The sequence below is a fragment of the Rhodococcus sp. 15-649-2-2 genome (assembly GCF_002258645.1).
In the GTDB taxonomy this organism is placed as follows: Bacteria; Actinomycetota; Actinomycetes; order Mycobacteriales; family Mycobacteriaceae; genus Rhodococcoides.
Map to the genome: position 1 here is coordinate 114337 of NZ_NPFM01000034.1, position 57671 is coordinate 172007.

48 protein-coding genes (2 of these 48 only partly in view) are annotated in these 57671 nt (G+C 64.6%); 15 read left to right on the forward strand and 33 right to left on the reverse strand.

Annotated elements, in window-relative coordinates; translation table 11 throughout:
- The 5 genes from rpsD to infA form a co-directional block, all read right to left on the reverse strand.
- On the reverse strand, positions 1-452 hold the 5' portion of the coding sequence (gene rpsD / locus CH305_RS26155) for a 30S ribosomal protein S4 (RefSeq protein ID WP_008718223.1). Its footprint begins 154 nt before the window's first position; only the first 452 of its 606 coding nucleotides appear in the window; the start codon lies at positions 450-452; its stop codon lies off the left edge, out of view.
- Positions 453-473: 21 nt separating this feature from the next.
- Complete coding sequence (gene rpsK / locus CH305_RS26160; protein ID WP_027496331.1) at positions 474-887, reverse strand: 30S ribosomal protein S11; 414 nt, start codon at positions 885-887, stop codon at positions 474-476.
- Positions 887-1261 (reverse strand): 30S ribosomal protein S13, encoded by a 375-nt coding sequence (gene rpsM, locus CH305_RS26165; protein ID WP_008718227.1) that lies wholly within the window; start codon positions 1259-1261, stop codon positions 887-889. Before rpsM ends, rpsK begins: the two co-directional genes overlap by 1 nt.
- 204 nt (positions 1262-1465) lie before the next feature.
- Complete coding sequence (gene rpmJ, locus CH305_RS26170) at positions 1466-1579, reverse strand: 50S ribosomal protein L36 (RefSeq protein WP_025347279.1); 114 nt, start codon at positions 1577-1579, stop codon at positions 1466-1468.
- Positions 1580-1668: 89 nt separating this feature from the next.
- Positions 1669-1890, reverse strand: coding sequence for a translation initiation factor IF-1 (gene infA / locus CH305_RS26175; RefSeq protein ID WP_005140011.1), 222 nt, complete (start codon positions 1888-1890; stop codon positions 1669-1671).
- 298 nt (positions 1891-2188) lie between these two features.
- On the opposite strand from infA, the gene CH305_RS26180 reads away from it, so the two are divergent.
- Positions 2189-3082 carry a glycosyltransferase family 2 protein gene (locus CH305_RS26180; protein WP_179278411.1) on the forward strand — a complete coding sequence of 298 codons (894 nt, stop codon included), beginning with the start codon at positions 2189-2191 and terminating at the stop codon, positions 3080-3082.
- Between the two features lie 2 nt (positions 3083-3084).
- Here the strand turns inward: CH305_RS26180 and map are convergent, their stop codons facing one another.
- The 9 genes from map to rpsH form a co-directional block, all read right to left on the reverse strand.
- Positions 3085-3882, reverse strand: a complete 798-nt coding sequence (map, locus tag CH305_RS26185) for a type I methionyl aminopeptidase (RefSeq protein ID WP_032404668.1) — start codon at positions 3880-3882, stop codon at positions 3085-3087.
- Complete coding sequence (locus tag CH305_RS26190) at positions 3882-4436, reverse strand: adenylate kinase (protein ID WP_094705486.1); 555 nt, start codon at positions 4434-4436, stop codon at positions 3882-3884. Before CH305_RS26190 ends, map begins: the two co-directional genes overlap by 1 nt.
- Positions 4433-5755: a preprotein translocase subunit SecY gene (secY, locus tag CH305_RS26195; RefSeq protein ID WP_032376651.1), complete on the reverse strand. Its 1323-nt coding sequence runs from the start codon at positions 5753-5755 to the stop codon at positions 4433-4435. The genes CH305_RS26190 and secY overlap by 4 nt, the downstream gene beginning before the upstream one ends.
- Before the next feature lie 314 nt (positions 5756-6069).
- A complete protein-coding gene (gene rplO / locus CH305_RS26200) occupies positions 6070-6513 on the reverse strand; it encodes a 50S ribosomal protein L15 (protein WP_027496326.1) in 444 nt (147 codons plus the stop codon).
- A gap of 2 nt (positions 6514-6515) precedes the next feature.
- Positions 6516-6695 (reverse strand): 50S ribosomal protein L30, encoded by a 180-nt coding sequence (rpmD, locus tag CH305_RS26205; protein ID WP_008718256.1) that lies wholly within the window; start codon positions 6693-6695, stop codon positions 6516-6518.
- Entirely contained in the window at positions 6695-7369 is a 675-nt protein-coding gene (gene rpsE / locus CH305_RS26210) for a 30S ribosomal protein S5 (protein ID WP_032365630.1), read from the reverse strand. Before rpsE ends, rpmD begins: the two co-directional genes overlap by 1 nt.
- 34 nt (positions 7370-7403) lie before the next feature.
- The gene (gene rplR / locus CH305_RS26215) at positions 7404-7820 is read right to left on the reverse strand and encodes a 50S ribosomal protein L18 (RefSeq protein WP_032365631.1); all 417 of its coding nucleotides are present in this window, start codon (positions 7818-7820) and stop codon (positions 7404-7406) included.
- Position 7821: 1 nt separating this feature from the next.
- Positions 7822-8361 (reverse strand): 50S ribosomal protein L6, encoded by a 540-nt coding sequence (gene rplF, locus CH305_RS26220; RefSeq protein ID WP_032376650.1) that lies wholly within the window; start codon positions 8359-8361, stop codon positions 7822-7824.
- Positions 8362-8375: 14 nt separating this feature from the next.
- Positions 8376-8774, reverse strand: coding sequence for a 30S ribosomal protein S8 (gene rpsH, locus CH305_RS26225; protein ID WP_008718266.1), 399 nt, complete (start codon positions 8772-8774; stop codon positions 8376-8378).
- 394 nt (positions 8775-9168) lie between these two features.
- On the opposite strand from rpsH, the gene CH305_RS26230 reads away from it, so the two are divergent.
- Together CH305_RS26230 and CH305_RS26235 are read left to right on the forward strand one after the other, a co-directional pair.
- Positions 9169-10536, forward strand: a complete 1368-nt coding sequence (locus CH305_RS26230; RefSeq protein WP_094705488.1) for a glutamine synthetase family protein — start codon at positions 9169-9171, stop codon at positions 10534-10536.
- Position 10537: 1 nt separating this feature from the next.
- Positions 10538-11236 (forward strand): hypothetical protein, encoded by a 699-nt coding sequence (locus CH305_RS26235; RefSeq protein WP_094705490.1) that lies wholly within the window; start codon positions 10538-10540, stop codon positions 11234-11236.
- A gap of 91 nt (positions 11237-11327) precedes the next feature.
- On the opposite strand, the gene CH305_RS26240 is transcribed toward CH305_RS26235, so the two are convergent.
- From CH305_RS26240 to rplN, 4 genes are read right to left on the reverse strand one after another with little or no spacing between them, the layout of a single operon-like run.
- On the reverse strand, positions 11328-11513 hold the full coding sequence (locus CH305_RS26240) for a type Z 30S ribosomal protein S14 (protein WP_008718273.1): 186 nt from the start codon (positions 11511-11513) through the stop codon (positions 11328-11330).
- A gap of 4 nt (positions 11514-11517) precedes the next feature.
- A complete protein-coding gene (gene rplE, locus CH305_RS26245; protein WP_008718275.1) occupies positions 11518-12090 on the reverse strand; it encodes a 50S ribosomal protein L5 in 573 nt (190 codons plus the stop codon).
- Position 12091: 1 nt separating this feature from the next.
- Positions 12092-12409 carry a 50S ribosomal protein L24 gene (gene rplX / locus CH305_RS26250; protein WP_008718278.1) on the reverse strand — a complete coding sequence of 106 codons (318 nt, stop codon included), beginning with the start codon at positions 12407-12409 and terminating at the stop codon, positions 12092-12094.
- Positions 12410-12778, reverse strand: coding sequence for a 50S ribosomal protein L14 (gene rplN, locus CH305_RS26255; protein WP_008718280.1), 369 nt, complete (start codon positions 12776-12778; stop codon positions 12410-12412). It lies immediately after the preceding gene.
- A gap of 238 nt (positions 12779-13016) precedes the next feature.
- Here rplN and CH305_RS26260 point away from each other — a divergent pair, with 238 nt between their 5' ends.
- The 4 genes from CH305_RS26260 to CH305_RS26275 are packed head-to-tail and all read left to right on the forward strand — an operon-like array spanning position 13017 to position 19203.
- A complete protein-coding gene (locus CH305_RS26260; protein ID WP_094705492.1) occupies positions 13017-14054 on the forward strand; it encodes an endonuclease domain-containing protein in 1038 nt (345 codons plus the stop codon).
- A complete protein-coding gene (locus tag CH305_RS26265; protein WP_094705494.1) occupies positions 14051-14704 on the forward strand; it encodes a hypothetical protein in 654 nt (217 codons plus the stop codon). Before CH305_RS26260 ends, CH305_RS26265 begins: the two co-directional genes overlap by 4 nt.
- A gap of 17 nt (positions 14705-14721) precedes the next feature.
- Positions 14722-17844 (forward strand): ATP-binding protein, encoded by a 3123-nt coding sequence (locus CH305_RS26270; RefSeq protein ID WP_094705568.1) that lies wholly within the window; start codon positions 14722-14724, stop codon positions 17842-17844.
- Positions 17845-17877: 33 nt separating this feature from the next.
- Positions 17878-19203 (forward strand): AIM24 family protein, encoded by a 1326-nt coding sequence (locus tag CH305_RS26275; protein ID WP_373454595.1) that lies wholly within the window; start codon positions 17878-17880, stop codon positions 19201-19203.
- 7 nt (positions 19204-19210) lie between these two features.
- Here CH305_RS26275 and CH305_RS26280 read toward each other — a convergent pair whose 3' ends face one another.
- The 12 genes from CH305_RS26280 to rpsJ form a co-directional block, all read right to left on the reverse strand.
- On the reverse strand, positions 19211-20098 hold the full coding sequence (locus tag CH305_RS26280; protein ID WP_094705498.1) for a glycosyltransferase family 2 protein: 888 nt from the start codon (positions 20096-20098) through the stop codon (positions 19211-19213).
- Positions 20099-20182: 84 nt separating this feature from the next.
- Positions 20183-20461, reverse strand: coding sequence for a 30S ribosomal protein S17 (gene rpsQ, locus CH305_RS26285; protein ID WP_032376635.1), 279 nt, complete (start codon positions 20459-20461; stop codon positions 20183-20185).
- On the reverse strand, positions 20458-20703 hold the full coding sequence (gene rpmC, locus CH305_RS26290) for a 50S ribosomal protein L29 (RefSeq protein ID WP_032376634.1): 246 nt from the start codon (positions 20701-20703) through the stop codon (positions 20458-20460). The genes rpsQ and rpmC overlap by 4 nt, the downstream gene beginning before the upstream one ends.
- Positions 20703-21119: a 50S ribosomal protein L16 gene (gene rplP, locus CH305_RS26295; RefSeq protein ID WP_027496313.1), complete on the reverse strand. Its 417-nt coding sequence runs from the start codon at positions 21117-21119 to the stop codon at positions 20703-20705. Before rplP ends, rpmC begins: the two co-directional genes overlap by 1 nt.
- 3 nt (positions 21120-21122) lie before the next feature.
- Positions 21123-21932 (reverse strand): 30S ribosomal protein S3, encoded by an 810-nt coding sequence (gene rpsC, locus CH305_RS26300; protein ID WP_027496312.1) that lies wholly within the window; start codon positions 21930-21932, stop codon positions 21123-21125.
- The gene (gene rplV / locus CH305_RS26305) at positions 21932-22354 is read right to left on the reverse strand and encodes a 50S ribosomal protein L22 (protein WP_027496311.1); all 423 of its coding nucleotides are present in this window, start codon (positions 22352-22354) and stop codon (positions 21932-21934) included. Before rplV ends, rpsC begins: the two co-directional genes overlap by 1 nt.
- Positions 22351-22632: a 30S ribosomal protein S19 gene (gene rpsS / locus CH305_RS26310; RefSeq protein WP_008718309.1), complete on the reverse strand. Its 282-nt coding sequence runs from the start codon at positions 22630-22632 to the stop codon at positions 22351-22353. The genes rplV and rpsS overlap by 4 nt, the downstream gene beginning before the upstream one ends.
- A gap of 13 nt (positions 22633-22645) precedes the next feature.
- Entirely contained in the window at positions 22646-23482 is an 837-nt protein-coding gene (gene rplB, locus CH305_RS26315) for a 50S ribosomal protein L2 (RefSeq protein ID WP_008718311.1), read from the reverse strand.
- 39 nt (positions 23483-23521) lie between these two features.
- Positions 23522-23827 (reverse strand): 50S ribosomal protein L23, encoded by a 306-nt coding sequence (gene rplW, locus CH305_RS26320; RefSeq protein WP_008718314.1) that lies wholly within the window; start codon positions 23825-23827, stop codon positions 23522-23524.
- Entirely contained in the window at positions 23824-24501 is a 678-nt protein-coding gene (rplD, locus tag CH305_RS26325; RefSeq protein ID WP_032404662.1) for a 50S ribosomal protein L4, read from the reverse strand. The genes rplW and rplD overlap by 4 nt, the downstream gene beginning before the upstream one ends.
- Positions 24498-25163 (reverse strand): 50S ribosomal protein L3, encoded by a 666-nt coding sequence (rplC, locus tag CH305_RS26330; protein WP_027496309.1) that lies wholly within the window; start codon positions 25161-25163, stop codon positions 24498-24500. Before rplC ends, rplD begins: the two co-directional genes overlap by 4 nt.
- A 14-nt stretch (positions 25164-25177) precedes the next feature.
- Positions 25178-25483: a 30S ribosomal protein S10 gene (gene rpsJ, locus CH305_RS26335; protein WP_003938093.1), complete on the reverse strand. Its 306-nt coding sequence runs from the start codon at positions 25481-25483 to the stop codon at positions 25178-25180.
- A gap of 490 nt (positions 25484-25973) precedes the next feature.
- On the opposite strand from rpsJ, the gene CH305_RS26340 reads away from it, so the two are divergent.
- The 8 genes from CH305_RS26340 to CH305_RS26375 all read left to right on the forward strand — a co-directional run bounded on the left by CH305_RS26340 (position 25974) and on the right by CH305_RS26375 (position 33228).
- The gene (locus CH305_RS26340; RefSeq protein WP_094705500.1) at positions 25974-26468 is read left to right on the forward strand and encodes a hotdog fold domain-containing protein; all 495 of its coding nucleotides are present in this window, start codon (positions 25974-25976) and stop codon (positions 26466-26468) included.
- Positions 26469-26480: 12 nt separating this feature from the next.
- Positions 26481-27395: a prephenate dehydrogenase dimerization domain-containing protein gene (locus CH305_RS26345; RefSeq protein WP_094705502.1), complete on the forward strand. Its 915-nt coding sequence runs from the start codon at positions 26481-26483 to the stop codon at positions 27393-27395.
- A gap of 22 nt (positions 27396-27417) precedes the next feature.
- Positions 27418-28371, forward strand: coding sequence for a diiron oxygenase (locus CH305_RS26350; protein WP_032404659.1), 954 nt, complete (start codon positions 27418-27420; stop codon positions 28369-28371).
- A gap of 121 nt (positions 28372-28492) precedes the next feature.
- A complete protein-coding gene (locus CH305_RS26355) occupies positions 28493-29464 on the forward strand; it encodes a daunorubicin resistance protein DrrA family ABC transporter ATP-binding protein (RefSeq protein WP_032376628.1) in 972 nt (323 codons plus the stop codon).
- On the forward strand, positions 29461-30318 hold the full coding sequence (locus CH305_RS26360) for an ABC transporter permease (protein ID WP_032376627.1): 858 nt from the start codon (positions 29461-29463) through the stop codon (positions 30316-30318). Before CH305_RS26355 ends, CH305_RS26360 begins: the two co-directional genes overlap by 4 nt.
- A 10-nt stretch (positions 30319-30328) precedes the next feature.
- Positions 30329-31183 (forward strand): ABC transporter permease, encoded by an 855-nt coding sequence (locus CH305_RS26365; RefSeq protein ID WP_052057948.1) that lies wholly within the window; start codon positions 30329-30331, stop codon positions 31181-31183.
- Between the two features lie 72 nt (positions 31184-31255).
- Entirely contained in the window at positions 31256-32140 is an 885-nt protein-coding gene (locus CH305_RS26370; RefSeq protein ID WP_094705504.1) for a glycosyltransferase family 2 protein, read from the forward strand.
- Between the two features lie 170 nt (positions 32141-32310).
- The gene (locus CH305_RS26375) at positions 32311-33228 is read left to right on the forward strand and encodes a triacylglycerol lipase (protein WP_032376625.1); all 918 of its coding nucleotides are present in this window, start codon (positions 32311-32313) and stop codon (positions 33226-33228) included.
- 88 nt (positions 33229-33316) lie between these two features.
- Here the strand turns inward: CH305_RS26375 and CH305_RS26380 are convergent, their stop codons facing one another.
- The 3 genes from CH305_RS26380 to CH305_RS26390 all read right to left on the reverse strand — a co-directional run.
- Positions 33317-47035 carry a non-ribosomal peptide synthetase gene (locus CH305_RS26380; protein ID WP_094705506.1) on the reverse strand — a complete coding sequence of 4573 codons (13719 nt, stop codon included), beginning with the start codon at positions 47033-47035 and terminating at the stop codon, positions 33317-33319.
- Positions 47036-47232: 197 nt separating this feature from the next.
- A complete protein-coding gene (locus CH305_RS26385) occupies positions 47233-53088 on the reverse strand; it encodes a non-ribosomal peptide synthetase (protein WP_256983994.1) in 5856 nt (1951 codons plus the stop codon).
- Between the two features lie 117 nt (positions 53089-53205).
- A protein-coding gene (locus CH305_RS26390) for a non-ribosomal peptide synthetase (protein WP_094705508.1) crosses the window boundary here: on the reverse strand, positions 53206-57671 show its 3' portion. It continues 17302 nt past the right edge of the window; only the last 4466 of its 21768 coding nucleotides appear in the window; its start codon lies beyond the right edge, outside the window — the gene reads right to left on this strand; the stop codon is at positions 53206-53208.

The following is a 57671-nucleotide window of genomic DNA, read 5'->3' on the forward strand; positions in this document are numbered from 1 at the left end:
TGGATCGGCAGTGTCTGTGCGGACTTCTCGCGGACATCGATGATGTCGTACTGCGAGACGCGGTAGCTGGGGATGTCCACTCGCTTGTTGTTCACGAGGAAGTGGCCGTGGGTGACCAGCTGGCGTGCCTGACGACGCGTGCGTGCGAGACCTGCACGGTAGACGACGTTGTCGAGACGAGTCTCGAGGATGGTCAGCAGGTTCTCACCGGTCTTGCCGGCGGCCCTGTTGGCTTCCTTGTAGTACAGACGGAACTGCTTCTCCATGACGCCGTAGGTGAAGCGAGCCTTCTGCTTCTCCTGCAGCTGGAGCAGGTACTCGCTCTCCTTGATCCGCGCGCGGCCGTGCTGGCCCGGCGGGTAGGGACGACGCTCGAATGCCTGGTCGCCTCCGACGAGGTCGACGCGCAGACGACGCGACTTGCGGGTGATAGGACCGGTATAACGTGCCATTTTCTAAACCTTTCCTTCCCGCTAGACCCGACGCCGCTTGGGCGGACGGCAGCCGTTGTGCGGCTGAGGGGTGACATCGGAGATGGTGCCGACTTCGAGGCCAGCGGCCTGAAGCGAGCGGATAGCGGTCTCACGGCCGGAGCCGGGACCCTTGACGAACACGTCGACCTTCTTGACGCCGTGCTCCTGTGCCTTGCGCGCAGCGTTCTCGGCTGCGAGCTGTGCGGCGAACGGAGTCGACTTGCGCGAGCCCTTGAAGCCCACGTGTCCCGAGGACGCCCATGAGATGACGTTTCCGGCGGGGTCGGTGATCGACACGATCGTGTTGTTGAACGTGCTCTTGATGTGCGCAGATCCGTGCGGGACGTTCTTCTTGTCCCTGCGACGCGTCTTCTGCGCCTTCTTCGGACCGGTACCGCGTGCTTTGGGGGGCATTACTTCGCCTTCTTCTTGCCGGCAATGGTGCGCTTGGGTCCCTTACGGGTACGCGCATTGGTCTTGGTGCGCTGTCCACGGACGGGCAGACCACGACGGTGGCGAAGACCCTGGTAGCAGCCGATTTCGATCTTGCGACGGATGTCGGCCTGAACCTCGCGGCGCAGGTCGCCCTCGACCTTGAGGGACTCGTTGATGTAATCGCTGAGCTTGCGCAGATCGTCGTCGCCGAGATCCTTGCTTCGCAGGTCGGGGCTGACGCCCGTCGCTGTGAGGATCTCCTTGGAGCGGGTACGGCCGACGCCGTAGATGTAAGTCAGTGCGATCTCCATGCGCTTTTCGCGCGGCAGATCCACACCTGCGAGACGTGCCATGTGGCATTTCCTTTTCTTGTCCGGAGGTCTGCTCCCAGTCCGTCCCCTGTGTCCTTCTCACCGCTGGGGTGTGAAGCGTCTTTCAACCAACTCAGTGGGGCCCCGGCCTCCGTGCCGGGGGTATGCCGCAACGCGTGTGTCACGGTTGGTGCTGGGAGGTCATCTTCTAGCTGTTGCCAAGCCGACGTGCGAAAAGCTCGGTGGTTATCCCTGACGCTGCTTGTGACGCAGGTTGTCGCAGATCACCATGACTCGCCCGTTACGACGAATCACCTTGCACTTTTCGCAGATCTTCTTGACGCTCGGCTGAACCTTCACGTCGTTGATCTCCTGTGTGTAGCTCGGCCCCACTGCGTGCAGCGGCTCCGAGCATGGTTCCCCCCGACCGGACGTGGCCGGGGAAGCTCTTACTTGTAGCGGTAAACGATGCGTCCACGCGTGAGGTCGTAGGGCGAGAGCTCTACGACGACGCGATCCTCGGGAAGGATGCGAATGTAGTGCTGACGCATCTTTCCGCTGATGTGAGCGAGTACCTTGTGGCCGTTTTCGAGCTCAATGCGAAACATCGCATTGGGCAGTGGTTCGACTACTCGGCCCTCTACCTCGATAGCACCGTCTTTCTTGGCCATATCCTCCGCGATCCTGGCTCTCACACCTGGTTGATTGCATCTGTTTCCGTTACCGTGATGCGCACTGACCGACCCGATCGCTCGAGCCTGCGTGTCGCCGGAAACGCTCGCAGCCCGTGCGGGCACGCGAACATCCGGTACGCAGGGCGCACCGTCGATCTATGTTACCGGCAAACACACATCTGGCCAAATGCGCGCGAAGCGGGCACGAAACACCTCGGCTGGCCACGCTCGTTCAAAGAAGCTAACGTTTCGTCCGCCCATAATCGTGCAGAGTCCGAGCCCGCAAGGTGCACTCTTGAGTTCCAACCCGTCCGGAGACAGCCCAGCCGTCTCCGTGATCATTCCCGTACACAACGCCATGGATTTACTCGGCCAACAATTGAGCGCGCTCGCGCATCAGGATTACGACGGCTCGTTCGAGGTCATCGTCAGCGACAACGGCTCGACCGACGGCGTGTGTGAGTTCGTGAAGAGCCACGAGCTACGGACCCGACTGAATCTGAAGTACGTCGATTCGTCCGGCACCGCAGGCGCGTCCTTCGCGCGCAATCGCGGGGCGGAGGCAGCAGACGGCCCACTCCTGGCTTTCTGCGATGCCGACGACGTCGTGCACCCGACGTGGCTGCGGCGCATCACTGCCGAGCTCGAGCGCTACGACCTCGTGGGAACCGGCCTGAGCACCGAGGCACTGAACTCGAAATCCACGCGAGCCGCCGTTCCGTTCGCCCCACCTTCGAATCAGGGCAAGTCAGCATTTCGACCGTTCGTCATCGGAGCGAGTATGGCGTGCCACGCGTCGACCTACCGAGATCTCGGAGGGATGCTCGAATTCGTTCATGCCAGCGAGGACATGGAATTCTCTTGGCGCGCACAGCAATCGGGCGCTCGCCTGCACTTCATAGCCGAGCCGCTGGTCGAATATCGTCTGCGTACGGGCTACCGAGACAATTGGGCACAAGCGGGGGCACTCGGATACGGCTCGGCCCACGTCCGCGGGATGTACCGGGCGAGCGGATGCCCGCCGTTCCGAGTCCGTACAACGATCGTCGCGCTGCTCGCGCTTGCACTGCGAAACCCACTGCTGCCGACCGCACTGACCCGGATGCCGACGCGCCTCTGGCTACGTTTGACGGCTGCCCACCTCGGACTCATCCGAGGGGGCCGTCGTTACGGATCGTTGGCCTGGTAGTTCTAGCTGGGCCGAACCGTCAGGATGCGTGGCCCGTCCTCGGTCACGGCGACCGTGTGTTCCCAGTGCGCCGAGCGCGATCCGTCGGTCGTGACGACGGTCCACCCGTCCTCGAGGATATCGGTGTCGTAGGTCCCGAGAGTCAGCATCGGTTCGATCGCGAGCGTCGATCCGACCACCAACTCCGGGCCCTTGCCCGGTGCACCCTCGTTCGCCAGGAATGGATCCATGTGCATCTCGCGGCCGATTCCGTGGCCGCCGTAGCCGTCGACGATTCCGTACTTTCGGCCGTGCGCTTTTTCCGCCGCATGCGTTCCGGACTCGATGGCATGCGAAACGTCGGTGAGTCGGTTACCAGGAAGCATTGCCGCGATACCGGCTTCCATCGACAGTCTCGTCGCCTCGCTCAGCATTGCATCGGCCTCGATGATGTCCCCGACGCCGAACGTCCACGCGGAGTCTCCGTGCCACCCGTCGAGGACCGCACCACAATCGATCGAGACCAGGTCGCCTGCAGCCAAAATCTCGTCTGCGGACGGAATGCCGTGCACCACACGATCGTTCACCGAGGAGCAGATGCTGCCGGTGAAGCCGTGATACCCGAGGAACGACGGAACGGCCCCGGCGTCCCGAATCACCGCTTCGGCTACTCGATCGAGCTCGAGTGTCGAGACCCCGGGACCCGCCGCGTTTCTGACGGCAACCAGCGCAGCACCCACGACCGCACCGGCAGCCGCCATGGCGTCGAGCTCACCTGCGCTGCGAAACGGTACGACTTTGCGTTTACGGCCGAACGCCATTACTTGCCGTGATCCTCGATGGACTTCAGCGCGCGAGCGTTGACCTCGTCCACTTCACCGATGGCGTCGACCGTGACGAGCTCGGCGGCGTAGTAGTCCAGCAGCGGTGCCGTTTCGTCTCGGTACACCTTGAGGCGGTTGCGGATGACGTCCTCTTTGTCGTCCTCGCGACCACGCGCAAGCATCCGTTCGACAACGACGTCCTCGTCGACGACGAACGACAGTACGGCGTCGAGCTTCGCGTTCAGATCGGACAGAATGCCCACGAGAGCCTCGGCCTGACCGACCGAACGGGGGAAGCCGTCGAGCAGGAAACCGTTGACGGCGTCGGGCTCGGCGAGACGGCTGCGGACCATGTCGACGGTCAGCTCACTGGGAACCAGATCGCCGGCGTCGAGGTACTTCTTCGCTTCGAGGCCGAGCGGCGTCTTCTCGCCGATGTTCGCGCGAAACAGATCTCCGGTGGAGATGTGCGGCACGCCCAGTTTCTCGGAGAGGAGAACGGCTTGAGTGCCCTTGCCGGCACCGGGGGGACCGAGCAGAACAAGTCTCACTTGAGGAACCCTTCGTAGTTGCGCTGCATGAGCTGGCTTTCGATCTGCTTCACGGTGTCCAGGCCGACGCTGACCATGATCAGCACGGCTGTTCCACCGAACGGGAGGTTCCCGCCTCCACCGGAACTGCCGATGTCGAGGAACAGGTTCGGTAGCACAGCGATCGTGCCCAAGTAGATCGAGCCGGGCAGCGTGATGCGGCTGAGAACGTAGTTCAGGTAGTCCGCAGTCGGCTTGCCGGGGCGGATACCGGGAATGAACCCGCCGAACTTCTTCATTTCGTCGGCGCGCTCTTCGGGATTGAACGTGATCGCCACGTAGAAGTACGTGAAGAAGACGATGAGACCGAAGAAGATCGCGATGTAGACGGGGTTGGCTGGGTTCACCAGGTACTCGTTGATGATGCGCTGCCACCAGCTGGGATCTGTTGCCGTGCTCGCAGACGTGAGCTGCGCGATCAGATTGGGCAGGTAGAGCAACGAGGACGCGAAGATCACCGGGATGACGCCGGCCTGGTTGACCTTGAGCGGAAGATAGGTCGACGAGCCGCCGTACATCTTTCGACCGACCATGCGCTTGGCGTACTGAACCGGAATACGACGCTGACCCTGCTCGACGAACACCACACCGGTGATGATGAGGAACGCTGCGAAGCAGACGAACCCGAACACCAGTCCGCCGCGGCTCTCGAGGATCGAGTTGCCCTCGGACGGGATGCGCGAGGCAATACCGGCGAAGATCAGCAGCGACATTCCGTTACCGACACCGCGCTCGGTGATGACCTCGCCGAACCACATCACGACGGCTGCGCCTGCAGTCATGACGAGCACGATGATGACGAGCCCGAAGATGGACTGGTCGGCGATGATGTCCTGCTGACATCCCTGGAGCAGCTGGCCGCGCGAAGCGAGGGCCACCAGGCCGGTCGCCTGCAGGATGGCCAGTGCGATCGACAGGTAACGCGTGTACTGCGTCATCTTGGCCTGGCCCGACTGTCCCTCCTTGCGGAGTTCCTCGAACTTGGGGATGACGACGGTGAGCAGCTGCACGATGATGCTGGCGGTGATGTACGGCATGATGCCGATCGCGAACACCGACAGCTGGAGCAGCGCTCCACCCGAGAACAGGTTGATCAACGAGTAGATGCCCGCCGAATCTCCACCGGAGACCTGGTCGATGCACGCTCGGACATTGGCGTAGTCGACACCCGGCGACGGCAGCGTTGCACCGAAGCGATACAGGGCCACCAGACCGAGCGTGAAGAGGATCTTCCGTCTCAGGTCAGGAGTCCTGAGGGCCGACACGAAGGCGGAAAGCAAAGATCCTCCTGGCACGACTGCGTTGACGCCGCGAGTGCTTCATCGGGAGCGACTGATGCTCCCGTGAGCCTCACGAGCATGGACTGCGGACGACATACGTCGACCGCATCGATACGAACTTCTCTGAACTCTAGAACTCTAACAGTGCGCATCGAACGTCCCGACGGTCAGTGTTGGACCCTGGCCGATCGGTCGACACACACGACATTGCGTGTAGGCAACGATGGCCGCAGCTCAGCTGCGAGAGCTGTGGCTGCGGCCATCGTCACGAACTGCTGCTCGAAGCGCTGCTAATCAGCACTTCGAAGCAATGCTCATACCTCGGTTGCAGAACCGCCGGCAGCGGCGATCTTTTCCTTGGCGGAGCCCGTGAACTTGTTGGCCGAGATATCGACCTTCACGGTGAGGTTTCCGTCTCCGAGAACCTTGACGAGCTCGTTCTTGCGAACGGCTCCCTTGGCGATCAGCTCGGGGATACCGATCTGACCACCCTCGGGGAACAGGCGCTCGATGTCGCGCAGGTTCACGACCTGGAACACGACACGGTTGCGGTTGGTGAAGCCCTTGAGCTTCGGGAGCCGCATGTGGAGGGGCATCTGGCCACCCTCGAAGCGTGCCGGCACGTTCTTGCGTGCGCCGGTTCCCTTGGTACCGCGACCTGCGGTCTTGCCGCGCTTGCCACCTTCACCACGGCCGACGCGAATCTTCGTCGACTTGGATCCGGCTGCGGGGCGCAGGTGGTGCAGTTTGATGGTCATGGTTAGACCTCCTCAACAGTTACGAGGTGGCGCACCGTGTTGACCAGTCCGCGGTTCTGCGGGTTGTCCTCGCGGACGACCGTCTGGCGGATGCCCTTGAGCCCGAGAGTACGCAGGCTGTCACGCTGGTTCGCCTTCTGGCCGATGGTGCTCTTGATCTGAGTGACCTTCAGCTGAGCCATTACTTCACCGCTCCTGCCTGTGCGCGAGCGCGCAGCATTCCGGCGGGTGCAACCTCTTCGAGGGTCAGGCCGCGGCGAGCCGCAACTTCCTCGGGACGCTGCAGACCCTTGAGGGCCGCGACGGTCGCGTGCACGACGTTGATGGCGTTGTCGCTACCGAGCGACTTCGACAGCACATCGTGGACACCGGCGCACTCCAGCACTGCGCGCACAGCGCCACCGGCGATGACGCCGGTACCGGCGCTGGCCGGACGCAACATGACGACGCCGGCAGCGGCTTCGCCCTGAATGGGGTGCGTGATGGTGCCGGCGATCATCGGGACGCGGAAGAAGCTCTTGCGAGCCTCCTCGACACCCTTCTGGATGGCCGCGGGAACTTCCTTGGCCTTGCCGTAGCCGACGCCGACCAGTCCGTTGCCGTCACCGACGATGACGAGGGCGGTGAAGCTGAAGCGTCGACCACCCTTGACCACCTTGGAGACGCGGTTGATCGTGACGACCTTCTCGATGAAGTTCGACTTGTCCGCAGCGTTTCCGCCACGGCCGTTGTCACGACGGTCACGACCGCCACCACCGCGGTTGTCGCCGCGCTGGTTGTTGTCGCCACCTGCGTTGGGGCCACTGTTCTGTCCGGCGGGGCCGCTTCCGCCGTCACGCCGTTGACGTCCCGGCATCAGGCTGTCCTTCCGTTGTCAGTCATTGTCATCATCAGAACGTCAACCCGCCTTCGCGGGCAGCGTCTGCGAGTGCCGCGATGCGGCCGCTGTAGTTGTTGCCGCCGCGGTCGAACACGACTGCCTCGACGCCGGCTGCCTTCGCACGGCTGGCGATGAGCTCGCCGACCTTCGCGCTGACGGCCTTCTTGTCGCCCTCGAGTGCGCGCACATCGGCTTCGATGCTCGACGCGCTGGCCAGCGTGTGGCCCGCAAGATCGTCGATCAACTGCACGTGGATGTGACGCGAGGACCGGTTGACGACCAAGCGCGGACGCTCGGGCGTTCCGGAGATCTTCTTGCGAAGGCGGAAGTGACGACGTGCCTTCGACAGGCGACGCTTCGTCGAGACGTCGGTGCCGCGCGGTGTGCGCTTGACGACGTTCGCCTTGTCTGCTGTTTGCTGGCTCATATCACTTACCCGTCTTTCCGACCTTGCGGCGGATCACTTCACCCTCGTAGCGGATGCCCTTGCCCTTGTACGGGTCCGGACGCCGCAGACGACGAATGTTGGCAGAGATCTGACCGACCTTCTGCTTGTCGATGCCGACAACGGTGAATCGCGTGGGCGACTCGACCGTGAACGTGATGCCCTCGGGTGCTTCGATCAGCACGGGATGGCTGTAACCGAGTGCGAACTCTAGGTCCTTGCCCTTGAGTACGACGCGGTAACCGACGCCGTGAATCTCCATCTTGGTGGTGTAACCGTTGGTGACACCGGTGATGAGGTTCGCGACGAGAGTGCGCGAGAGGCCATGCAGCGAGCGGCTCTTACGCTCGTCGTCCGGCCGGGTGACGGCGATGGTGCCGTCGTCGGCGCGGGCGATCTTGATGGGCTCGGCGACTGTCAGGCTCAGGGCACCCTTGGGGCCCTTGACCGCTACGTCCTGGCCGTCGATGGTGATATCGACGCCAGCGGGGACTGGGACCGGCAATTTTCCAATACGTGACATGGTGGTGGCCTCCCCTACCAGACGTAGGCGAGGACTTCTCCGCCCACACCCTGCTTGGCAGCCTGACGCTCCGTGAGCAGACCGGTGGACGTGGAGATGATCGCCACGCCCAGGCCGCCGAGAACCTTGGGCAGATTGGTGGATTTTGCGTACACCCGGAGACCGGGCTTGGAGACGCGTCGCACGCCGGCGAGGCTGCGCTCACGGCTCGGGCCGTACTTCAGATCGACGATGAGGGTCTTGCCCACCTCGGCGTCTTCCGTGCGGTAATCGGAGATGTAGCCCTCGCGCTTGAGGATCTCGGCGATGTTCGCCTTGAGCTTCGAGTGGGGAAGCTTCACCTCGTCGTGGTACGCCGAATTGGCGTTGCGCAGACGAGTCAAGAAGTCTGCAATTGGATCGGTCATCGTCATGGTGTGACCTGTGCACCTTTCTCGCAGCGGTTCCCATGCAGCACGCGCGGGCTGGTGCCTGTGGGTTTCGGAAAACCGACGGGCCTGGCTCGTCACATCGTGGGCCTACAGCGAAGTGAACATGTCCTGACCGACTGTTGCCGGTCAGGGGTTGCGCTCCAAGCAATGCATCGCTGCACTGCCAGGTGTTACGAGCTTCCGCATTCGATGCTGACGTGCGGAGAACTCGAGGTTGCGTTCTGTATTGCAAGGACTCGCGTGCAGGCACGACGAAGCCCGGGCAACCGCTCTAGTGTAGGCATCACGCACCCGAAGACCAAATCGCCCTACCATTGCGCAGCGGCTCGGGTCCAGTCGGACACCCGGACTCCCACTTCTTCGCTAACGTCGGACCATGACGGACTCGAAGGCAGTCGACATCGACCACCTCACCCACACTCTGCGTGACCGCAACATCGCCGGGGTGACGATCGGCTGGGTCGACAACAACGGCATCGTCCGATCGCGCACCGTGCCCACCGCAGAATTGACTGCAGTCGCACGGCGTGGAGTGGGAGTCACCGCGGTGTTCGCGGTATTCGATTCCCACGACGGGATCACATTCGCCCACGAGGGACTGTCGACGCCGTCCGGCGATGTGCGGTTGATTCCGGTGATCGAGAGCGCGTCGAGCGTGGTCGCCCTGTCCGGACAGCCGGGGCTGGCGTGGGCACACGGACGACAGGTCTCGGCGGACGGCACACCGTGGCCCTACGATCAGCGTGCTGTTCTCGAGCGGCAGGTTCATAGGGCGTCCGATGGGGGTTTCGAGGTGCGGGCCGGATTCGAGATCGAGTTCGCCCTGACTCGCGAATCGGACGGGCTGTCCGCTCAACGCGGACCTGCCTACTCGGCGAACGCACTCCGCGACGTCGACGAATTCGTAGTCCTGCTGCTCGAGGCGCTGACTGCGAATGGCCTCGACATCGGTCAGATTCATGCCGAGTACGGCGGCTCCCAGCTGGAGATCGCATTGAGTCCACTCGATCCACTTGCTGCAGCCGATGCGCAAGTTCTCGCGCGGCAGACCATCCACTCAGCGGCGAAAGCTCACGGCCTGCGGGCAAGCTTCGCTCCCCTGCCCTCATCGAGCAGTGCAGGTAACGGGTGGCACCTGCACACGTCACTGGTTCGTGACGGTCACAACGCATTGACCGGGGACGGAGAGTACGGACTGTCCGACACCGGGCGGGCGTACATCGCGGGCCTCGTTCGAGAACTTTCGGGACTCACTGCCATCACGGCACCGAGTTCGGGGTCGCTGCTGCGTCGTCGACCGGGCTACTGGGCAGGCGCCTTCGGGTTCTGGGGCGTCGAAAACCGTGAGGCTGCAGTGCGACTCGTACCGGCCACGCCCCTTCTCGGCCCGGAACACACCAACGTCGAGTTGAAGGCATGCGACGCGTCCGCCAATCCGTATATGGCACTGGCCGTCACGATCGCGGCCGGCCTGTCGGGAGTGGCGGATTCGGCGCAGTTACCGTCACCGATCCAGGAGGACGTGGGAGGTTGGGACGACGCGCGTCGCGAGACCGCGGGGATCTCCGCGCTCGCGACCACCCACGCGCAGCAGCGCGAAAACCTACTGTCGTCAGCACTGGTCCGAGACGTGTTGGGCGAGGAACTTCTGGGCGCATTCGTTGCCTGCCGGGACGCCGACGCCGCGTGGGCGGAGAGCCATACCGAGGACGAACTGCTCGAATCGTTGCGCTGGATCTACTGAGATGCTGCGCCGGTTCCCCGGGGCAAGCACTATTGCCTCGGAGCTCGATCGTGTTCTGCCGCAACCGGATCAACTCTGCGGACCGTTCTCGGCATCGGTTGCGCTGACGGCCGTCATGGGCGACGACGCACCGGGCGTGACGGCACTTGCGGTCGCATCAGGGGCCGCAATCTGGCCGGTCGAGGTCGAGTCGACCGGTCCTCCCGGAACCCCTCGAATCACCGACGGGTGGGACGCACTGCCGAGGGCCGCATCGATCGACGCAGCCGGGACCACAGCGGCAGGTCTCGCAGAGGGCATCGAGACGGCAACCGACCACCGCGTTGCCGTCGTTCCGATCATGGGGCCCGGTGCCGAGCGGCTACGCCTGCTACTTGTCCGCCTTGCCGACGCGCACTTCCGATTCGGCCTGGTGGCGAATGTTCACACCGCGGAACTGACCGAATTCGATTGGAATGTAGGACATTTCGTGACCGTCTGGGGATTCGACCCGGATGAGGACGCAGTAGCGATCGCCGACACCTATCGGGAACTCGGAGACCCGGATATGCCGCCCGGGTGTAGAACCGTCTCCATCGACGCCTTCGCGTCGGCGATGTCCGAGCGTGGCCTGCTGCTGATCATCGACGGCCATGATCATCATGCGGCGGTCGGTCTGGTCCGCTCACTGGAGCTACGACACGACGTGTGGACTGTGTGAAAATCAGGATTCGAGCAACACAAAATGGGCGTGGGTTCCTTTCGGAACCCACGCCCATCAGCGTGGTGTGGTGAAGCCCGGAGGCTTCAGATCACCAGGAACTCTTGCGAACTCCGGGAAGCTCTCCGGCGTGTGCCATCTCGCGCACGCAGATACGGCAGAGGCCGAACTTGCGGAACACGGAATGGGGACGGCCGCAGCGGTTGCAGCGAGTGTATGCACGCACCGCGAACTTCGGCTTCTTGTTGGCCTTGTTGACCAATGCCTTCTTCGCCATGGACTCAGTTCTCCTTGAACGGGAAGCCGAGGTGCTTGAGCAGCGCGCGGCCTTCTTCGTTGTTGGTTGCGGTGGTTACTACGGTGATGTCCATGCCGCGCGGACGGTCGATCTTGTCCACGTCGATCTCGTGGAACATCGACTGCTCGTTGAGGCCGAACGTGTAGTTTCCGTTGCCGTCGAACTGCGTGCCCGAGAGGCCGCGGAAGTCCCTGATTCGGGGAAGGGCAATGGAGACCAGACGGTCGAGGAACTCCCACATGCGGTCGCCACGGAGGGTGACGCGTGCGCCGATGGGCATTCCTTCGCGCAGCTTGAACTGTGCGATGGACTTGCGAGCCTTGCGGATCTCCGGCTTCTGGCCGGTGATGGCAGCGAGGTCGGCAACTGCACCGTTGATCAGCTTGGCGTCACGGGCGGCGTCGCCGACACCCATGTTGACGACGACCTTGACGATGCCGGGGATCTGCATGACGTTCTCGTATGCAAATTCGGTGTTCAGGGCGTCTTTGATCTCGGCGCGGTAGCGCGCCTTGAGGCGGGGCTGTTCGCCCGCGATGTTTTCGGTGGTAGTCATCTCAGATGTCCTTCCCGTTCTTCCGGGAAACTCGAACGCGCTTGCCGGATTCCTCATCGGTCCGGTAGCCCACGCGAGTGGGGTTTCCGTCCGAGTCGACCACTGCAACGTTCGATACGTGGATCGGGGCTTCCTGAGTGACGATGCCACCCGAGGATGCGCCGCGCTGGTTGGCGGAGACCGCGGTGTGCTTCTTGATGCGGTTCACGCCCTCGACCAGAACCTTGGAGTCAGCGGGGTAGGCCTGAATGACCTTGCCCTTGGCGCCCTTGTCCTTGCCTGCGATCACGAGAACGGTGTCGCCCTTGTGCACCTTCATTTACAGCACCTCCGGGGCGAGCGAGACGATCTTCATGAACTTCTTCTCACGCAGCTCGCGGCCGACCGGGCCGAAGATACGGGTTCCACGGGGATCGTTGTCCGGCTTGATCAGCACAGCAGCGTTCTCGTCGAAGCGGATGTACGAGCCATCCGGACGACGGCGCTCCTTGACGGTGCGGACGATGACGGCCTTGACGACCTCACCCTTCTTGATGTTTCCACCGGGGATGGCGTCTTTCACCGTAGCTACGATGATGTCGCCGATTCCGGCGTAGCGACGTGACGAGCCACCGAGAACGCGGATGCAAAGGATTTCCTTTGCGCCCGTGTTATCAGCGACGCGTACTCGCGACTCCTGCTGAATCACTCACTTCTCCTTGACCTGGATGTACGTACGTGCCGGATTTCCGTCCCGACACGCGCGGTCGGCTGCCGGGTACGGGCGCACGAAGGCACACCGCTGCCACAGGCAACCGGTCAAGTGTAGGCGAACGGCCCCCGTGGATCCAAATCGTGATCGCCCGCTCTCGAGCCGTTGCCAACGGACCCGGGGCTCTCGGTACGGTTTCGGGGATGGAACATCTTCGGATCGTCGTGGCAGGGCGATGACGTCGAACGACATTACCGCGGGCTGGTGGTCGGGCCTACCCATGGATCGAGTCGTTCGTGTGCACGGTGCCACCGAACGCGAGCTCGCCGATTCGGTGAACCCGCTGCCCACCGCTGCGCCTGCAATCGTCTTCTTCGCACTCGAGCCTACGTCTGCGAAACGGACTGTCGACCTCGTGGATGCCGTGGTCGACGAGCTGGAGAATGCGGCGGCGAACTCGGCTGAGCTCTGGCTTCCGGAATTCGACCACCAGGCAGGCACGTCCACGTTGGATCGGCGCGCGGCGCGCACGACAGCTGTGCGGCTGGCCGCCGATACCGTGCACTTCGGCCCCTACGTCGGAGCTCTCGCCGACGCGGCCGTCGCCGGGCGGTCACCGCGTCGAGCGGCGTTCACCGTGGAAACCCGGGCTGCGGGTTCGGCGCGGATACTCGCAGTTGCTCAACGTCGCCGTTCCGCCGCGCTCGTGTTGGTCGTACCCACGGGCATCGATGCCGGTGTCGCCGCAACTGCGGCGGAATGGCTGTGCACGCACGCCGGGATGGCGGTGTGGGTCATCGGAGACGGGGCGTCGGGCATGGATCGGTTCCCGTCGGTGTCGGTTCGTGCGCCCGCAGTGCCCACCGGCGTCAGCACCGTCCTCGATCGGTTTCGCCCACTGAGCTATCCACCGATCGCCGGACATCCGCACCCGGCCAGTGATCCGGAGAAGCGCTTGTATCGAGCGCTGGACGTGCACGAGTGGGCCACCGGACGGGAACACAATCGCTCGATCCGGCTCGGCGAGCTCAGCCGACCGTTCACAGTCGACGTACTGTGGCGCACCGAGAGAGTCGTCGTGGAAATCGACGGGAACGAACACCGTGCACCCGAGCGTTTCGCCGAGGACCGCGTGCGCGACAACCAACTGCAGACACACGGTTACATGGTGTTGCGGTTCACCAACGCTCAGGTGATGGACGACCCGCACCGCGCTGTCGCTACCATCCGCGAGGCAGTATCGAGAAGACGATCGAAGGGGGATCCTCGATGAGTACCGAAGACCTGAACGGGACCGAGGCAGCAGTGCTACTGGTCCTGATGGCCGAAGCGAGTCCGGTCAAGAATTCCGAACTCAGAACGATGGGCCCCGAATTGGCCAAGCCTTCTCGCGACAAGCTGAAGAACGCAGGTCTGATCGAGGTGAACTCCTCGGTACGCCCGATGACTCTCGAACTGACCGACAAGGGGTGGCGTACCTGCGGTGAACTCATCGGCGGTGAACCCCCGGCTCGATCGACCGGAGCCGGTAAGGCGATGTTCACCGTGTTGGCCGGGTTGCGTCGATGGCTCGATCGCACCGACAGCCGTCCGGCGGATGTGTTCTCGCCCCGCGAGGACGAACCCGCACCCGCCGGCAGGTCCGAGAAGTCCGACGAGACGGTCGACATCGAAGCCTCGATTCGCACGGCTTACGCGCGGCTCGCACGTGAACCCGGCAGCACGGTTCGACTCTCGCGACTGCGAAACGAGTTGCACGACATACCGAGAAGCGACCTCGACGACGCTCTCGCACGCCTGCGACGAGCTTCGGACGTTTCGTTGATCCCCGAAGAGAATCAGAAGACACTGACGGACGAGGAACGTGCTGCCGCCGTCGTAGTCGGTAATCAGCAGAACCACCTTCTCTCGATCGAAGCATGATGGGCGTTGAGTCGACGATGACGGACAACGAGCAGATCCGAGCCCTCGAATCGGTGCGGCTGAGCTGGGCACCGACACCCGACGACGTGTGGCGTTCGCAGTCGAACGTGCATGTGCCGGGGATGCACGAGCGGGTGTTCCTCGAAGTGATGAATGCGTACGACGATGCCGATGTGTCCGATGACGCCAGCCCTCTCGGCGTCGTCGTGCGTGGGCCTGCCGGCTCGGGCAAGACGCACCTACTGGGCCAGGTGCGCGAGGAAGTACAGCTCAAGGGGGGTTACTTCTTCCTGATCCGGCTCCTCGACGCCGCCGGATTCTGGCGCTCGACGCTGATGGGAATGCTCGACGATCTGATGCGCCCGTCCGGTCGCGGATCCGACAGTCAGCTCGGTTTGCTGCTTCGACGCCTGTGCGAGATCGGCGACGCGTCCGAGGATCAGCGCGCAAAGATCATGGGCGAGAACATGATCGACGCCGAGACGCTCGATGCCTTCGTCACCGCGGTGTACAAGGTGCATCCCCGCCATCGCCGGACGTCGCAGCACACACTGCGCGCACTGGTGCTGTCCATTGCCCCGGACTCTGCGGTTCAGGACCTGGGCGACGCATACCTGCAGTCCATCGACGACGTCGATCCCGAGGAGTTCTCGGGGTGGGGAATTCGCCGCGCCGAGCTCGGCCATCAGGGCATCGCCGAGAACATTTCGCGACTCCTCGCGATCACCGGCCCGACGATTCTCGCGATCGACCAGATCGACACTCTCGTCGCCCAGTCGCGCACCGGATCCGATCAGGAGTTCGCCGACGCGCAGGAGGACAAGGTCGTCGAACAGCTGGCGCACGGGCTGATGTCTCTACGCGAGACACTCCCCCGCACCGCCTCGGTGCTGTCGGCTCTGTCGAGTGCGTGGGAACTGATCGCTGCCCGCGGAGTCGCTCCTATGCGAGACCGCTTCCGAGTCACTCAGTCGCTCAAGCCGATTCCGTCGTCGGACATCGGTCGGCTGCTGCTCGGACGCCGCCTGGCGGCGTGCTTCCTCGAAGCCGGCTTCACTCCGCCGCACCCGACGTGGCCGGTGGCCCCCGACGCGTTCGAGCAAGCCCCGGACTTCACTCCGCGCCAGCTGCTCATTGCCGTCGATCGCCACATCCGGCACTGCCTCGACACCGGCATCGCGTCGGAGCTGACGAGCTTCACCGACCGGTCCGGCCCGGCAGATGCGCCGGAACTTCCCACTGCGCGGGTCAACGAACTCGACACACTCGACGATCGCTACCGGCAGCTTCGCGAACAGGTGGACGTCTCCGTTCCGCTGCGACCCGACAGCGAGGATTCGATCGTTCCCGCGCTGCTGTCTGCGGGTCTGACCGCGTGGATCCACGAACACCAGTCGTCCGATGACAGCCTCGCCCAGGACCCGCCCCCGAGCGGCAAGCCTGCCCTGCACGCCCGGCTACGCCACACCGTCGACACCGATACCGACGACGAGGAGCACTGGTGCTTCCGTGCGGTGACGTCCGGCAACGCACGGGCCGCGCTGGCCCGAGTGGAGCGCGCAGTGACCACAGCGGGCCTGCGCGTCGACATGCCCAAACGGCGGCTGATTCTGATCAGGAACGACCCGTGGCCCAACGGAGCGAAGACCGAGCAGACCATTGCAGCCCTGCGTCGCGCCGGAGGCGTCGTGGTCCCCTTGAGCGACGAGGACCGTCGGGCATTGGCAGCATTGTCGATCCTGCTGAGCGAGAACTCCCCCGCGCTCACCTCCTGGCTGCTCGCACGCAAGCCGGCACACGACGTCGAACTGTTCGGGGCCGTGTTGCCTGCCGTGAGCGTCGTCGACGACGACACGGCGCTCATCGAACCCGAGACCCCGATCACCGCGGCCGCACCGGCCGCATCGCGTCGGCCGTCCATCGTGGTGGGTGCCGAATTGAGCACCGGCGCCGATGTCGCTGTTCCCCTCGAAGCGCTGCGCAAGCACACCGCGATCTTTGCCGGCTCCGGCTCGGGCAAGACGGTGCTGATCCGCCGCCTCGTGGAAGAGTGTGCGCTGCAGGGTGTTTCGGCAATCGTACTCGACGTCAACAACGATCTCGCCCGTCTCGGCACTGCCTGGCCGGAGGACGAGCGAACCTGGCCGCCGGGTGACGAAGCCAAAGCAACGGCATACCTGCGCGACACCGACGTCGTGGTCTGGACGCCGCGCAAGTCCGCAGGTCGGCCGCTGAGCTTTCAGCCCCTTCCCGATTTCGTCAGCGTCCTCGGTGACGCCGACGAGTTCGAGGCCTCCGTCGAGTCCGCACTGGCCTCGCTCGAACCGGCTGCCGGCGTTCTCGGCACGTCGCAGAAGGCCAAACACGGTCGGGCCGTGCTGAAGTCGGCACTCGATCTGTTCGGTCGACGGCCGCACGGTGGCAATCTCACAGACTTCATCGACTTGCTCGAGGAATTCCCCGAGGACGCCAGCGAGATGCGCGACGCCGTCCGCATCTCTGCCGGTCTGGCCGAGAATCTCAAAGCCGCCGCCGCGAACGATCCGATGTTCGCCGGAGCAGGTACGCCGGTCGATCCGGCTGTTCTGCTGACGCCGGTCGAGGGCAAGAAGGCCAGGGTGTCGGTGATCAACCTGGCCGGTCTGACCACCGACGAGCAGAAGCAGAGTTTCGTCAACCAGCTGCAGATGGGGTTGTTCGCATGGATAAAGAAAAATCCTGCGGGCGGCCGGCCGCTGGGCGGACTGTTCGTCATGGACGAGGCACAGAACTTCGCGCCGTCGGACAGGACGACCGCGGCGACACACAGCACCCTGGCTCTGGCGTCGCAGGCACGTAAGTACGGGCTCGGTCTGGTGTTCGCCACCCAAGCTCCGAAGGGTCTGCACAACCGTATTGCCGGCAATGCGTCGACTCAGTTCTACGGTCTGTTGAACAGCCCGTCGCAGGTCGATGCGGCCAAGGAGATGGCGCGAGTCAAGGGCGGCTCGGTTCCCGACGTCGGGCGTCTGCCCGCCGGTCAGTTCTATGCAGCCGTGGAAGGTGCCGAGTTCCGACGCACGGCCACTCCCCTGTGCCTGTCGTATCACCCCAAGAGTCCACCGACCGAGGAAGAGGTCATCGAACTCGCACGTTCCTGACAGCAGGCGTCCGACACTGGCACACTGGATCCGGTGAAAAGCCTCGCTCGCGGGGAGAACTGCCCCGCTCCGTCCGGCCCCCTGACAGTGACGTTGGCCAGCTCGACCTCCGTCGATGTATCCGCATTGCTGTTGGGGCGGGACGGACGTGTGCGTTCGGACGCAGATCTGGTGTTCTACAACCAGCCGGCGGGCGCGGGTGTGGAGTACCAGCGGACGTCTTCCGGCCATCTGGTCCGGGTGGATCCGTCCGCGATTCCTCCCGACATCGAGACGGTCGCCATCGCAGCCTCGCTTGACGGAAGCGGTCCGGCAACGTTCGCCGCCGCTGGCCCTACGTCGGTGACGGTCTCCGATGCGTCGGGTACGGCGCTGGTCGGGTTCGCAGCCGATGCTCTCGGGGACGAAAGCGCTCTGGTGTGCCTGGAGTTCTACCGGCGCGCCGAGCAGTGGAAGATCCGCGCGGTCGGCCAGGGGTACGCGGACGGGTTGGCCGGGCTGGCCACCGCTTTCGGGATCAGTATCGAAGACGACGAGCAGCCGCCGCCCGAGTCATCGACGACAACCCCGTCGCAGAACACCGAATCACCCGTGAATTCACCTGTCCAACAAGGAGTTCTGGCCATGAGAAGCGAACTGTTCGCGCCCGTACACGCCGAGGTTCCCGGATCCGGCATTCAGAAGCAGGGCAGCAAGATGTGCCGGGTGGGTCTGAGCGGCGAGCTGATGGCCCGGGCGGGCTCGATGGTCGCCTATCAGGGCAACCTGAAATTCGAGGCGCAGGGCTCGGGCGGTTTGGGTCGGGCACTGAAGCAGGCGCTCTCCGGGGAGGGTGTGCCGCTGATGAAGGTATCGGGTCAGGGTGATCTCTTCCTCGCCAACGCTGCGCAGGATGTCCATCTGATCGACCTGGACGGCACGGATGGACTGACCATCAACGGTGCCAACGTGCTGGCCTTCGAGTCCTCGCTGAGTTACGACGTCAAGCGAGTCCAGGGCGCGGCGGCAGGTGGAAACGCGGGCTTCTTCAATTGTGTGTTCACCGGACGCGGGCGGATCGCCATCACGACCGACGGCGTGCCGGTGGTGCTGAACGTCGATCAGCCGACGTTCGCAGATCCGCAAGCTGCGGTCGCGTGGTCGTCGTCCTTGCAGACACGGGTAAAGAAGAACGATTCGTTCGGACTCGGGACCCTGATCGGCCGTTCGACCGGTGAGCGATTCACCCTCGAGTTCGCAGGTCAGGGATTCGTCGTCGTACAGCCGTCGGAACAGCCACCCGGCGGATTGGTCGGTGGTGCCGGCAGCGGGGAGCAGGCCGGCGTCGGTGGAGCGCTCGGTGGCCTGCTGGGCAGGTGACCCTCGATCACAGGAACAGCGTGCGGTACCGGATCGATCCCTGGACGTGACCGACGACCACAGCCGCAGCTGCGATCCAGCGTTCTCGGGGCACCCGCGACAAGCTCTGCGGCACCAGTGGATTGGTCACCAGCAGTCGCAGCACATGCTGCGAGAAGACCCTGACCGACAGACCGGCGAACCCGTAGTCGCGATACGCCACATACAGCTGAACGTCGCCGACCGCGTATCGCCGCACCTGTGACCAGAACTCGCGCATCGTCGGTCTGAGGCGGTAATCGACGGTCGCGGCTCCTGCATGAGCCATGCGGAACCCGGCCAGTTGTACACGCCAGGAGAAGTCGAGGTCCTCGCCTGCCTCGGTCAACGTCTCGTCGAAACCGTGCACTGCATGAAAGACATCGGCCCATACCGCGAAGTTGCAGCCTGGGACGTACGGGAGAAAGTCGGTGTCGAATCCCGCGCTCGAGGGGGTCATCGGGCGGCGACGGTACACCGTAGGAGAATTCACCCTCGACGTGTCCACCGAGCCACTCACCAGATCCGCCGTCGATGCGGCAGCCACCAGTTCGCTCAACCACTGGGGCCGGACGACGTCATCGCCGTCGCAGAACGCCAGCAACTCGGTTCGAGCTGCCGATGCCCCCACGTTACGTGCGTGCGATGTGCCTGCAGAACCGGAAGCATCGACGTACCGAACGCATATTCCGTAGTCATCAGGGCGCATGTCGAGAAACTCCCGCAGCCCATCGGTCGACCCGTTGTCGCTGATGATCACCTCGAAGTCGATGCCGTGATCCTGTACCGCCAAGGCGTCCAGTTGGGCTCTCAGGGTCGCGACCGCATTGCGGACGGGGATGACGACAGTCACGCCCTTGCGTCGGTTCTCGTCCATCGAACGCTCTTCCTACCTCGGGTCAGAACACAGAAGAGCCCATCCCCGGTTGACCCGGGAATGGGCTCTTCCAGCACTCGGTGCTTACTTGGCCTTTTCGAGAACCTCGACCAGTCGCCAGTGCTTCGTGGCGGACAACGGACGGGTCTCCATGAGCTGAACGCGATCGCCTACGCCGGCGTCGCCCTTCTCGTCATGTGCCTTGACCTTGGTGGTACGACGGATGATCTTGCTGTAGAGGGGGTGCTTGACCCTGTCCTCGAGCTCGACCACGATCGTCTTTTCCATCTTGTCGGATACGACGTAGCCGATCCGGACCTTACGGTTGTTGCGCTCTTCAGTCACAGTGTTTTCCTCGCTCATGCTGCGTCACCTGCTGTGTCCTCGGAAGGACCAGAGGCCAAGCCGAGCTCACGTTCGCGGAGCACCGTGTAGATACGCGCGATCTCGTGGCGCACCACGCGCAGTCGACGGTTGTTGTCCAACTGGCCGGTAGCCATCTGGAAACGAAGGTTGAACAGCTCTTCCTTCGACTCACGCAGCTTGGTGACCAGCTCTTCACCGGTGAGCTCGCGGAGCTCTGCGGCTGGGGTTCCGGTAGCCATCAGAACTGCTCCTCCCTGGTGATGATGCGTGCCTTGATGGGCAGCTTGTGGATGGCGCGAGTCAGTGCCTCACGCGCGATGGTCTCGTCGGGGTACGACAGCTCGAAGAGCACCCGGCCCGGCTTGACGTTCGCGATCCACCACTCGGGCGAACCCTTACCGGAACCCATGCGGGTCTCGGCAGGCTTCTTGGTGAGCGGACGGTCCGGGAAGATGTTGATCCAGACCTTGCCGCCACGCTTGATGTGGCGAGTGATCGCGATACGAGCGGACTCGATCTGACGGTTGGTGATGTAGGCGGGCTCGAGAGCCTGGATGCCGTAGTCACCGAATGTCACCTGAGTTCCGCCCTTGGCGGCACCCGAACGCTTCGGGTGGTGCTGCTTGCGGTGCTTGACCCGGCGGGGGATCAACATGCGTCAGCCCTCCTGAGTGGGCTCGGTCGAGGCCGGAGCCTCGGTTGCGGATGCCGCGCGGCCGGCCTCGGTGCTGGTCGCCGTGGTGCCCGAGGCACCGCTGCGACGCGGACGAGTGGGACGCTCACGACGGGGACGGTCTGCACCGGCGGCCGGAGCCGCAGCGGCAGCGAGTTCACGCCGTCCGCCGACGATGTCGCCCTTGTAGATCCAGACCTTCACACCGATGCGGCCGAAGGTGGTCTTGGCCTCGTACAGCCCGTAGTCGATGTCGGCACGGAGCGTGTGCAGGGGAACGCGTCCCTCGCGGTAGAACTCCGAGCGAGACATTTCTGCGCCACCGAGACGGCCCGAGCACTGAACACGAATGCCCTTGACGTTCGGCTGACGCATGGCCGACTGGATGGCCTTACGCATTGCGCGACGGAATGCGACGCGGTTGCTGAGCTGCTCGGCAACGCCCTGGGCCACGAGCTGAGCCTCGGACTCGGCGTTCTTGACCTCGAGGATGTTGAGCTGGACCTGCTTGCCGGTCAGCTTCTCGAGAGCTCCGCGGATGCGGTCGGCCTCGGCACCACGACGACCGATGACGATGCCGGGACGTGCCGTGTGGATGTCCACGCGAACACGGTCACGGGTGCGCTCGATCTCGACCTTGGCGATACCCGCGCGCTCCATGCCGGTGGCAAGAAGCTTGCGGATCTCGACGTCTTCCTTGACGTACTCCGAGTACTGCTTGTCTGCGTACCAGCGCGACTTCCAGTCAGTGGTGATACCCAAGCGGAAGCCGTGCGGGTTGATTTTCTGACCCACTACTGAGCCCCTTCCTTGGACGCCTGGCCCTTACGACGGTTGCGAGACGTTCCGCCGGTCTTGGGCAGGCTTTCGACGATCACCGTGATGTGGCTGGTGCGCTTGCGGATCCGGAATGCCCGGCCCTGAGCGCGCGGCTGGAATCGCTTGAGGGTGGTGCCCTCGTCGACGAATGCAGTGGCGACGATCAGCGTGCTGGGATCGAGATCCAGGTTGTTCTCGGCGTTGGCGGCTGCGGACGCGATCACCTTGGCGACCGGCTCGCTCGCTGCCTGCGGCGCGAACTTGAGGATGTTGAGCGCGTCCTCGACGGAGCGCCCACGAACCAGATCCACGACGCGACGTGCCTTCATCGGCGTGACGCGAACGTGCTTCGCTACGGCCTTGGCAGTCGGATTGGCGGTGGGGGTGAAGTTGGTCATCGCCTCTTCGCCTTCCGGTCGTCCTTGATGTGACCCTTGAACGTGCGGGTCGGTGCGAACTCCCCGAGCTTGTGGCCGACCATGGAGTCGGACACGAACACCGGTACGTGCTTGCGACCGTCGTGGACGGCGAAAGTGTGACCGATGAAGTCGGGCAGGATTGTCGATCGACGGGACCAGGTCTTGATGACCTGCTTGGTTCCCTTGTCGTTCTGGACGTCAACCTTCGCGAGGAGGTGATCGTCTACGAACGGGCCTTTCTTCAGGCTGCGTGGCATTCTGAACTCCCTCCTAGCGCTTGTTCTTGCCGGTACGACGACGACGGACAATCAGCTTGTCGCTCGCCTTGTTCTTGCGGGTACGGCCTTCCGGCTGTCCCCACGGGCTGACCGGGTGGCGTCCACCGGAGGTCTTGCCCTCGCCGCCACCGTGCGGGTGGTCGACCGGGTTCATCACGACACCACGAACGGTCGGGCGCTTGCCCTTCCAGCGCATGCGGCCGGCCTTGCCCCAGTTGATGTTCGACTGCTCGGCGTTGCCGACCTCGCCGACGGTTGCGCGGCAGCGCACGTCGACGCGACGGATCTCACCGGACGGCATACGCAGCGTGGCGTAGGGGCCTTCCTTGCCGAGCAGCTGAATGCTCGCTCCAGCGGAGCGGGCCATCTTTGCGCCACCACCCGGACGGAGTTCGACCGCGTGGATGGTCGTACCCGTCGGGATGTTGCGCAGGGGCAGGTTGTTGCCGGGCTTGATGTCGGCATTGGCACCCTGCTCGATCGGCGATCCCTGGGCGATGCCCTTGGGTGCGACGATGTAGCGCTTCTCGCCGTCTGCGAAGTGCAGCAGTGCGATGTTCGCGGTGCGGTTGGGGTCGTACTCGATGTGAGCGACCTTGGCCGGCACGCCGTCCTTGTCGTTGCGACGGAAATCGATGAGACGGTACGCACGCTTGTGACCGCCACCCTTGTGCCGGGTGGTGATGCGACCGTGTGCGTTACGTCCACCGCGACCGTGCAGCGGGCGGATCAGCGACTTCTCGGGGGTCGAACGCGTGATCTCAGCGAAATCGGACACGCTGGAGCCACGACGGCCCGGGGTTGTCGGCTTGTATTTACGGATTGCCATGAGTCTTCTCGTCCTCTATATCCGAAGAGTCCCAGTCGCTTACGCGACCGGACCTCCGAAGATCTCGATGGGCTTGCTGTCGGCGGAGAGCGTTACGAGCGCGCGCTTGGTGTCCTTGCGCTTGCCGTAACCGAACCGGGTCCGCTTACGCTTGCCCTGACGGTTCATCGTGTTGACGCTGGTCACGGTGACGTCGAAGATCTTCTCGACGGCAATCTTGATCTGCGTCTTGTTCGAGTCCGGGTGCACCAGGAACGTGTACGTGCCGTCTTCGATCAGTCCGTAGGACTTCTCGGAGATGACCGGTGCCAGCAAGATGTCGCGGGGATCGGCGATCGTGGTCACTTGCTTGCCTCCTCGTTCTTTGCAGGCCCAGCGATGAAGGTGTTCAGCGCTTCCACGCTGAAAATGACGTCATCGGCGTTGAGCACGTCGTACGTGTTGAGCTGGTCGGGTGCGATGGGGTGCACGCCGTCCAGGTTCTGGACGCTCTTCCACGCTGCGGTGTCTTCGCGTCCGACGACGAGCAGGACCTTCTTGCGGTCCGAGAGCTCGGCGAGGAACGTCTTCGCACCCTTGGTGGATGGAATTTGTCCGGCAACCAGTTCGGTAATCACGTGGATCCGCTCGCTGCGAGCCCGATCGGAGAGGGCACCGCGCAATGCGGCTGCCTTCATCTTCTTGGGAGTCCGCTGGCTGTAGTCGCGCGGCTGCGGTCCGTGGACCGTGCCACCGCCGACGAACTGAGGAGCGCGGGTCGAACCCTGACGGGCGCGGCCGGTTCCCTTCTGGCGGTACGGCTTCTTGCCACCGCCGCGAACCTCGCCACGAGTCTTCGTGGAGTGCGTTCCCTGGCGTGCCGCTGCGAGCTGCGCAATGACGACCTGGTGGAGGAGCGCGATGTTCGCGGGTGCGTCGAAGATCGCCGACGGCAGATCGACGGTTCCGTTGGTCTTGCCACCGACCTCTTTGACGTCCAGCGTCAAGTTGGTTTCGGTCTTCTTGTCGAGGCTGGTCATGCCCGTGCACCACCCTTCAATGCAGACTTGACGATCACGACGTTGCCGCGACGGCCCGGGATAGCTCCCTTGATCAGCAGCAGACCGTTTTCGCTGTCCACCTTGTGGACCGAGAGGTTCTGCGTGGTTACGCGATCGCCACCCATACGTCCGGACATGCGCATTCCCTTGAACACGCGGCCCGGAGTTGCGCAGCCACCGATGGATCCGGGGCGACGGTGCACAGCCTGTGCACCGTGGCTCGCGCCCTGACCCTTGAAGCCGTGACGCTTCATGGTTCCGGCGAAGCCCTTGCCCTTGCTGGTGCCGGTGACGTCGACGTATGCGCCGTCCTCGAACACTGCAGCGGTGAGCTCCTGGCCGACCTCGAACTGCGAGGCGTCGGCAACGCGGATCTCCACGATGTGGCGACGCGGCGTGACACCTGCCTTCTCGAACTGGCCGGTGGTGGGCTTGTTCACCTTGCGCGGATCGATCGCACCGAATGCGACCTGGACGGCGCTGTAGCCGTCACGTTCCTGGGTGCGGATCTGGGTGACCACATTGGGGCCTGCCTTGATCACGGTCACCGGAACGACGCGGTTGTTCTCGTCGAAGACCTGGGTCATTCCGAGCTTGGTGCCCAGAATTCCTGTCGCAGGCCGGTTCTTGTTATCAGTCATCGTTGTCTCCGCGCTCACTGGATGTTGACGTCGACACTGGCCGGGAGGTCGATGCGCATGAGCGCGTCCACCGTCTTCGGTGTCGGGTCGAGGATGTCAATGAGCCGCTTGTGAGTACGCATCTCGAAGTGTTCGCGCGAGTCCTTGTACTTGTGCGGCGAACGGATGACGCAGTACACGTTCTTTTCTGTCGGCAACGGCACCGGTCCGACGACGCGGGCACCCGTACGGGTGACCGTTTCGACGATCTTGCGCGCTGACGCGTCGATCGCCTCATGGTCGTAGGCCTTGAGCCTGATGCGGATCTTTTGTCCCGCCACGCTTAGTGTCCTTTTCTTGCCGCTTGGTCGTAGAACCGGCCGTTCGGCCTGCTCCACCTCGTCTGCACAGTCCCCGAGCCGGTGGAACCCACCGACCCGAACTGCCTTCGTGCACACACGACAGTGAAAAACGTTGACGACCCAGGCGTGGCCTGCATCCGTTGCCGCTCTTCATCTGTCATGGTTCTCCGGTCCACGCGGTCGGGCGTGTCGTGATTCCGCTCATTCGTCTGCGCTGAAACTTTCGCTTCAACCATCCGTACCGAACGAAACCCGCACCAATCGAGCTGGTGTTCCGGACGCGCTCACGTGGAGCGCTGGTCTCATGTCTTGCTCAGCCGGCTCTGCAGCCGACTCACCTGGTTCAGGCCGCACGCAAGCGCGTCCCGTGTCCAGGCAACCCGACCAGTATGCCGCAGTCCGGGCGACAGATCAACTCGGGGTCCGTCGATCGTCGTCGCGCTACCTTACCGAGCAGTAAGGTAGCGCCATGACCTCAGTCCAGAGCACCACGGGCGCAACCTATCGCGCCTGGTCGAAGCTTCCCAACAACACTATCGGGTCCGCCGTGTTCTCCTTCGGCATGTGTCTCCGGGTCCCCTACTTCGCTTCCGTGCTGCCGCGGGTGGTGGCCCTCGAACCGGGTCGCTGCGAGGTGACGGCTCCGAAATGGTTCGGAATTCGGAACCACCTGGGAACCTTCCACGCCATCGCCGCATGCAACCTCGCCGAGGTTGCGATGGGCATGCTCGCCGAGGCGACGGTGCCGACCTCGCACCGTTGGATCCCCAAATCGATGAACGTCCGATACCTGACGAAAGCAACCACCTCACTCCGTGCCGTCGCACAACTCGATCCGATTCCCGACTTCTCCGCCGTGACCGACGGACTCGAAGTCGTCGTGCCGGTCTCGATCAGAGACACCGCCGGCGTCGAGGTGGTGCACGCAGACATCACGATCTGGGTTTCCGCCGCGGCCCGTTGACATACTCGAACGATGAACACGGTTCGGCAGTCAAAGTCCGATGACTCGGTGGTCGTGGTCGGCGGGTCAGGGGCCGTCGGCCGCCTGATCGTCGACCTGATGCGCGGCGATGGCGTACCCGTGACGGTCGTCGACGTGCACGAGAGCTCCGACGCAGCCTCGCCGGTCACGGTCGGAAACATCATCGCGCCCGACGACCGGCTCACTTCGGTACTGACACGTGCTGCGACGGTGATTCTGGCGGTGCCCGAATCCGTGGCGTTGGCAGCAGACCTCTCGGCCGTGCAGCCCGAAGCACTGGTGGTGGAGACCTTGTCGGTGAAATCCGGATTCGCGCGCCACGTGGATGCCACCGACCGCCTCGGTCCCACCGTCGGAATCAATCCGATGTTCGCCCCGTCGCTGGGAATGGCCGGCCGCCCGGTGGCCGCCGTCGTGCACCGCGAAGGCCCATCCGCGGACGCCTTTCTCGACAGGGTCGCACGGTGGGGTGGCCGAGTCGTTCTTCTCGACGCCGCACGCCACGATCGCCTCGCCGCCGCGACGCAGGCTCTGACGCACGCCAGTGTGCTGGCGTTCGGGTTGGCCCTGGCCGAACTCGACCTGCCGTTCGGGGACATCGCTGCCGTTGCACCTCCCCCACACGCAACGATGCTGGCGGTGCTCGCTCGCATCACGGGCGGCGAACCCGAGGTCTATTGGGACGTACAAGCAGGCAATCCGCATGCCGCCGAGGCCAGAGCGGCACTGCGCCGCGCCACGCAAACACTGAACGAGGCGGTCGATTCCGGTTCCGAGACCCAGTTCGCGCGACTGTTGACCGAGGCAGAGTCCGCGCTGGGCGGAAGCGGCGATCACTATCGAGCAGTGTGTGCGGAGATGTTCGGTATCGTTCGAGGCAGTAGTAGAACCGATGACCGCTGGTAACAGCGCGGAGGCGAGGCACGCAATGCTGGAACAGCCGTCGTTGCCGGAGTTCGACTCCGACGATGTCGTGGAGAGTGCGGTCGTCTCGCGGTTGGCCAAGAACTGGGCGCAGCGCGCGACAGTGAAGAAGCCCGAACCCGAGCTCGACGACCTGTTCGACACGTCCAAACAGGATTTTCCCGACGCCCTCATACCCTTCGGCGAGCACGACACCTTCACCGGTGCCACCCCCGAGCAGAAGGATCGCCTCCGAGCCTGGGGTTGGATCGCGTTCAACAAGAACGTGATGGATGTCGAGCAGCACGTCGTCCACCCAGGTTTCGCGCTTCTGGCGCAGGACGTGTTCGAGACCGGAATGGGCGACACCCTCGCGGTCGCGGTGACCCAGGCGATGGTGGACGAGCAGTACCACACGCTGATGCACCTGAACGCGAGCGCAGCCACGCGGCGAGGGCGTGGGTGGGCGCTGTCGGAGCGTTCCCTGCCCTTCAGCTCGACGGTGCGTCGGCAACGTACTGCGCAGGCAACCAGCGACGACTCGTGGTCCGCTGCGATCAGCTCACTGGCATTCATGACGGTTGCGGAGATCTCCATCACGTCCTACTTGGACCTGATCGAGGACGACGACGTCATCCAGCCCATCAATCGGGCGACCGTGAAACTGCACAATCGCGACGAGTACTGCCATGCGTCGATCGCCGACGACATGGCCGCGATCGTCTTCGATCGACTCGGAGCCAACGACCGACAGAAGTTCCTCGACGGTCTCGTCGACGGCATGGATGCGTTCTCGAGCAGCGATTTCTCCACCTGGCGACGCATTCTCGAGCTCGAGGGCATCCGCGGTGCCGACGAGATGCTGGCGGACGTCGAACAGGACAAGAGTCGCCGCGCTCTGGTTCAGGACTACAGCGGGCTTCGGTCTCTGTGCCGGAAGCTCGACGTCGAGGACAGTATCGATATCGATTGGGGCTGACTGCGGAGGTCACCCGGCGTCGACCCGCAGGTAACATTCTCGGGGAATTCCGGTATCAAGTAGTGGCCCTCGACTCCACGGGGTCCTGCCCCACCATTCACCCCGACAGCTCGGAGATTCGATGTCGTCAGCTCAACACGCAGCCGTACACGTGGAGGACGTACACAAGTCCTTCGGTGATGTGCATGCGCTGCGCGGCATCAGCTTCTCCGCCGAGCGCGGGACCGTCCTGGGCATTCTCGGTCCCAACGGTGCCGGAAAGACGACCACCGTCAAGGTGCTATCGACCCTGATCGCACCGGACAGAGGCAGAGCTTTCGTCGCGGGACACGACGTTGCCGCGGACGCCCCTGCAGTACGACGCTCGATCATGATGACCGGACAGTATGCGGCTCTCGACGACACCCTGTCGGGCCGCGAGAACATCGAGTTGTTCGGCCGCCTGATGGGTCTGGACAAGAAGGCTGCCAAGGCGCGCGCCAAGGCTCTGCTCGACGAATTCGACCTCTCGGATACCGGCAAGCGGCCCGTCCGTGGGTACTCCGGCGGCATGCGTCGCCGCATCGACATCGCGTGCGGATTGGTCGTGCGGCCGGAGGTCGTGTTCCTGGACGAGCCGACCACCGGACTCGACCCGCGCAGCCGCCAGGGCGTGTGGTCACTGGTCGAAGCACTCAAAGCACAGGGCATCACCGTGCTGTTGACGACGCAGTACCTCGAAGAAGCGGACGTCCTCAGCGACAACATCATCGTCATCGACAAGGGCACCGTGATCGCGGAGGGCACGTCCGATCAGCTCAAGGCCATGACCGGTGGCAGCTACTGCGAAGTGGTGCCGCTCGATCCCGGTCAGCTCCGAGCGGCCGCGCAGGCATTGGGCGACATGGTCCCTGCTGCGGTACACGCCGAGATCACCGCTACATCCGACCGGCTCTCGGTGCCTGCACCCGACGGCGCAGCGACGCTGTCCGAGATCCTGCGCCGCGTCGACGCGGAGGGAATCGTGTTGGCCGACATCGCACTGCGACGACCCTCGCTGGACGACGTGTTCCTCACGCTCACCGGGCACTCGCAGACGAGCTCGAGCTCATGACGGCCACGACGCGGGGCTTACCCAAAACACACTCGAGGTTTGTCGAGCGGACCGGTGCCGGCTCCACCACACAGCAGCCGAAGCGGCGGTCACGAACGCGGCCGTCCGGATTCGTCCAGTGGCAGGCGCTGACCGGACGTGCTCTGTGGACGATGCTCACCAAGGGCGAGCTGCTGATCGCGGTCATCGCTCCGCTGATCTTCACCATCGGCTTCTACCTGCCGTTGAAGTTCGTGATGGGCCTACAGGGCATCAACTACGCGCAGTTCCTGATGCCGATCATCGTGCTGCAGGCTATGGCCTTCACCGCAATTTCCGCCGCCCAGAGAGCCTCGACGGAGGCGATGAGCGGACTCAATTCTCGTTTGAAGACGATGCCCGTCGTACGTGGTGTCCCACTGGTGGCACGGATCTCGAGCGGTGTGGTCCGTTCGTTGGTGTCGTTGGTATCGGCCCTCGGTTTCGGTTACGTCATCGGTTTTCGCTTCACTGCAGGATTCGGTCAGGCCCTGTTGTTCTGTGCACTCGCCATGTTGATCAGCACCACGTTGTCGATCGGTGCCGATGCGATCGGGACGCTGTCGAAGAGTCCGGAAGCCACCAGCCAGGTATTGACCCTCCCCCAGCTCATTCTCGGTATGGCCTCGTGCGGGTTCGTTCCGGAAAGTGGCTTCCCAGAACTCATCCGACCGTTCGTACGCAACCAGCCGATCTCGCAGTTCTCCTTCGCAATGCGCGACATGGCCGAAGGCGGAGTCAGCTTCCAGGTGTTGTGGCCGTCGCTCGCATGGGTGGCCGGCTTGATCGTGTTCTTCGTACCGCTCGCCATCTGGGCGAGCTCCAGGCCAGAGTGACGAGGCCGAGATGACAATGTCCGAAGCGTCGGTGAACACAACCCGCGTGTCCAGCCTGACCTTCCCCGAACCCAACATGGTCCTGGGCGAAAGGTCTGTTCGTGCACTCTGGACCCACAGTCTGATCCAGGCCAAGCGACTGTTGATGCGATGGATGCGCGATCCGTCGACGATGATTCAAGCGTTGCTGTACCCCGCGTTGATGTTGGTCATGTTCCGTGTCGTACTCGGCAACTCGATTTCCGCGGCCACCGGAGCGCCGGCGATCTACGGTCAGGTGCCGATGATCGCTCTTGTCGGAGCCATGTTCGGGTCCATCGTCAGCGCTGTCGGTCTCAAGGGCGAGCGGAAGTCAGGCTTGTTGTCCAGGTTCTGGACGACACCCACTCACCGCGCCGCCGGCCTGCTGGGCAGAATGATCGCCGAAGCAGTTCGAGTGCTCGTCACCACCTGCGTCATCGTCTGTGCCGGTGTCGCGATGGGGTTCAGATTCACCCAGGGAATTCAGGCCGGCATCTTGTTGATCCTGATTCCGGTGGTGTTCGGTATCGGGTTCGCGGTGATGGTGACATTCCTGGCCACGGTCGCCGGAGACGCACCACTGGTCGAACTGGTATCGATCTTCTGCACCCTGTTGATGTTCTTCAATGCGGGATTCGTCCCCGTTCTCGCCTATCCGCTCTGGCTCCAACCGGTGGTTGCGGCGCAACCTATGTCCGTTGCAGTCAACGCAATGCGGAATCTGGCTATGGGTGGTCCCGTCCTGACCCCGGTGTTGCAAACTCTGGCGTGGTCGCTCGGAATGGCAGTCGTGTTTCTGATACCGGCAATCCGCGGTTACAAGAAGGCATCTTCGGACGGCTGACGAACAGACGCACGACCGCATTCGGACCGGCCTCTTCCGCTCGGGCCACGTCCTTGCGTACCGTGAACCGCCGTGACCTCTTCGAGCGTGCCCACCGTATCGGTGATCATTCCTGTCGGCTCGTTCGATCGACATCTCGAGGCACAGCTGAGGGCTCTTGCAACGCAGGATTTTTCCAATGAGTTCCAGGTCGTCGTTGCAGACAATTCCGACTGCGCCGAGCTTCGGAAGTACCTCGAAACATGCGAAGTCCGTGAGGGCGTGTCGATCCTGTACGTCGACGCTTCCCAGGCGAAGGGGGCCGCGCATGCTCGCAATCGTGGAGCCGAAGCGGCGACCGGTGAGCTGCTCGCCTTTTGCGACGCCGATGACGTGGTGCATCCCGACTGGTTGAACAGCCTCGCCCGGCTGGCGACGAATTACGATGTGGTCGGTACCGCAGTCGAGACGTCGACGCTCAACGACGAACGGGCGCTGTCGTGGACGACCGGCCCTGCTCCGGAACAACAAGGTCGAACTTCGTTTCGCCCGTTCGCGATCGGTGCCAGCATGGCGTGTCGCGCGGAGGTCTATCGCGCTCTCGGCGGCATGGACAACCAGTTCGCAGCCAGCCAGGACGTGGAGTTCAGTTGGCGCGCACAGCTGGCGGGTCACAGTTTTTGCTTCGATGCGGAGCCGAAGGTCTCCTACCGTCTTCGCGACCGACTCCGACCGCTTCTGCGCCAGTCGTACCGGGCCGGTTACGGCACCACGAAGCTCATCGGTGTGTACCGCCCACTCGGTTGCCCTCCACTGAGCATTCGGACCGTACTACTCAGGTGGGGTGTGTTGATCCTGCGCAATCCACTGTTCCCCACATCGCTGACGAACCTGTCGCGAGGGCACTGGCTGCGTGCCCTGTACATCCGCGTCGGGGAACTGCGCGCTGGCGTCGAATACCGAGCGTTCAGCTGGTAGCAAATCGGGCTTATCTGTGAGCATCGTCACAGTGGGGATCGAGCACAACTCGCGGACCAGTAGTTCTGCAATTGCCCAAAAGGGTACTCGCACTATGAATGTTACGGTTGTGTCAACCACATGCTATCGCCGACGTCGTCCGACGCGGTGAGCTGAACCCGAAAGAGGCCATGGCGATTACAACACGAGCCGCGCGAATTCTCTGTGCGCTCGCGGCAATCTTCGCCGTGACCCTCTCCGGACAAGCCATCGCCTCCGCCGATCCTGCCCCCACGCAGTTTCCTACCGTGGAGGGGACCAACGACTTCGGCTGCGTTCCCAGCCCCGAACATCCACGACCTGTCGTGTTGATCCACGGCACCAAGATGGATGCCACGACATGGACCGTTCTGGCTCCGCAGCTCATCGAACAGGGCTACTGCGTGTTCGCACCCAATTACGGTGCAGTCGGCCTGCTGTTCGAGCCCGGCAAGGTCGTGTGGGGCTCGGGCGACATTCCCGAATCGGCGCGTGAGATCGGCGGTTTCATCGATCGAGTTCTCACCGGGACCGGTGCCTCACAGGTCGACATCGTCGGACACTCGCAGGGCGGAATCGTAGCTCGGCAGTACATGAAGTTCGACGGTGGTACCGATCCCGCCGACCCTTCACGAAACAAGGTCCACAGCCTCGTCACCCTGGGTGCCACCAACCACGGCACGACATTCGGCGGACTGCAGGAATTGGCGAAGCTGGTCGCCTCATTGGGACTTCCCGGTGACGCGATCACACCGTTGACCTGGAACATGGCCGGAGCCCAGCAATTGGTGGGTTCGCCGGTACTGGTCAATCTCAATGCCGGCGGTGACGCCCTTCCCGGCGTCGACTACACGGTGATCGCCACTCGGGACGACACGATCTCGACGCCCCCGGAGCAGACCTTTCTTCGTACCGGTGACACGGAGTCGGTGCACAACGTATGGGTCCAGGACGTCTGCCCTGCCGCAACCACTACTCACGTCGGGCTCGTCACGGATCCGGCACCGAATTACATGGTGCTCTCCGCACTCGATCCCGAATACGCCTCGACTCACACCGCACCCTGCTGACCTGACGGTCCGGTCGCTCGGACCCCACGGTCCTACGGCGCAAGTCGACTCCGGGGCCGCCCATCACGGCCTCCGGCTCGACCGACATTCACCGCTCGGCGGCGTCCATCGCTGTGTCGAGTGCCCGTCCGACCACCACCAGCGACTCTGCTGAAGTCATGTTCGCGTGCGTGGCCTCGACATCGACGTTCTCGATGGTGCCGCCTACGTACGGCGACCAGAGCAGCGCCGCGTCGCCTGCGGACGGGTGATCTCGGACTGCTGAGAAGAACAGCAGATCTCCCTCGAGTGCCACCGGCGAGTAGCCGTTGATCTTCGTCGCGCTCGCGAGAGCGTCCTCGTACAGCGTCGACACCTGTAGCTCGTCGAACATGTCCAGTTCGGCCAGCACGAGATCGACGACCTGCCGGCGAGTGGCCTCGCTGCGCAAGTCGGTGAGCTCCCCCGCCCCACCGATCCCGAGCGCGCGCAGATTGTCCGCGAACTCTTCGGCGAACACCGCCTCGTCGACGGTGGGGAGACTGTCGAGCATCGCTACGACGCCGACTTCGTGACCGGCAGCTCGCAGTGCAACAGCTACCGCGTGAGCAAGGACGCCACCGAAGGACCACCCCAGAAGATGGATGGGTCCGGTCGGCTGCACGCGAACGATCTCCCGTGCGTACAACTCGGCCTGCTCCACCATGGTGCGCATCGAGTCCGATGCGTCGCGCAACTGCGGAAGCTGCACGCCGTAGATGGGGCGTCCCGGTGCAGTGGTCTCGGCCAACGCGGCATAGTTCCACGCCAGCCCGATCATCGGATGAATACAGAACAACGCCGGACGGTCGCCACCGGCTCGGATGGGAAGTATCGCCGCCAGCGGATCTGCGGCAGCACCGCCCGCTGCCGAACCCGCCGCCTCGTGGATCCGACACGCGAGCAGCTCGACGGTGGGCTCGGTCAAGACCCACTGCACCTGCACCGCCGACCCGCACCGCGATCGGATCCGAGCCGCGAGCTTCGCAGCGAGCAACGAATTACCGCCCAGCTCGAAGAATCTGTCGTCGAGCCCGACGTCGTCGAGCCCGAGCACGTCGGCCACCGAGGCCGCCACATCCGCTTCGAGATCTGTGGTCGGCGCACGAAACTCGATCCGGCGCACCTGCGGGTCCGGTAGTGCGCGACGATCGAGCTTGCCGTTGACCGTCAACGGCAACGACTCGAGGACCATCAGGGCGTCGGGAACCATGTACGACGCCAGGCTCTGCGCGGCGTGCCCGCGCACATGATCGAGATCCACGGACCCGTCGTCGGGCACCACGTATCCGACGAGTCGGGATCCGAGGTGCTCGTCCTCGCGGACGATGGCGACAGCCTGCGCCACACCGGGCGCGGACCGAAGCGCTGCTTCGACCTCGCCGAGCTCGATCCTGAAGCCACGCAATTGCACCTGCGAGTCCGCCCGACCGACATAGTCGAGGGTGCCCTGCGGCGTCCACTGCGCCAGATCGCCGGTGCGGTACATACGCGCGCCGACGCCCTGGAACGGATTCGCGACGAATCGTCCTACCGTCAGTCCTGCACGTCCAAGGTACCCGCGCGCGAGCTGCACTCCGAAGACATAGACCTCGCCCACCACTCCGACCGGCACTGGACGCAGACCCTGATCGAGGACGTAGGTTCCGAGGCCGTCGATCGCGGTCCCGATCGGGTGTCGGACGTTCTCGTCGACACCACGGACCTCATGATGTGTCACGTGCACCGTGGTCTCGGTGATCCCGTACATGTTGCTCAGAAGCGGCGCATCGACTCCGTGCGCGTCGAACCATCCGGTGAGCTTGCTCGGGTCAAGGGCCTCGCCGCCGAACACGATGTGCCGCAACGACGTCGGAGACGACGACGCGGCCCGCTCGGCATCGACGAACTGATAGAACGCCGATGGCGTCTGGCTGAGCATCGTCACGCCCTCGCGCGCCACGAGCTCGACGAACTCCCGAGGCGACCGGGACGTGGCATGATCCACCACCACCAGAGTGCCGCCGTGCAACAACGGTCCCCAGATCTCCCACACGGAGAAGTCGAACGCGAACGAGTGGAACATCGTCCACACGTCACTCGGTCCGAAGTCGAATGTCCGATCGGTGTTGCGGAACAGCCGTACGACGTTCTCGTTGGGTATCGCAACGCCTTTCGGCGTGCCGGTGGACCCGGAGGTGTAGATGACGTACGCGAGATCGGCACCACTGCGCGCCGTATCGGGTCGGGTCACCGAAGACTGCTCGGTCGCACCCGCACCCTCCCACGCGATGACCGGCACACCGAATTCGGCGTACGACGCCCCGCCGTCGCGGTCCGTCAGTACACACGTCGGACGTGCATCCTCGATCATGAAGCGCGCCCGGTCGAGCGGCAGCGACGTGTCGACGGGGAGGTAGCCGGCACCGGACTTCAGTACGGCCAGCAAGCCGACGATCAGCTCGATACCGCGGGGAAGCGCTATGGCAACCAAGGTTTCCCGTCCCGCACCGGTGTCGACGAGCGTGCCGACCAGCTTCTCGGCTCGTACGTCGAGCTCGCGGTAGGTCACGCGTTCGTCACCGAAGACCACGGCGACAGCGTCGGGTGCGGCCGATACCTGCTTCTCGAACAGGGAGATCAGCGACTCGTCCCCCGCCTCGGAATCGAGCTCGGCTGCAACGGTTTCCGTCACACCGTTCCAGGTCTGCAGCACCTCCGTCCGCTCGGCACCGTCGAGAATGTCGATGGAACGGGCCTTGTCGGCTCCGTTCGATCCGTCGGCGACGGAGTCCAGTACCCGGGCAAATCTCGTCGTCATCGATTCCGCGGCGTCGGCGTCGACCAGATCGGCTCGATACTTCAGCGTGAAGGTGATCTCGGCGTCGGCTACGACCACCAGGGTCAACGGGTAGTGAGTTGCGTCCTTGGTGTCGACACCGAGGACGCTCATCCCGTCGATCGAGCTCGCCGCGGACAAACCGGACTTGTCGATCGGGTACGACTCGAACACCACCAGGGTGTCGAACACTGCTCCCGAGCCGACCGCCTGCTGGATATCGGTGAGACCCACGTAATGATGATCGAGAAGTTCCGCCTGCTCCCTCTGCGTGCGGTGCACCAGATCCTCGATGCTCGAGTTCGCGTCCTGGGTGAATCGGACCGGAACGGTGTTGATGAACAGACCGACCATCGATTCGATGCCGTCGAGCTCCGCCGGACGACCGGACACCGTGGTTCCGAACACGACATCGTCGCGAGTCAGCAAGCGCGAGAGCAGAACTCCCCACGCCACCTGAACCAGAGTGTTCATCGTGACGCCCAGTTCCGACGCGCGGTCCGACAACCGAGCGGCGTCCGCACCGCTGAGGACGAATCTCTTCTCGGCTACAGCAGGAGAGCCGGAATCCGCGGAGCCGTGCTGCGAGATCAGCGTCGGGTCGTCCAGTCCCGCGAACGCCCGTCGCCACGCGTCCAGCGAGTCGTCGAGGTCACGCGTGGACAGCCACGCGAGGAAATTGCGGTAAGGACGGACCCTCGGCAGAACGGATGTCTCGCCGCGGGTCGCGTACAGGACCAGCAGATCCTTCATCAAGATGGGCATCGACCAGCCGTCGAGCAGAATGTGGTGGCTGGTCACGCCGAGCGTCCACCGATCGGCGGCCGTGCGGATCAACAAGAACCTGATCAGCGGCGGCGCGGTCATATCGAATCCGAGCGCTTGTTCAGCACTCAGCAACTCGTCCGCAGACGTCGAATCATGTTCGGCAACGGTGAGATCGATTGTTCGCCACGGCACGCGAACCGACTCGACGACGACCTGTACGGCATTGCCGGTCTCGTCGCGCAGGTATGCGGTGCGCAGGTTGGAATACCGTTCGAGAATCCGATCCGCCGCTAGGTGCAGCCGCTCCGCGTCGACGTCGCCGCCGAGGTGCAGCTGGATCTGCGTGGTGTACACGTCGGTCGTGGCCTCGGAGATCGACGCGTGGAACAGCAGTCCGTTCTGCAGCGGCGACAGCGGCCAGATGTCGCGGACCGACGGCAGCTGCGCCTCTACCCGCTCGATGTCGCGCTGAGTCAGCTGCACGAGCGGCAGATCCGACGGGGTCAGACCTCCGGCACCGTCGTGTCGGCCGTGCTCGACGATGGACGTCAGCGCATCTCGCCAGTGCTCGGCCAAGGCGTGAACGTCGGACTCCGACAACAGGGTCGTCGGGAAGCCGAAATCTGCGGTGAGGCGTCCACCGACCACAACGGCGTTGATGTCGATCGGAGCCATGGCGGGGGCGTCCGCGTCGGGCGTCCCGGTGAGGTCACCGAGGTCGCCGGCCGGAATCCACCCGACCTTCTCCATGCCCTCGGGTATGTCGGCCGCCGACACTCGGCCCAGGTAGTTGAAGCTGATCTGCGCGTGCGCTGCCGAGGGTGGTGCGAACGCCGGGTCGCCCATGTACCGCAGCAATCCGTAGCCCAGCCCCTTGTCCGGAATCGATCGCAACTGCTCCTTGACCGACTTCACGACGGCACCGGCAGCGATGCCACCCGAGTAGGCGTCGCCCACGTCGATGGTCTCGAGTTCGAGTCGAACGGGGTAGATGCCGGTGAACCAGCCGACCGTACGGGACAGATCGGCCCCTGGGGCCAGCGACTCCTCGCGACCGTGACCCTCGAGTCTGATCAGAACCGACGAGGACCCCGTGCCCCGCTCGTCACGCCAGCGGGCCACGGCGAGCGAGAGTGCGGCGAGGAGAACGTCGTCGACACCGGCGTTGAAGGCAGTGGGGACAGCCGTCGTCACGGCCTCGGTCGTAGCCTCGTCCACCTCGATGTGCACCTTGCGCACAGTCGATGCCAAGTCCACCGCGGGATCGAAGGGGCGCGTACCGACGGGCACCTCGATCCGGTCCAGAACCGAAGTCCAGTAGGGCAATTCGGCTCGGCGAACATCGGAACCCGCGTTGTCGACCAGTGCGTGCGCCCACCGCCGGAACGACGTGCCGACCGCATCGAGCGTCGGCACCGACCCGGCAGACACCTGCAGCCAGGCCGAAATCAGATCGGGAACGATGATGCGCCAGGACACGCCGTCGACGACGAGGTGGTGGGCAGCGACGATGAGCCTGCCCGTGTCGTCGGTTCCTTGTCCAGACGGTGATGTCGGATCGAGCCAGGCGAACTCGACGACTCGTCCGGCCGCCGGGTCCAGCCGACTCAGCGCACCCTCGAGTGCTGTCGCCGCGAGGTTCAGACGATCCTCGTCATCGAGGGCCGCATCGACGGCCGTGCGAGTGACGGCCGCTGCGACATCGACACTGCCGTGCTCGCGCGTGCGCAACACCCACGCACCGTCGACGTCGCGTTGCAGTACCGCGCGCAACATGTCGTGGCGATCGATCACGGCGGTGAGGGTGGCGACTATCTGGCTCTCGGTGATGCCGGCAGGAAGCTCGAGAGCGAGGTTCTGGGTGAACCGATCGAAGCCACCGGCGCGCTCGACCATGAAGCCGACGGCCGGGGTCAGCGGAATCGTCCCCACTCCGCCGCCGGGAAGTTCCTCGAGTACCTCGGCGGCACCGGATTCCACGATCTCGGCCAGTGCGGCAACGGTTCTGAGCTCGAACACGTCCCGCGGTCCGAAGTTCAGGCCCCGGGCCCGAGCGCGCGAGACCAGCTGGATGGACACGATGCTGTCACCGCCGAGGGCGAAGAACGAGTCGTCCACGCCCACGGTGTCGACACCGAGTACTTCCGCGAACACCTCGCTCAGGGCGCGCTCGGTCTCGGTGGACGGTTCGCGACCTGCAGTGGTCTCGAACACCGGTTCCGGCAACGCGTTTCGGTCGAGTTTGCCCACCGGGGTCAGCGGCACTTCGTCCACCACGACGACGGCCGAGGGCACCATGTGTGCAGGAAGAGATTCACCGACGTGCTCACGAACGTCGGCGGCGTCGATGTGAGCTCCCGGCTGTAAACGCACGTAGGACACGAGGGCGGTGCCGCCGGAGGCAAGCGTCCGTCCGAGGGTGGCCACGAAGTCGACGCCCGGGTAGGTGGCGACGACGGAGTCGATCTCACCGAGCTCGATGCGGAATCCGCGGATCTTGACCTGGAAGTCCGAGCGGCCCACGTACTCGATCACGTTGCTGCCGTTGCTCTTTCGCCAGCGTACGACGTCACCTGTTCGGTACATCCGGTCTCCGGCGTCGCCGAAAGGATTCGCGACGAAACGCTCGGCCGTCAGCCCGTGCCGCCGGAGATATCCCCGGGAGAGCTGCACACCGGCGAGGTAGAGCTCGCCGGTGACGCCGAGCGGTACCGGGCGCAGGCGTGAATCCAGGACGTACGATGCCATTCCCCGGATGGGCCCGCCGATGGACAACAGGTCGCCGGGGCTCAGAGCGTCGCTGATGTTGGTCATGATGGTGGTCTCGGTCGGGCCGTAGCCGTTGAAGAACCGAACGTGAGTGGACCAGCGCTGCACCAGCTCCGGCGAGCACTGCTCGCCGCCGGCGATCACGACCTCGAGACCGGTCACCGCGTCGGGATCGATCGAGGCCAGAACCGTCGGAGTCAGGAACGTGTGCGTTACCGACTCCCGCGTGATCAGCGCCTCCAGCTCGCCGCCGCCGTATGTGCGCGGTGGCGCGATCACCAGGGTGGACGCGGAGGCAACCGCGAGAAGCAGTTCGAGAACAGACGCGTCGAAACTGGGCGACGCGAAGTGAAGCGCGCGGGATTGCTCGGTCAGCCTGTATCGCTCTCTCTGCTCGGCCGCGAAGTTGGCCAGGCCGCGATGCGTGACCACCACGCCCTTGGGCTTTCCGGTGGAGCCGGAGGTGTAGATGACGTACGCGGCGTCGTCGGTCTGCGCACGGTCGACCGAATCAGTCTGCACCACTGGGGTGTTCGACTGCGCGAGTGCGTCGACGACGATCCAGTCCACCTCGGTCGGCAGTGAGTCGACGACATCCGATGTCGTGAGCCCGATCCGTACGCCGGAGTCGCTGAGCATGAAGCGAACTCGATCGTCCGGGTAGTCGGGATCGACGGGCACGAAGGCCGCGCCGGATGCAGTCACAGCCCACACTGCGGTCACCGACGAGATGCCGCGGCGGGTGGCGACAGCCACTGCGGTGCCGGGTCCGACACCGCGACCCCGCAGAATCTCCGCGATGGCGGCGGACGTCTCGTCGAGCTCGCGATAGGTCACCTGGTTGCCGCCCTGCGCCAGTGCAGTTCCGTCCGGGTTCGCCGCGACGGCATCGGCCATCAGATCCGCAAGGGTTCGTGGGGCGACGGTTCCCACCGGCCCGTGCAGCAGATCCTGCACCTCGCTGGGTGCCGACAACTCGATATCGCCCACCACCGTCTCGGGATCGGCCGCAACGGCGGCCAGCACCCGTACGAGCCGCGCCGAGATCTCGTCGACGGTGTCGGCATCGAACAAGTCTGTGGCGTAGGTGATCACGCCTGCCATGCCGTCGGCGGTGCCGTCGGGCCGGGCTTGTTCGGACAGCGTGAACTGCATGTCGAACTTTGCGCTGGTGTCCTCGATGTCGACACCGGCGATCGTCAGATCGGGCAGCGTCAGAGAACTCGTAGCCGGGTTCTGGAACGAGAGCGCAATCTGGAACAGGGGGTGCCGAGACTGCGAACGTTCGGGGTTCAGCTGTTCCACCAGACGCTCGAACGGCACATCGGCATGCGCGAAGGCCTCGAGGTCCGCGTGCCGCACGGTGTTCAGAACGGTCGCGAACCGGCTGCTCGGCTGCACGTCGGTCCGCAGCACGAGCGTGTTGACGAACATCCCGACGAGGTCGTCGAGGGCGGCGTCCCCACGGCCTGCGATCGGCGTACCGATCACGACGTCGTCGGTGGCCGCCAATCGTGCCAACAGCACGGCGAGCGCTGCGTGGACCACCATGAACAGCGTCGAACCACTCTCGCGTGCGACCCGGCCGAGGGAGGCGTGCAGCGAGGCGTCGATCTCGAAACGAGCCGCCGCTCCCCTGTTGCTGATCACCGGTGGACGAGGTCGGTCCGTGGGTAGATCCACTCGATCGGGAATTCCGGCCAGCGTCCGAGTCCAGAAGTCCAACTGCTTCGAGAGCACCGACTCCGGGTCGGTCTCCTCGCCCAGTACGCGACGCTGCCACAGGGTGTAGTCCGCATACTGCACGGCCAGATCCGACCAGCCCGGGGCGGATCCCGCCGTGCGAGCCGAATACGCCACCGCAAGATCCCGCGCGAGCGGCCCCATCGAGAATGCGTCACCGCTGATGTGGTGCACCACCACGGCCAGTACGTGCTCGCGCTCACCCAGCCGGTAGAGCCACGCTCTCAGCGGTACCTGGATCGTCACATCGAACGGCATGCTCATGGCGTCGGTCAGAACCGCGAGGAGTTCGTTCGGCGCGACGGCAATGGGCGTGAGATCGGGTACCTCGATGCCGTCGGTCACCACCGATTGCCGTGCCCGACCATCGGTTTCGGGATACAGCGTCCGCAGCGACTCGTGTCGATGCACGATGTCGGATACCGCACCCTGTAGCGCAGCCACATCCAGATCACCGGTCAGCGAAATCGCCAACGGCAGATTGTCGGCGGCCGAGGTGGTGTCGAACTGGTTGAGGAACCACATCCGCTGCTGTGCATACGACAGCGGGATCTCCGCCGGACGCTCGACCGGCTCGAGCTTCGGAACGGATCGCTCGGACGACAACGCCGAGACCGCCGCAGCGAAGGCGGCGACAGTGGAGGCCTCGAACAGCGCTCGAACCGGAACGCGCCATCCGGCGGCAACCCCCACTCGTGCGACGAGGCGGGTTGCGATGAGAGAGTTCCCGCCCAGATCGAAGAAATCGTCGTCGAGTCCGACGCGCTCGACACCCAGAACATCGCCGAACGAAGCCGCGACGATCTCCTCCACCGGTGTCGACGGTGCCCGGTACTGCCGGGTATCGATCGACGGGGACGGTAGTGCGCGACGGTCCAACTTGCCGCTCGAGTTCAACGGCAGTTCGCCGAGGACAACGACGGCACTCGGAATCATATACGCGGGCAACAAGTTCTTGGCGAACTCGGTCACAGATGCACGATCGGGTGCGGCACCGACCGTCGGCACCACGTAGGCCACGAGCTGATCACCGGTGGCCGTCGGCACCACCAGCACGACGGCCTGGCTGACATCGGCAGAGGTGAGCAGCGCAGACTCGATGTCACCGAGTTCGATGCGCTGGCCGCGGAACTTGACCTGGAAATCGCTGCGCCCGATGTAGTCGAGCACGCCGTCGGGTCGACGGCGAACCAGGTCGCCGGTTCGATACATCCGAGTGCCGGAACCGCTCACGTCGGCGACGAACCGGTCCGATGTCAGATCCGGACGGGCGACGTAGCCCCGAGCGAGTTGGTCGCCGACCAGATACAGCTCGCCCTGCACACCTGCCGGCACAGGGTGAAGGCGTCGGTCGAGTACCAGTGCGCCGACGTTCCATTCGGCGACACCGATGGGTATCGAACCACGCGAATCCGGCTCCGCGCGATGCTGAGTCACCGACACCGCGGCCTCGGTAGGCCCGTAGAGATTGTGGACGCGAGCAGTGCTGACGCGACCGAAATCGGTCACGGTCTCCGGCGGCAACGCCTCACCGATGACGAAGATGTCGCGCAGTGTGGCGCATTCGGCGGTGCGTGCGTGCGCAGCGAACACGGTGAGCATGGACGGCACGAAGTCCGTGAGTGTCACCCCGTGCCGGGCGATCGAGGCCGAGATGTACTCGGGATCGCGATGCCCGTCCGGCGTCGCGAGAACGATGCGGCCCCCGGTACGCAGCGGCAAGAAGAAGCCCCACACCGACACGTCGAAGGTGGTTGCGGTCTTCTGGAAATAGACGTCGGTGTCCGCCACTTCGTACTGTGCCGTCATCCACGCCAGCTGGTTCTCGACCGCGCGGTGGGACACCGCGACGCCCTTGGGGTTTCCGGTCGAGCCGGAGGTGAAGATGACGTAGGCGGGACTGGCTGTGTGCAGGGGGCGCACCTCGTTCGCGCGCAGAGGAGAACCGTCGAGCGCCGGGTCGAGGGTGTCGATCGCGATGGACTCCGGCACCGTCTCGTGCCCGCTGGTCTCGTCGGGTTCGATGTCGGCGGCGCTGGTGAGCAGACACAACGGCGCCGCCGTGCCGAGGATGTGGGCTCGGCGTTCGCTCGGGAGATCAGGATCGATCGGCACGTAGGCGCCGCCCGCTCGAACTACGGCGTAGATCGCCACCAGCAGGTCGATCGAGCGCCTGATGGACACGGCGACGAGCACCTCGGGGCCGACACCGCGCGAGATCAGATGCCGCGCAAGCGCATTGACTCGGTGGTCGAACTCCGCGTAGGTCAGGGTGACGTCCTCGAACGTCACCGCCGGCGAATCGGGTGTCACGGATACCTGTCGCACGTAGGCGTCCAGGATCGATCGGTCCGGCACCGCGACTGCATCGACGGCAGCATGTTCGGTGGACAGTGCCCGCTCGGCGGCGTCGAGCAGATCCACATCGCCGACCGGAAGTGTCGGCGCATCGACGAGTCGAGCGAGCAGCAGGACGAAGCGGTGTGCGATTCCACGTACCGTCGCCTCGTCGAACAGATCCGCCGCATAGGTGAACGTGCCCGCGAGCGCGTGCTCCTCGGTACCTGCGGCGCGATCCTCCAGGACCAGTTGCAGGTCGAACTTCGCGACCACCTCACCGAAGTCCAGCGGGGAGACCGTCAGCTCCGGCAGCTCGAGTGTGCCTGTGGGCTGGTTCTGGAAGAACAGAGCCACCTGGAACAGCGGGTGGCGGTCGCCGGAGCGAACGGGGTCGAGCACCTCGACCAAACGCTCGAACGGAAGGTCGGCGTGCGCGAATGCCTGTAGATCGGCTTCGCGAACCTGGGAAAGCAGGTCCGAGAATGTGCGGGACGCGTCGACCGCGGTGCGCAGAACGAGGGTGTTGACGAACATTCCGATCACGTCGTCGAGCGCCTGCTCACCTCGACCGGCGATCGGCGATCCGACGACGACGTCTGGGGAATCGGACAAGCGGGCGAGGAGCACCGCGAAAGCGGCGTGTACCACCATGAACGGGGTGGCCCCGTGCTCGCGAGCCAGACGCCCGATCGCCGCCGTCGACGCCGCGTCGATGTCGAATCCGAGTACCCGACCGACTCCGGACGGATCGAGTGGACGGCTACGGTCGGTCGGCAGGTCGAGCTGATCCGGCAACCCCTCGAGGTTGTCCTTCCAGAACGAAATCTGCTGGTGCGCAACGGAGTCGGGATCGTCGTCGGATCCGAGCACCTCGTGCTGCCACAGCGTGTAATCGGCATACTGCACTGCCAGTGGTTCCCAGCCGGGTGCAGTCCCCGCGCTGCGAGCGGCGTAGGCGGTCATGATGTCTCGCACCATCGGTGCGACGGACGAGCCATCGGCGGTGATGTGGTGGGCCACCAGCACGAAGACGTAGTGATCGGTGCCCAGATGCAACAGGCGCAACCGCACCGGGACCTGCTGGGTCACATCGAAGCCCGCGAAAGCCAGCTCCTGAACCCGACGCGCGACCGCATCGGCCCCGATCGTTTCGATCTCGAGCGTGACTCCACTCTCGACCGCGTCCCGCACCATCTGGTACCCGATCCCGTCGACCTCGGGGTAGTACGTGCGCAGAGATTCGTGACGATCGACGACATCGTCGATCGCGGAGGACAGCGCCGGGACGTCGAGAATTCCTCGGAGTTCGATGGCGGCCGGGATGTTGTTCGCTCCCGACGCGGTATCGAAGCGGTTGAGGAACCACATCCGCCGCTGAGCCAGCGACAGTGGGATCCGCTCGGGCCGCTCCCTCGTCGCCAGCACCGGCTGCGGTCGGCTCGCGGCGTTGTCGCCATCGGACGAGGCATTCTCCAAACGGGCGGCGAGGGATTGCACCGTCGAGAACTCGAAGACGGTGCGTGCCGGCACTCGGGTTCCGGTCGCAGCTCCGAGACGTGCGGCCAGTTGCGTTGCGATCAGGGAGTTTCCGCCGAGTTCGAAGAAGTCGTCGTCGGCACCGACTCGGTCCATGCCGAGCAGCTCGCCGAAGATCTGCGCGACGGTGATTTCGGAGGGCGTCGACGGGGAACGGAACTCTGCCGCGGCGAAGACCGGAGCGGGCAACGCGGCCCGATCCAGCTTTCCGACCGGCGTCAACGGGATCGAGTCGAGTGCGATGATCATCGACGGAACCATGTGTCGCGGAAGATGTTGTGCCGCAACCGAAAGAAGTGCTCGCTCGTCGAACTCCGACGTCGCCTCGGGCAGTACGTACGAGACGAGGGCGGTGGACTTCGACGGTGTCTCGCGGCCGACCGTCACGGCGAATTCGACGCTCTCGTCGGCTGACAGAACGGCATCGATCTCACCGAGTTCGACGCGGAAGCCGCGAATTTTGACCTGAAAGTCGTTGCGGCCGATGTATTCGACCACTCGCTCGCCCTCGACCACCCGCCAGCGCACGACGTCTCCGGTGCGGTACATCCGCGCACCGTCCTCGCCGAACGGACAGGCGAGGAAGCGATCCGAGGTCAGTCCACGTCGCTGGTGATAGCCGCGGGCAAGTCCCGGCCCGGCCAGGTACAGCTCTCCTGCCACCCCGTCGGGAACCGGGTTCAGGGATGCGTCGAGCACATACGCGCTGACGCCGCGGATGGGCCCGCCGATCGTCACGCGCTCGTTCTCGGCGATCGGCCCGCCGATGTTGGTCATGATCGTCGTCTCGGTCGGCCCGTACCCGTTGAAGAAACGGCGGCCCTGTGCCCATCGGTTCGCCAGCTCGGGCGGGCAGGCCTCGCCGCCGACGACGACGGTGTGCAGGGTGTCCGTGTCGGCCGGATTCACCGACGCCAATGCTGCTGGGGTGATGAAGGCGTGAGTCACGTTCTGCGCGCGGATGAGCGCAGCCAGATCGTCGCCACCGAGAATCTTCGGAGAGGCGACGACCATGGTCGAACCCCGGCCGATGCTCATCAGGAGTTCGAGTACGGACGCGTCGAAGCTCGGTGATGCGAAGTGCAGCACTCGCGACTGCTCGGTGAGCGAGTAGCGATCGATCTGCTCCTCGCAGAAGTTGCTCAGTCCGGCGTGGGTGACGACGACGCCCTTCGGCAGACCGGTCGATCCGGAGGTGTAGATCATGTATGCCGGATGCGTCGGCTCCAGGGCTCGCACCCGATCCTCCTCGGTGACGGGCTCGCTGGACAGTTCGTCGAGACGCCGAGTCATGTCACTGTCGTCGATCACCAGCCACTCGACCTCCGCGGGCAGATCGTCGCGCACCGCGCCGACGGACAACCCCAGCAGCACGCCGGAGTCGGACACCATGTGCCGCACCCGGTCGGCCGGGTAGGTCGGATCGATCGGCACGAATGCCGCGCCGGTCTTGGCCACCGCCCACAGCGCCATGACGGACAGGTCGGAGCGCGGAATCGACAGGGCGACGAAGTCCTCGGGACCGACGCCACGCGCGATCAGCACGCGGGCCAGAGCAGCCGATCGAGCATCGAGCTCGGCGTAGGTCCAGATTCGGCTGTCGAACACGAGGGCATCCGAGTCGGGTCCGAGCTCGACTGCCGAGGCCAGCAGCTGAGGCAGAAGCGGCGTGCGGGGGCGTCGACGGCGCAGGGGACGCTCACGTCGTGCCGGCCGCTCCCTGGTTCGTGTTTCCCGGCCCCGCTCTCGCGAACCGTTCTCCACCGGGTTACCGCCGCCGGTCGTTCCTGCTGTCCCCGACGTCTCGGTACCCATGAACTGTCGTGCTCCTCACACTCGAACGGCACTCGGGCGTCCGCCGCTCGCCCGATCCAGCCCGGCGGACTATTGACGTCCGACGGTACGCATCACTCGAGATATCGGGTACTTTGCTGGATTCGTTACCCTCGAACTGACGTTGCGTTCAGATGTGAGCTGCCCAGCGATGCGACTTCATGCAGTGCCGCTCTCCGTCAGCGAGATATCCATTCGTCGAGGACAGGTCCGAACTCGGCGAGCGCCGACGCCGACGCCATCTGCCAGTGCGTCGAATGAACTTGCGTCACGGTCGGTTTCCCGTCGATGAACTCGGTCCACGTCGATGCACCGGCAACACCTGTCGGGTCGTCGACGACGGACGCGAAATAGAGCAGCTCACCGTCGAACCGCTCCGGCTCATGGGCCTGCAGCATCGCGGCCGACCGTTCGATTCCGTCGACGATGCCCTGCACCCGCTCTCTGGACAACGCATCGAACGGAGCGGGCATGGTGCTCAGTAGCGCCATGGCGGAATCGACGGTCAGTTCGGACACGTCCGAGTCGTGTTCGGAGTCGATGCCCAACCCGCCGAGCACCTCCCCCGCAGTCACCGTCCGTTCTACGAGATGTGTGGTTCGGGACAGCACGAACGAATCCATCATTGCCAGCGTCGACACCGTCTCCCCGAGCCCTCGCAACTGCACGGCGACCGCATGAGCGATGACGCCGCCCATCGACCACCCCAGCAGGTGGTAGGGCCCGCTGGGCTGAATCTCGCGGATGCGATCGACGAAGATCGATGCCCACTCGTCGATCGAGGCGGGCATCGGGTCGCCGGCCAGCACCGGAGATTGCAGACCGTAGAGGGGCCGGGTGCTGTCGACGTACGGTGCCAATCCGCCGAACGCCCAGGACAGTCCCACGATCGGATGTACACAGAACAGTGGCGTGCCGCTTCCACCACGCAGTTCGACGACGGTGTCCAGTCCGGTCTCTTCGGCGATCGGAGTATCGGAACGACGCGCCGCATCGATCCGCGACGCCAACGCTGCGACCGAGGAATCGGAGAACAACCACGACACCGGCACCGTCACGCCTTCGAGGGAGCGACCCAACCGGGACACGAGCTTCATTGCCGACAGCGAGTTTCCGCCCAGCGAAAAGAAATCGTCGTCCGACCCGACTCGCTCGACGCCCAGTACATCCGCGAACACCGACGCCACTGCCTCCTCCACCGCGGTGGCAGGAGAACGGAATTCGCGCGCCTCGAACACTGGATCCGGCAACGCTCGGCGATCGAGCTTGCCCGCCGGATTCAGCGGAAGTGACTGCAGGACAACAAAAGCCGACGGCACCATGTACGACGGAACCAGCGAGCCGAGCCTGGTGCGAATATCCTCGGTGTCGAGAACCGCATCGGCTACCGGTACGAGGTACGCAGCCAGAAGGTCACCGGCGACCGAGCCGGAGACCACGACCACCGCCTGACCGACTCCGGGCAACGATGTCAGAGCGGTTTCGATCTCCCCGAGCTCGATGCGCTGACCGCGGAACTTGACCTGGAAGTCGGTACGTCCGATGTACTCGATTCGGCCGTCGCCGAGCATCGACCATCGCGCCAGGTCGCCCGTTCGGTACATGCGGTCACCGGCGCTGCCGAACGGATCGGCCACGAACCGTTCGGACGTCAGATCCGGTCGTGCGACATAACCGCGGGCCAATTGCACACCCGCCAGATACAGCTCACCGGGCACCCCGGCAGGAACCGGATGCAGTCGCGAATCCAGAACTCGCACAGCGGTGTTCCATTCCGGAACACCGATCGACACCGAACCGTCGCCGGACGCGGCAACGAGGTCGGCTGCGTCATCGGAGACATCACGATAGGCCACCGACACGGCCGCCTCGGTGGGACCGTAGAGATTGTGCACTCGTGCGTTCGACACGCCGCGGCAGGCCGCCACCGTCCGAGAGGGTAGAGCCTCTCCGATGACGAATACGTGCCGTAGTGTAGATATCGCTTCCGCAGCAACGGATTCCGCGAATACGGTCAACATCGACGGTACGAAATCGGTCACGGTCACTCGATGTCGGGAGATCAAGTCGCCGACGACATCGACCTCGCGCTGCGCACCCGGCGGCGCGATGATCAACTGCCCGCCGGTCCGTAGGGGAAGAAAGAAGCCCCACAGTGACACGTCGAACGTCGTCGCCGTTTTCTGTAGATACACGTCCGATTCGTCGAGTCCGTACTCCTCGGCCATCCAGACCATCTGGTTGACGATGGCCCGATGCTCGACCGCGACACCTTTGGGCCTGCCCGTCGAACCCGAGGTGAACAGGACGTACGCGAGATCGGCGGAGTGGGGACGTCCGAACGTGGGCACAGCATCGATCCGCTCCACCCCGTCGATCAGCAGGACCGGGACATCACTGGTCGTCGCGAAGTCGTCTCTGCTGGTGGACAGTACGACCATCGGATCTGCCGTGGACAGAATGTGATCGTTTCGCTCGATCGGTTGATCTGGATCGAGGGGAACGTAGGCCGCACCGGCGCGCAACACCGCGTACATCCCGACGACCAGTTCGATGGACCGTTTCATGGCCAACCCGACGAGAGCGCCGGGACCGGAGCCGTCCTGATGCAACCGCTGCGCTACGGCATCCACCCGAGCCGAGAACTGGGCGTAGGTGAGCACATCGTCTCCGAAGACAACGGCTACGGCATCCGGAGTCGCGGCGACCTGTCGATCGAATCCGTCGAGCAATAGCTCGTCATCGGGTACAACCGCGTGATGGGTGTCGTTCCACTGCTGCAGGATTCGGTATCGCTCGTTCTCCGGCAGTATCTCGTGGTCGCCGATCGGTGCCTCGGGATTCTCGGTGACCGCATCGAGCAACGCAACCAGCCGTTCCCCGAAGGCGACAACGGTACCCTCGTCGAACAGGTCGGTCGCATAGAGCAGTTCGCCGGCGAGTCCACCCGCCGATTCCGTGACCGTGACCTGTAGATCGAACTTGGCCGAGAACGCTGCGGCCCCGAACCGCGAGACCGTCAACCCGGGAAGCTCGAACGTCCCCTCGGAGAAATTCTGAAAGAACAGTGCAACCTGCACCAGCGGGTGTCGGCTCTGCGATCGCACCGGATCGAGCACCTCGACCAGACGCTCGAACGGCACCTCTGCGTTCTCGAAGGCATCCATGTCGGAGATCCGCACCTGGTCGAGAAGCTGCGCAATCGATCGATCTCCGTCGACCCGCGTCCGCAGGATCACCGTATTGACGAACATACCGACCAGATCGTCGAGACCGGCATCGCCGCGACCACCGACCGGCGCACCGACGGCGACGTCGGGAGAACCGGACAGCCTCGCAAGCAGAACCGCCAACGCCGCGTGTACCACCATGAACGGTGTCGCGTCATGCCTGTGCGCGAGTTCGACGATGCGCTCGTACGTCTCGGGCTCGACGGCGAACTGCGTCAGTCCACCTCGCCCGGACGCCACCCGAGGACGTGGTCGATTCCACGGCAACTGCAGTTGCTCCTGGGTGCCTGCCAATGCAGCTTCCCAGAAGGCGATCTGTTTGGACACCAACGAATTCGGATCGTCCTCGGAACCGAGCATTTCGCGCTGCCACAGCGTGTAGTCGGCGTACTGCACAGCCAGTGGAGGCCAGTTCGGTGCATCTCCCGCCGCACGAGCCACGTAGGCAGTCATCACATCTCGCGACAGCGGCCCCATGGACAACCCGTCGGCGGAGATGTGATGAGCGACGAAAGCCAACACGAATTCCGGCTCGGAACCGTCCGGGTCCGTGATCTCGAACAGCCGCACCCGAAACGGAATCTCCGTCGTCACGTCGAATCCCCTCGACAGGAACTCACCCACCGCCTCGGGTGCCGACTCGCGTGACGCCGGAACGACCTCCATGGTGACGCCGACACCGGACACGTCGAGAATCTGCTGGAACCCCGTTCCGTCGAGTTCGGGGTACACGGTGCGCAGCGACTCGTGCCGAGCGATCACATCGTCTATCGCCGCGCGCATTGCATCGACGTCGAGCGCGCCGGTCAGAGCCAGAGCCACCGGCACGTTGTTCATCGCCGATGCGGTGTCGAACCGGTTGAGGAACCACATGCGCTGCTGCGCCGGAGAAAGCGGAACATGTTGCGGGCGAGGCCTGGACGAGTCCAGAACGGTCAGCGCGTCGGCCTCGGCCGCATCGATCGACGCGGCCAACGACTCGACGGTGGCATTGTCGAACAGTGCCCGCGGTCGCACTCGGCGCCCGAGCGCTGCGCCGATGCGCGCAGCGGCCTGCGTCGCAAGGAGCGAGTTGCCACCCAGCGAGAAGAACTCGTCGTCGGACCCCACCTCGTCCACACCGAGCAAGTCGGCGAAGACGTCGGCCACGACGATCTCGGTCGGAGTCGTCGGAGCTCGGAACTCGCGCACCGCGAACACCGGTTCCGGTAGGGCACTTCGATCGAGCTTGCCTGCCGGTGTCAGTGGAATCGACTCGAGTATCGTCAGCGTCGTCGGGACCATGTGCGCAGGCAAGTATCTCTTCGCTGCGTCCAGAACCTCATCGACGCCGAGATCCACTCCCGTGTTCGGCAGGACGTAGCCGACCAGTTCGGTTGCACCGGAATCGCGTCGGTGTCCTACGGTCACGGCGAAGTCGACCCCGTCCACGCCCGCGAGCACCGCGTCGATCTCCCCGAGTTCGATGCGAAAGCCTCGCAGCTGAATCTGCGCGTCGTTGCGACCGACGTACTCCACCACGGGTCCGCTGTCGCCCTGTCGCCACCGAACCAGGTCGCCGGTTCGGTACATCCGCGAGTGCGACGGATCGCCCTCTACCGCAAAGGGATTGGCTATGAACCGTTGCGCCGTGAGCCCCGTACGCTCGAGATAGCCGCGGGCCAGTCCCGGCCCACTCATGTACAACTCCCCCACCACGCCCACCGGAACCGGCCGGAGGCGGTCGTCGAGCACATGACTGGCCATACTCTGTGTGGGCGAGCCGATGTCGACGGCTCCGCCGGAGACGAGCGGGGCGGACAGGCTGCAGATGACGGTCGTTTCGGTGGGGCCGTAGGCGTTGTGGAACTGCCGACCACGGGCCCATCGTCCCATCAGCTCCGCGGTGAAGGTTTCCCCTCCGACGGCGAGCGCACGAAGTTCGGGAAGGTCGCCGGAATCCATGGTCGTCAGCGCGGCAGGCGTGATGATCGCGTGAGTGACTCGATGCTTCGCCATGATCTCGGTCAATTCCGTGCCGCCGTAGACACCCGACGGAACGATCACCATCATCGACCCGTTCACGATGGAGATCAGCAGTTCCAACACGGAGGCGTCGAAACTGGGTGAGGCGAAATGCATTGTGCGAGAGTCACCGGAGGTCTCGAACGTGTCGTTGACGGTGGCGGCGAGCGGGGCGAGTCCGGCGTGCGTGACCGCGACCCCTTTCGGCCTTCCGGTCGACCCGGACGTGTAGATCACGTAGGCCAGATTGGCGGGAACCGGCTGAGCCAGACGGTCCTGCGGTGCGATCGGCTCTGCCGACAACTGCTCGAGTTGCCGCATTTCGTCGGTCCCGTCCAGTGCGATCCAGGACACTCCGTCGGGCAGCTCGGCCACCCGGTCGGACGTAGTCAGTCCCCATCGAACACCGGAGTCGGTCACCATGTGCTCGATCCGCCCGGGTGGATACCGCAGATCGATCGGCAGGAAGGCTCCGCCGGACTTCGCGACCGCCCATACCGAGGCCACCGATTCGATGGATCGATCGAGCGCGATCGCCACCAGGTGGTCCGGTCCGACGCCGTGAGAGATCAACAGCCGAGCCAACTTCGACGACTGCCCGTCGAGTTCTTCGTACGTAACCGACGTTTCGCCGAAAACGAGCGCGGTACCCGTCGGATTCTTCTCTACCGCTGCCGAGAGCAATGCCGGCAAGGTAGGAACCCGTGCGGGTCGGCTACGGCCCGGTTTCGGACGCCTGACACGTCCCTTCGGTCGCGCTGCCTTACCGGACGTACCGGTCCCCGACCACTCCGAACTCACTGAACACTCCTCATCGGCGGCGCTCCCACACAACCGCCTCAGTGACGCGTGCCGAGAACGCTCACCGTCTCTACGGACGGTTGTTGTTCAGGGCCGAAGTCTATCGACCCGATCGGTTCAGCCGAACTCCGGCGCGCCGTGTACCGACACACCGACCGGTCGTTCGGCCGCCTCCTCATCACCGGCCACGATCACCAGAGCCACCAGGTCCTCGAGATCCTCCGACTCCAATTCGGCGACCGCCGCGGCTTCCGCCGCAGTCACGAACGCGTGCGTCATCCATTCGGCGACGACGAGATCGGCCGAATCCTCGGGTGATTCGGCCCGATCGACCACCAGCACAGCACCGACCGAAGCAGCCATCACACCGGCGAACCACGCTGACGGAGAGGTGATCGCCGTGGGCACGCCCAGTCGCGACTCGTAGTCGATCCCGTACTCCCCGACCGCACGAACGGCCATGGCAGCAAGGGCACCATGGCTCACCGCCGCGCCGGTCGACTCGTCCACCACAAGAGCCGGGCTGTCTGCGGAGAGCACAGCGACGCGGTCGGTGTACGTGATCGGACGAGCCGATCGGGCAGTCACCGACCTCGAGGTCGCCTCGTCACCGAGATCGACGACCGTGGACACTCGATCCCAGTCCTGCGCCTCACCGGTATCGATGACCACTACGCTCGCGCCCACCCCGACGGCACTGTCGATGTGGTCCACCAGGGCCAGAGCGCCGCCCGCCTTGACCACCGCCCACCGGGCCACGACGGATTCGACCGCGTCGTCGACGACGACGGCAACCGTGACGTCGGGACCGACGTTGCGGTCGATCAGTTCGCGCGCCAGGCGTGACGAACGTCGGTCCAGCTCGAGGTACGTGGTTTCCTCACCTGCGGAGGACAACGCCGGTGCCTCGGGATCCGCTTCCACGGTCGCAGCGAGCAGTTGTGGCAACGTTCGACCGGCCACTGCACCCACGGCGTCGGCGACCGGTGTCGGGGATGCGGTCAACGCGGCCCGCTCGTCGTCACCGAGATCGTCGATCGCACCGACCTTGATACCCGGGGCCGCCGCGACGGCGTCGGCGATCCGGACGAAACGCTCGACCATCGCCGAAACGGTCGTCTCGTCGAACAGGTCTGCGGCGTAGGCGAATTCGACCGCCAGGTCTGGTTCGCCATCGGCACCGACGACGGGCCGAGTCTGCACCGTCACCTGGAGATCGAACTTGGCGGTCGGCTCGAATCCTTCGACGGGCTCGACGGTCAGGGCAGGCAGTTCGAAGCGAGCCTCGCCCAATGGTTCGACGGACAGCACGGTCTGGAACAGCGGGCTGATTCCGGGGGTTCGGTCCTGCCCGATGACGTCGACGACGTGCTCGAACGGTACGTCCGCGTTGCCGAATGCCCGCAGGTCGCTCTCCCGAATGCTGCGCACGAGATCCTCGAACGTCGCGTCCGGATCGACGCTGGTCCGAAGCGCCAGCGTATTGACGAACATTCCGACGATGTCGTCGAGTTGTTCGTCTCCCCTGCCGGCAATCGGAGTTCCGACGGCGAAGTCCCGTGCACCGCTGGTTCTCGCGAGCAGTACCGCGAGGACGCTGTGCAACACCATGAACAGAGTCGCGTTGTTCGATCGTGCGATGCCGACGAACGCCTCGTGGGTCTGCGCGTCGAGATGTGCGCGGACACTTCCACCCTGCAGCGAGGGCTCCGCCGGTCTCGGCCGATCCCACGGCAGGGCGATGACCGGGGTGATACCGCTCAGCTCGGTGCGCCAGAAGTCGACCTGCCGATTCGCTGCGGAACCCGGGTCGTTCGTCGAACCCAGCACCTCACGCTGCCACAGCGTGTAGTCGGCGTACTGGATCGACAGCGGTGCCACCGACGGCACCGTGCCGGCTGTCGCGGCGAGGTACGCGGTCATCACGTCGCGAGCCAGCGGTGCCATCGACGCTCCGTCGCCGCTGATGTGGTGCATCACGATGACGAACACGTACTGGATGTCGCCGTCGTCCGTTCCGGCGAGTCGGAACAGTGCACCACGCACCGGAGGCGCGGCGGTGACATCGAAGCCGTCGTACACCAGTCGACGCACCCGGTCGGCGATGTCGGCTTCACCCGTGGCGTCGATCGGATCGAGGTCGAGAGTGGTGGCCCGGGCGTCGAGCACCTCCTGGAACGCAGTGCCGTCGGCATCCTCTGGATAGCGGGTTCGCAAGGTCTCGTGCCGCTCGATCGCCCACGTCGCGGCCGCCTGCAATGCGGCCACGTCCAAGTCACCGGTGAGCCGCAGGGCGAGCGGCATGTTGTACGCGCCCGAACCAGGGTCGAGTCGATTCAGCACCCACATCCGCTGCTGAGCGAGCGAGAGCGGTACCCGCTCGCTGCCGGTCCTGGGTCGAAGTGGCACGCGATGCACTGCTCCCTGGAGATCCGTGCGCGCTGCGAGCGCTGCGACCGTCGAGTTCTCGAACAGCTCGCGAACACCCACTTGCTTGCCCAGACCAGCGGTGATGCGCGCCGCTGCACGGGTGGCCGCGAGCGAATTTCCACCGAGGGCGAAGAAGTCGTCGTCCGATCCCACCCGATCGACACCGAGCACGTCGGCGAACACGTCGGCGATGGCGATCTCGGTCGCGGTCACCGGTGCACGGAACTCACGCGCCTCGAACACCGGTTCCGGCAATGCTTTTCGGTCGAGCTTGCCACTGGCGTTCAGCGGGAACTCGGCGAGCACCATGATCTGTGTCGGCACCATGTAGCCGGGGAGTCGGCTGCCTGCGAACGAGGTCAGCTCGCTCACGTCCACCGACGCACCGGTACGAGGAACGACGTAGCCGACCAGGATTTCGCCCGATACCGTCGACGTCACCAGTACGGTCGACCGGTCGATGTCGGGGTGAGCGGTCAACGCCGCCTCGATCTCACCGAGCTCGATGCGCAGGCCGCGCAGTTTCACCTGGAAGTCGGTGCGGCCGATGTAGTCGAGTTCGCCGTCGACGTTCCACCGGACCAGGTCGCCGGTCCGGTACATCCGAGTGCCCGGTGCACCGTACGGATCGGCAACGAACCGGTCTGCGGTCAGATCCACTCGCCCGAGGTAGCCGCGGGCCAACTGGACTCCCGCGAGGTAGAGCTCACCCGCGACGCCGACCGGCACCGGCCGCAGCCGTGCGTCGAGCACGGTCACCCGAGTGTTGGCCACCGGCACACCGATCGGTACGCCGGCGACATCGGCGGCGGTGACGCGGTGGTAGGTCACGTCCACCGCGGCCTCGGTGGGTCCGTACAGGTTGTGCAGGTTCGTGTTCGGCAGTGCCGTACCGATTGCCGTGGCGACCGACACCGGCAGCGCCTCACCCGACGCGAAGAGCATGCGCAGGCTCGAACACCGCGAGACTCCGTCCGCTGTCGCGAACACGGCCAGCATCGACGGCACGAAGTGTGCGACGGTGACCGACCGCTCGGTGACGATCTCGACCAGGTAGGCCGGGTCGCGATGCCCGTCCGGCTTCGCTATCGCCAGTTCTGCACCGATCTGCAACGGCCAGAACAGCTCCCACACCGACACGTCGAACGTCACCGGCGTCTTCTGCAGCACCACATCGTCGACGGTCAGACCGTACTCGTCCTGCATCCACACGAGCCGGTTGACGATGGCGGCGTGCGTCACGGCGACACCCTTGGGCTTGCCCGTCGAGCCCGAGGTGAAGATCACGTACGCGACGTCGTCGGAGAGCAGCGCGGCGCGCCGCTCGTCGGCGCGAACCGCATCGGTGGCGAATCCGGCGAGGTCGACGGAATCGACCTCGATCCGCGGCGCGACGGACGAGACCGATTCCACTGCAGACGAATCCGCCTCCGTGGTCAGAATCGCAACGGGATCGGCCGTCGCCAGGATGTACTCGACGCGTTCGGCCGGCTGGTCGGGATCGATCGGGACATATGCCCCACCCGCGGTCAGCACCGCGTAGACACCGACGAGCATATCCACCGATCTGCGCATCGCGATCGCGACCATCGTTTCCGGGCCGACGCCCTCGCGGATCAGCAGTCGCGCAAGCGCGTTCACTCGACCTGCGAACTCCGCGTACGTCACTCGATCGCCCTCGAAGGAGATCGCGATCCGGTCCGGGGACTGCGTCACCCGCTCCTCGAACATCGACACGAGCGTTGCCGCGGAGTCGATCTCGCGGGCAGTGTCGTTCCACTCGTCGAGTATCCGTGTGCGCTCCGCGGTGTCGAGCAGGTCGATGTCGAGAACCCGGCGCGTGGGGTCCGCCGCGAACGTAGCGAGCAGCGAGACGATGCGCGCCAGGATCGACTCGACCGCACGGGTGTCGAAGAGGTCGCTGATGTACTTCGCCGTCAGCGTCATTTCCTCGTTCGCCACCACGAGCAGGGTCAGCGGGTAGTGGGTGTTGTCGTTGGAGCCGACACCCTCGACGGTCATGCCGTCGATCGATGCGGCCTGCTGCGCCAACTCCGCCTCGTTCACCGGGTACGACTCGAACACCGTCAGCGTGTCGAACAGGTTGCCCAGCCCCGCATCCCGCTGGATGTCCGCCAATCCCACGTGGTGGT

Coding starts and splice junctions, on each gene's coding strand:
- rpsE (WP_032365630.1), bottom strand. CDS start 7,369: ATGCCGGGACGTCAACGGCGTGACGGCGGAAGCGGCCCCGCCGGACAG.
- rpsM (WP_008718227.1), bottom strand. CDS start 1,261: ATGGCACGTCTCGCAGGTGTGGATCTGCCGCGCGAAAAGCGCATGGAG.
- rplF (WP_032376650.1), bottom strand. CDS start 8,361: ATGTCACGTATTGGAAAATTGCCGGTCCCAGTCCCCGCTGGCGTCGAT.
- CH305_RS26270 (WP_094705568.1), top strand. CDS start 14,722: ATGACGGACAACGAGCAGATCCGAGCCCTCGAATCGGTGCGGCTGAGC.
- CH305_RS26350 (WP_032404659.1), top strand. CDS start 27,418: ATGCTGGAACAGCCGTCGTTGCCGGAGTTCGACTCCGACGATGTCGTG.
- CH305_RS26230 (WP_094705488.1), top strand. CDS start 9,169: ATGACGGACTCGAAGGCAGTCGACATCGACCACCTCACCCACACTCTG.
- CH305_RS26240 (WP_008718273.1), bottom strand. CDS start 11,513: ATGGCGAAGAAGGCATTGGTCAACAAGGCCAACAAGAAGCCGAAGTTC.
- rpsQ (WP_032376635.1), bottom strand. CDS start 20,461: ATGAGCGAGGAAAACACTGTGACTGAAGAGCGCAACAACCGTAAGGTC.
- rplV (WP_027496311.1), bottom strand. CDS start 22,354: ATGACCAACTTCACCCCCACCGCCAATCCGACTGCCAAGGCCGTAGCG.
- CH305_RS26265 (WP_094705494.1), top strand. CDS start 14,051: ATGAGTACCGAAGACCTGAACGGGACCGAGGCAGCAGTGCTACTGGTC.
- rplD (WP_032404662.1), bottom strand. CDS start 24,501: ATGACCAGCCTCGACAAGAAGACCGAAACCAACTTGACGCTGGACGTC.
- rplX (WP_008718278.1), bottom strand. CDS start 12,409: ATGAAGGTGCACAAGGGCGACACCGTTCTCGTGATCGCAGGCAAGGAC.
- rpsH (WP_008718266.1), bottom strand. CDS start 8,774: ATGACGATGACCGATCCAATTGCAGACTTCTTGACTCGTCTGCGCAAC.
- rplB (WP_008718311.1), bottom strand. CDS start 23,482: ATGGCAATCCGTAAATACAAGCCGACAACCCCGGGCCGTCGTGGCTCC.
- CH305_RS26380 (WP_094705506.1), bottom strand. CDS start 47,035: ATGGGTACCGAGACGTCGGGGACAGCAGGAACGACCGGCGGCGGTAAC.
- CH305_RS26260 (WP_094705492.1), top strand. CDS start 13,017: ATGACGTCGAACGACATTACCGCGGGCTGGTGGTCGGGCCTACCCATG.
- CH305_RS26375 (WP_032376625.1), top strand. CDS start 32,311: ATGGCGATTACAACACGAGCCGCGCGAATTCTCTGTGCGCTCGCGGCA.
- rpmC (WP_032376634.1), bottom strand. CDS start 20,703: ATGGCTACCGGAACCCCAGCCGCAGAGCTCCGCGAGCTCACCGGTGAA.
- CH305_RS26360 (WP_032376627.1), top strand. CDS start 29,461: ATGACGGCCACGACGCGGGGCTTACCCAAAACACACTCGAGGTTTGTC.
- rplC (WP_027496309.1), bottom strand. CDS start 25,163: ATGACTGATAACAAGAACCGGCCTGCGACAGGAATTCTGGGCACCAAG.
- CH305_RS26355 (WP_032376628.1), top strand. CDS start 28,493: ATGTCGTCAGCTCAACACGCAGCCGTACACGTGGAGGACGTACACAAG.
- CH305_RS26340 (WP_094705500.1), top strand. CDS start 25,974: ATGACCTCAGTCCAGAGCACCACGGGCGCAACCTATCGCGCCTGGTCG.
- infA (WP_005140011.1), bottom strand. CDS start 1,890: ATGGCCAAGAAAGACGGTGCTATCGAGGTAGAGGGCCGAGTAGTCGAA.
- rpsK (WP_027496331.1), bottom strand. CDS start 887: ATGCCCCCCAAAGCACGCGGTACCGGTCCGAAGAAGGCGCAGAAGACG.
- map (WP_032404668.1), bottom strand. CDS start 3,882: ATGGCGTTCGGCCGTAAACGCAAAGTCGTACCGTTTCGCAGCGCAGGT.
- rplP (WP_027496313.1), bottom strand. CDS start 21,119: ATGTTGATCCCCCGCCGGGTCAAGCACCGCAAGCAGCACCACCCGAAG.
- rpmD (WP_008718256.1), bottom strand. CDS start 6,695: ATGGCTCAGCTGAAGGTCACTCAGATCAAGAGCACCATCGGCCAGAAG.
- CH305_RS26365 (WP_052057948.1), top strand. CDS start 30,329: ATGACAATGTCCGAAGCGTCGGTGAACACAACCCGCGTGTCCAGCCTG.
- rplO (WP_027496326.1), bottom strand. CDS start 6,513: ATGACCATCAAACTGCACCACCTGCGCCCCGCAGCCGGATCCAAGTCG.
- rpsS (WP_008718309.1), bottom strand. CDS start 22,632: ATGCCACGCAGCCTGAAGAAAGGCCCGTTCGTAGACGATCACCTCCTC.
- rplR (WP_032365631.1), bottom strand. CDS start 7,820: ATGAGCCAGCAAACAGCAGACAAGGCGAACGTCGTCAAGCGCACACCG.
- CH305_RS26345 (WP_094705502.1), top strand. CDS start 26,481: ATGAACACGGTTCGGCAGTCAAAGTCCGATGACTCGGTGGTCGTGGTC.
- CH305_RS26280 (WP_094705498.1), bottom strand. CDS start 20,098: ATGGACGAGAACCGACGCAAGGGCGTGACTGTCGTCATCCCCGTCCGC.
- CH305_RS26235 (WP_094705490.1), top strand. CDS start 10,538: ATGCTGCGCCGGTTCCCCGGGGCAAGCACTATTGCCTCGGAGCTCGAT.
- rplE (WP_008718275.1), bottom strand. CDS start 12,090: ATGACTACCACCGAAAACATCGCGGGCGAACAGCCCCGCCTCAAGGCG.